The following is a 57,671-nucleotide window of genomic DNA, read 5'->3' on the forward strand; positions in this document are numbered from 1 at the left end:
TTCGAAAGATAATTCCAGGCGGCGTTCATTTTTAATCAAATCACGCATTTTCGCTACATCACCTTTGCATTCTTCCAGATAGGGATCGCTGGCAAATCCGAATGCTCTTCTGCGGATGGCTTTAATAATATCATACGAAGAATAAGCCCGGGTTCCCGTTCCTGTCGGGCCCCATGCCTCATTTGCGGCCTCTGCATAATCCAGATATAGCTCTGTATAACGAATACGTGGGTTATAATGCGTTTTGCCGCTTATTGCAATCGGATTACGGTTTACATCCATTCTCAAACGCTTTTTCATATAATAACCGGTTCTGGTGGAAGTTGAACGAACATTGATCCCGTTATCTGTTCCTGAAGCACTTCCTGTTCTGATTACCGCGTTATTAACGCCTGCTGTTGCGCCATCGTAAATAATATACTTGGCAAATCTTGGGTCTCTGGAAGTATAGGGCGCATTGGCATTAAAATTTGCGTTCGGGTGATTTATAGGATAACCGTTTGCCATTGGAAACGCCTCTACAAGGTTTTGTGTTGGGTTCATAAATCCGGTTCCGAATAATGATGGTGGAAAGTGCTGCCCTTCCTGCGTTCCATCGCTGGTTACGATATTTTCCCGCCAGATAATTTCAGATGGATTCGTCCCTCCTCCTAAACCGTCAACCTCTGCGGTATTGGCATAATAAGTACCTCCGTTTGCCGGAAGTGCATTTACGCCACCTTTATAGTCAATTACCCTTCCGGCAAATTCAGCCGCATCTGCCCATGTTGTGGTATTTGCACTGTTTTGAAAGGCCGGGCTGGAAGCCAGGAGTGCCGTTCTTGCCCTAAAAGATCTGGCAATTAAACCATTAAATAACAGCCGGGCATATTGACCCATTACACGGTTATAGGTTTCTACATTGCCGGTAAAATTTTTAAAACGGTCTGGTATCTGGCTTGCGGCAGAAACATCATTATATTCTAACGGAAGATAAGCTTCTGCACTATCTAAATCCTTATAAACCTGTTTTACGCAAGCATCAAAAGAAGCCCGTGGGATATTAAAATCCGTTTTAGGCGTTTGGTAGGCAGTTACAATTGGCACCCCCATTAATTGCCCGTTCGTTGAAACCCCACCATGATTACGGAGCAGGAAATATAAATACAACCCACGAAGGCCAAAAGCTTCCCCTCTCATGCGAAGGTTAAAAAGCCTGGAGCTTTCAACATCTGAAGCCCACTTTACTTTTGGCGAATTTTCTAAAAACAGATTCAGGTATTGGATTGCCTCATAAGATTGGTTCCATACTGATGCCGGATTGTTGGTTGAAGTCCATGATCCTGTAGCAGCCTGAAGGTAGCCGTTGGTTAATTGATTGGTTACCGCATCATCTGTTGCATATTCTGAGTTATCATAATATGCAGGAATGGTGCGGTATGCATTGATCAAAACGCCCTGTGCGAAATTCGCATCTGTATACATCTGATCAATGGTCTTCAGATTTTCTGGTTCCGGATCCAGAATCTTTTTGCAGCTTGTTAAAGCTAACACTGCAAATCCGAGGATGAATATATTGATTTTCATATTATTATAGTTTTAGATCATTAAAAAGATACCCTGGCGCCGAAGTTAAAAAACCTGGTTTGCGGAGCTGTTCCGATATTGGTTTCCATAAGTTCACGCTCGGCCGATACCACTAACAAATTATCGCCCTGAACGTATAAGCTCAAACCATGCACAAAAGAGTTGTTAAAAATCTTTTCGTTAAAGTCATAAGTAAGCTGTACCCTGTTTAAATCGAAGCGATTGTTTTTGTACATCCAGAAGGTAGAATTGCGGAAATTGTTATTGCTATTGGTCGTTAACCGAGGATAGCTGGCAGTTGCCTTGGTTTGCTCCGTCCAACGGTCTAAAACCACCTCCGAATATTTACCTGCACCGCCTACCCAGTAATATGAACTGTTTTTAAAGCCCACTGCTCCTCTTACCCCAGATCCTAATGCGAATAAAGTGAATCGTTTGTATTTCAAAGTAAGGTTAACGCCGTAGCTGAAAGGTGATGCTGCAAAACCTGTATGCCCCAAATCCTGCTGATCTCTGCTATCAATTAAGCCATCGCTGTTCAAATCGCGATACTTGATATCGCCAGGTTTAACAGTGCCAAATGTTTGTTTTGCATGTGCATCAATTTCTGCCTGGTTTTGGAAAAGGCCTTCACTTACATATCCATAATTAGCATCGAGCGGCCTGCCAGCTCTGGCTAAATAACGTTGATCAATAATTTCATCCCGTTGCACGGCCTGACTGTTGTAAAACATACCAGACACGCCCAAAGAATAAAATACCTGCCCAATTTGTCTGTTTAGGTTTAAAGAGAAATCTAACCCGTTGCGTTTATCCTGGTTAAAATTGATCCATGGACGAAAATCGCCTGAACCAGAAAAATAAGAAGGGTAAAGCGTTAATCCACGAGCAAGTAATCCATCAGTTTTTTGATTGAAATAATTGAAATCGAAAGTTAGCAGGTTTTTAAATAATGCACCCTCTAAACTTAAACGGAATTCATTTCTTTTTACAAATGTTAAATCAGGATTGTCGGCTTGCCCTGATAAAGTTGTTCTGCCGCCTGCAACATTATCTCTCCATTGGTAATACCCTCCAAGAGTTGCATTGTTGCTGTAATATCCCTGATAAAGGTAATAATCGGCCGGTTCATTAACATTATTTGCCCGGTAGCCAGTAATATCAAGATCTTGTTTGATTGATGCGTAGGATGCTGAAAGTTTCAGGTTATCAACAAAAGGCAAGTTATCTTTGAAGAAATTTTCGTTAGAAATTCTCCAGCCTACTGTAACTGCTGGCGATAGCCCGTTTCTTTTACCTGGTGGCAGCTTAGCAGAATGTACCAATGCGGCAGAAAAATCCACATAATATTTACTCCTGAAGTTATAGGCTGCCTGAAAGCCAAGATTAGTATTTAAAACAGGTTGGTAATCACTTCCACCCTCGTTATCAATATCGCTGGAGAATTGTGTTTTATACCACCAGCCCAACACATTTGCCGTAACATTGTGGTCATTTGCAAAAGTCCTGTCGTAGCTAAATTGCGATTTGAAAGACATCGTTTGTGTATAGGTAGATCTACCCACAAATTCATTTGTTGAGTTTTTATCCTCCCCAAATTTTTCCAGTGCAGTAATTACATCTTTACCGTTAACGGTTGACCATGTTGGCCTGTATGTAGCATAAGGCAAAAGATAAGCTTCAGAATAAATGGAAGAATAATCCATGCTGGTTCCGGTTTTGAAGCTTAAACCTTCTACAATTGAACCTAAATCAGCTTTCAGGTTCAGGTTATAAAGAAAGGTACTTGATTTGGTTCGAATGTAACCCGCAGCAAGCATATCCGAAAATACGTTTGTAGGGTTGGTGCTTTGCCCACCCAACAAAAATTTACCATCGATGATGTGATTGCTGTTTTTGACGATTGTTTGTAGCGAAGCATTGGTAGGATCGAGCATATCAATCGGTATCAATGGTGAAAACCTATTGAAATTTGGTGCAATTGTAGCACTCGAACCCCAAAAATTCCCTCTGCCTGCGTAGTTATTGGTCGTTATGGCCACAGCATCTGCCGAGGCCGTTAACCATTTGGTAATGTTCATATCTACGTTACCTCTTACGTTAAATGCTAAATCGCTGTTGTTATTCTGTTCGCCATACTTAACCAAACTATTGTTGTAAGAAAGGCCAATGTTGGTGTAGTAACGGGCGAAATTATTTCCACCGGATACCTCAGTGGTTACATCAGAACGGGTGTAGGCTTTTCTTAAATAATCTGAACTAAAAAAATCTACATCTGGATAGCGATAAGGGTTTACACCAGATCGCGTATTTTCAATATCCTGTTGGGTATATCCGGCACCCGAGGTAGCAATACCATCGTTAGTTAATGCTTCATTATACAGGCTCATGTAATCTGCAGCTTTAAGGTAATTTGGATAATTTTTCGGAACGAAAACGCCCGTATTTGCCCTTACCTTAATTGTTAACGGGCTTTCACTGCCACGTTTTGTAGTAATCAAAATAACGCCTTTGGAACCACGGCTGCCATATAACACTACCGCACTGGCCGCTTTTAATACCGTAATGGATTCTACCTCTACTAAGCGTACATCAGTTGACCGGCGTGGAATACCATCTACTAATATGAGTGGCGCCTGCCCCCAAACATTACCAGTGTATCCGCCTACGAAACTCTGCAAATTATCAAGGCTGTTGGTGCTATAACTTTTATTTAAGATATCGGAAACATCTACCACAGAAACTCCGCCGAGCAGATTTCTCGGAGATACCCTGTCAAATGCAACGTTTACCAGACTGTCTTTCTTCTCTTGTGCATCAGCACCCTGGATACTCATAAAGTAAATCAGGAGCAAAAAGCAACAAGCATTTATATATTTTATATTCATTTTTTCTCGCTTAAAATTACCAACCTGGATTCTGCTTGAATTCACTATACATGTTTACATCTTCCACACGGAAAGGAAGCCAATAATGGCGTTGGCCAAGTTGTCTTTCAAACAATACAGTTTCCCTGAAATTTCTAACCCTTGCGTTTTTTGGATCTGCGTAAACCTGGGCGTTTGGAGTTGCCCGGTCAAACTCAACTGCCTTTTTTAAGGTATATGGGCGCTCTGTAAGCAGCAACCATCTTCTTAAATCGTTGAATCGATGTCCTTCAAAGGCCAATTCTACAGCACGTTCTCTTCTTAATTCGCTCATGAAATCAGTTGTTGAAGCTAAAAACCTGTTCGAAACATCAGCTACGCCGGCCCTGGTGCGAATTTTATTTACCGCCTGCACTGCAGAAAGTGAATAACCTGATGCAGTACTTTGAGGCGTTCCATAACCATTTGCCGCTGCTTCAGCATATAATAAATAAACGTCTGCAAGGCGCATTAAACTGAGTACAAAGGTGTTGTTCTCCCGGTATCCGTCGAATTCATTCATCAATTTGGAAACAAATTTGGAGTTCAGATAACCTGTCCACACCTTTTTATTGCCATCCGCGGTTCTAAAAAGTCCGTTGGTGAAAAGACTGGCATATTGACGGAATTCATTGTTACCTACGCTTTGAGCAGTAAGCACGCATTTCTCTCCATCAATCATAATGTCATTGTAGAATCTTGGATCTCTGTTTTTCCAAGGATATTCCGGATCGTAACCGTTATTGTCATCTTTCTTTTCGGGATCAACGATGGGTAAGCCATTGGCCATTCCATAGTAATCTGCATAGTTTGCTGTTGGATAAACTTTAATACCGGTTTGGTGAATAACCAGTGGACGGTAATCATTTACCTGATTCCACCTCCAGCGGCCTCCAGCGTTAGCTAAATTTTCAAGAAAGATAGATTCCTTCAAGCCTGGAATTTTTCCGTTCTGATTGAAAGTGTAAAACAGATCACGGTATTGTGAAAATGGTGCCAGTTCGTAACGATTTGTGCTCTCTATCAGTCTTAAAGCTTCAGCAAAAACATCTGCAGATTTTTTACAAAATTCGGCGTTGTAAGTACTGCTTCCTGTCGATTCTCTGTTCATTAACGGACTGCCAGCCCATAAATAGTTTTTCCCCATAAAACAAAGCGCCATAATCTTATTGATTCTGGTATTATTGTTTCCGGCTGTTTGCTTACCAACCAATGTTTGATCCCAATCTACCGGCAACAAATCTGCAGCCCGTTTTAAATCTGCGGCTACTTTATTTGCAGTGGCCTGGTAACTTAGTCTTGGAATTTTTATTACTTCATCACTTGGTAAAACCTGATCAATGTAAGGCAGGCCGCCCCAGTATTCCATTAACACCTGATGGAAGTAACCACGAAAGAAATAAAGCTGCCCAGCAATCAGGTCTTTTTCTTCCTGAGTGGCATCTGTTAATTTATCCAGGTTTGCCAATCCAACGTTTGCTTTCCTGATGGCATACCATGAAAGGCCCCAAAGTTTTCCTTTGGATCTGTTTGGATCATTATTAATTCCGTTGGCCGGATCGCCTCCCGTACCTAAAAAATTGTAGAAGGTATTCGTCCAAGCCATATAGTTTCCCTGATCGATGTGATAGGATAGCAAACGGGTTTCACCTAGCTCCCAAAATTCTTCTTCGCCAAGATTGAAACTATTATGTGCTTCGACTACGCTTAATAAAGGGATACAGTTATAAAGTTCTTCTGTAAAGCCCTGAAAATTCCTGAAGTTTTTATATGGATCAGCTTCCTGAATATCGGCCAGAGGCGATCTTTCCAGATATTTTTTACAAGAACTTAATGTTAATGTTCCGACTAAAATAAAGGCGGGGAACAAAATATTTTTTAAGAGATTTTTCATCTTTAAATCGTTTATAAAGTGATATCAATGCCAAAATTGAAACGTTTGACGGTTGGATATGCCCCGCCTCCGGAAGCGCCGCTGAAGTTCGATTCTCTATCATCAGGCATATTTGTCCAAAGAAAGAGGTTATTGCCGTTTACAAAAAAGCGGCAAGATTTTACACCAAGCTTGCTTACGGAATTGCCGGAAAGCGTGTAACCGAGTTCAGCATTTTTTAGGCGGATGTAGGATGCATCGTAATAATAGCGGGTTCCGCTACCACCAAATGCATCAAGAACGCTCCAACGTGGTGGTGGAACTTCGCCTCCTCCATCTTGAAGGTACCAGAAAGGACGCTCCACAAATACCACATTACTTTTGCCTTGATAATTTGGAAATTCTATTTCTCTGGTTACGTTATTTACGGCATAGAATTGTACGAAAAGATTAAATCGTTTCCACTCGAAACCGATACTGGCGTTGTAGGTATTCTGTGGATTACCCGTGTAACCGTATGGCGCCCGGTCCTTATCATCAATTATACCGTCACCATTAAAATCGATGATGTTATAATCACCTGGTAATTTATTTTGATTATTAGACAACCTTACCGTGCTACCATATAAGTCATCCCAATTGGAGATAAAACCATTATCCAGGTAAGAACGGGTTTGTCCGATGGCATAACCTGCCTGTTTCTGGTAATCGGGCGTTAATTCTGGGTCATCTCTGAATTTTGTTAAGTTGGTGGCATGTGTTAAGGCAAAATTTGCCCATGCCCGGATTCCTTTTCCAAACGAATGGGTTAGGCGCAATTCTATTTCGTAACCTTTGCTGCTTACCTCACCAAGATTTGCCCTAGGTGCGCTGCCTCCAAATCCATAATAAGATGGAATTGCCCGCGAACCTCCACCAATCATAATGTCTTTTCTGTTGTCTCTGAAAATATCAATGTTTCCGGAAATGTCACCCTTGAAAAAGCTGTATTCAATCCCCAAATTTTGTTTTTCTACAGTTTCCCAAGAAAGGTTTGGATTGCCCATGGTTGCTATACGATAAATGGTATAGGGAGTTGCTACAGCAGGACTGCCCATTGGCGTATTGTTGCCGTATTGATAAGAATCGCGGAAAGGCCATCTTGGGCCACCCAGGGCATCATCACCAATTCTTCCCCAGGATGCTCTTACTTTTAACAAGTCAAGAAACTTAATAGATTTCATAAACTCCTCATTGCTGATTGCCCAGCCGGCAGAAACTGATGGGAAGAATGCAAAACGGTAATCTGGACCGAACTGCTCGGAACCATTATAGGCGCCATTGGCCTCAAACAGATATTTAGATTTGTAATTATAGGTGGTACGAAACACCCAATCTTCTCTGAATGTTGGGAATGCACCGCCTCTGGCTAAACGCTGACGTTGTAGTAAACCCATTGCCGTTACCGAATGAGCACCAAATGTACGATCGTAATTAACCTGGAACTGGTAGTTCATATTCCTGTAAGTTGCGCCCCTATCTACCTCTCCTGTAGCAACAGACCATTGAATCGCATCAGTAAAATCGAACTGCGTTCCTGTATTTCTTTGTTGCTCAAAAGAAACGATGCCGGTAAGTGGATTAACATATTTCCTTTGTGCTGAATTAAACTGATCGTTTATTCCGCGTCTTCTTTCCAGAAAAGTATTATCAAGGGAAAGGCTACCACGCAAACTCAGGCCTTTGGTTAGCATATCCAGTTTTTGCTGAAGAATAAAATCGGTTGTCAGCTGTGTAGTGGTTCGTTTTTCTACGCCAGAGTAAGCAAGCCAGAAGGCCGCATTTGGCTGATCCTGAGTGGCGGTTGGGAAAAAGCCATAAGTACCATCAGAATAAATCGGCCTGAAAGAATCTGGCGCTGTTCGGTAGGCAGAAGACCAGAAAGCCTGATCGCCATCTGCTATATCGTAAGGCAATTGTCTTACACCATTCGATCCGAATAACTTAGTTGAAAATTTAGTGGTTTTAGTTAGATTGAAATCGAGATTACTCCTCACGTTTGTTCGGTTATAACCGAAATTTGATTCGTATCCGCGTTGATTGGGAAAGGTTTTGAATAAATCTCCTTCGCGGGTAAGGTCAACCCCAGCGAAATAGGTAACGAATTTGGAACCACCCGAAACATTTGCCGATGTATTGTAAGACATGGCCTTATCTTTAAATAACTCTGCCTCCCAATCTACATTTGGATATCTGTCCCATTCACCAGGATCTAATGGATTCCGGTATTTCTCAATCATTTGCATGGGCGTATAACCCGACCAGGCATTGGGATCAACGATAGATTCACGCTCAATAATTCTGTTTTTGATCATCAAAGCGTCGTATGAATCGTATTTTTCAGGTAATCTCGATGGTACTTTTGCAGTTAAGTTTGATCTAACCTGCACCTGTGCCCTGCCTTCTACTCCTTGTTTAGTGGTTACCAGGATTACACCATTCGCACCCCTAACTCCATATACCGCAGTTGCAGAAGCATCTTTAAGTACTGAAACACTTTCTACAGATGAAATGTCTATAGAGCTGATGGAACGTTCAATACCATCAATTAAAATCAATGGCGAACTGTTATTCCAGGAGCTTTGCCCACGGATAAGAATTTGAGGATCTTCTCCACCTGGCAGGCCTGAAGAGGCTGTGGTGACCACACCTGGAAGATTCCCGGTTAAGGCCATCCCTAAGTTCGTTACGCCTCCGGTACGCTCCAGTACTTTACCAGTAGTTTGGGTAATGGCACCTACCACGCTGGCTTTTTTCTGTTGTCCGTACCCCACAACAATCACTTCATTCAGCACTTTATTGTCGTTACTCATAGATACTACGATGTCGTTCTTATCGGTAAGGGTAATCTCTTTTTGACTCATCCCAACATAGTTGAATAACAGTGTTGTTTTATCAGTAGGGATTTCGATTGAAAACTTACCATCCCTATTGGTACTTACCCTGGAGTTGGTTCCTTTAAGGGAAACAGTTACGCCAACAAGCGGGTCGTTCTGCTCATCTACAACTGTACCTCTTAACACTCTTTTCTGCTGCGCTACAGATGTATTTGTAAGCAGCAAACAAGAGCAGATAATAAATGTAATTTTTAATAGTAATGCGCTAATTTTTTTATCTAATGTTTGGGCATTACCACTTTGATTCGTGTATTTGTCCATCATATAGTTTTGTTTATCGCATGTAGAATTTGATTCGTTCGGTTATGCATAGAAGGCTCATATTCTATGCCCTTTAGGTTGAATTTCTTCATCGTACATTGGTTAGTATTTGGTTAGTGGATGTTACTTGGATGCCTGCGAAACGCAGTTGCCCCATTTAAGTTGCTGGTCTCATTTTGATTTTATTTGATATCTTCTGGTTTAGTTGTTTGTAACTGATTACGATAGGCATCATGATCATGAGTTAAGAATTCTACGTCTACTGATATTGATCAGCAGCACAAAAAATTGCCTACCAAAATCAATCACACACGAAACCGGCATTAATCAGATTGCTATTCATTACTTATTTGGTTAGGTACTCCACTTAGTTAGAGAGGAGTTTTGTAATTAGTTTGATAAAAGTAATTTGGTCGATTTTGGATTGATGGTACAATTGTTCAAAATGATGACACTGATGTTTAAGGTCTCTGCAAACGATTGCAGAGACCGATTTTGAGCGTTATTATTATTTATTTAATGCAGAATTACCCGAAATTTTATAGTTTGATAAATTTGATGTGTGCAATTGTTTGCTATTTCCTTCTTATGCAATCGTATAAGAGCTTTGCAAATGCAAACTAAAGCGCAACTTTACTTGCAGAGGTAGCATACAAACCTATTAACGCACCTGTAAATCCCTTGGCTACATTTGTCGACAAAATATCTCCAGAAACGGTTCCACCGAGATTGTTGAATTTCTTATCTCCCATTGCGTAACTAAAAGTATAATCATCACCTTTTGCCGAAACCTTTAGGTCAATTGGTTTATTTACATCAATTTTAACTTTAGCCAATATAGTCGAGGCATTGTCTTCTGTGCGCTGCAGCAAAAGATAATAGCTATCGTCTTTCTTGGTTACACCAAACACATAGTGATAACTTTCCTTTTGTAAACAAACAATTCCTGCCAGATCTTTTTCCGAGTCAGGTTTGTAATTCATGGTTACTGTAGCAGAAAAGTTGTTGTGCTGCTGGCGCTGAAACAATGCAGAAATAGGTTCTGCTGCTTTAACATCTACAGCATAAGGTTTTATCATCAGTCCTTTTGATGTTGTTGAGGCAAAGCCTTCTCTTGGCCCTCTAAGTCCAATCCATCTGTAATCCAGTTTTGCTGATGAAAACTGATCGCGAAAGGTAAAGTTACCGTTTGGAAAAAAGCCTTGCTTGCCGGTATTGTTTTTTACTCCGGCTGGCATTTTCAACTTTGTTTTTAGTGGTTCCAAACCGCCTTCGAAGATTGGAAACTCGCCATCCCAGTTTACAGGAAGTAAATAAGTTTCTCGGCCAGTATTTACGCGGTCTTTTTCATTAGGCCTGATTCCTAAAAATACGCCGTAGTAATTACCGTTAGGTCCTTCCACCAAGTCTGCATGTCCGGCCCAATCTATTTTATCAGTTCTTTTTGCAGGAAGATGGCGCTGACTAAGGATAGGGTTTTGCGCCGATGGTACGTAAGGCCCTTTTGCATTATCGCTGACAAAAACTACTTCGCTATGTGCTCCTCCAGTTCCACCTTCAGCGCACATCAGGTAATATTTGTTATTCTTTTTATAAATGTGAGGAGCTTCAATCCAAATCGGACGTTTACTTAAATCTACTCCACCGTTTACAATAATTTTATCAGTACCTGGTATAATCTGATCATTCGCCAGATCATACTCCCAGATTTTAATGGCACGGTGTCCCTGATACAATTCTTTTTCAGGGGCATCATTATGCACCACATACGCTTTTCCGTTATCATCGAAAAATAAAGAAGGATCGATGCCATCAAATTTAAGTTTGTATGGCTCACTCCACCCTTTTGCCGGATCTTTAGTTTTTACTACCATATTGCCCATCCCGCCAGCAATTTGTGTAGTGATCATATAAAACGTATCATTTAGTTTGTTGTATAAAATAGAGGGTGCATAAATCCCTTCGCTCATACCCGAACGTTCTACTTTTAGCTGTGATGTGCGGTCTAGCACGTGGCCCAATTGTGTCCAGTTTACCAAATCTTTTGAATGGAAGATGGGTACGCCAGGAAAAAATGCAAAAGAGGAAACTACTAAATAATAGTCATCTCCCTTTTTGGTAATACTTGGATCCGGATAACAACCCTGAAGAATGGGTGTGTAAAATTCATCAGATTTCAGCGGGTATTTTTTGTAAATATCATCATCACCCTGATAAATATAATTGCTAAAAACAGGTGTGGCCGGAGGTAGTCGTTTAAGGCTGTCGGTATATTTCGTGAATGCGCTTAATAAAGTTAGCATACCGCAGATTAGTGCAGTTGCAAGCATAAGCCTAGCAGAAGAATTTTTTCTTAGGCGATGCCTGAAATTGAAGAAAAGATTTGCAAATGGTTTGTTCATAAATGAGTTTATATATTGGTTATCCTTCATGATGTATTGTGCTGAAAACACAGTTACACCACCTTTTATAGGTTTCGAAGATAGGTCTATCACCTATCCTGAGATTGAACGAATGATGAAAATGCTAGCACTATTGTTCAAATTCCAACATAAAAACTTTTTTTACCTTTTGCGGCTATCTATTTTTCACTTTGTGATATGCGGAAGTAATCAAAATCTGCAAATCCTCCAATTTCATCATGCGCATAGTTGAATAAAGCAAATCGATAACCCATAAAATGTGGGATGGTATAGCTCATTTTTATTGAATTCCCAATGTTTTTCCAATCCTTTCCGTCCAGACTATAGAAAAAAGTCGCTAAATCTTTTCGATTGGTAAAGTCGCAGTCGACTTTAAAGAATATGTTATCTTGCATCAGAGGAATTGCGCTAACAAAAGTGTTTTTTTCACTTGAAAAATCGGTAAATACAATCGATTTTTTACCGTTAATAACCTTAACACCCACTTGTCCAAAATTTTTCTGTAGAATGCCCAACCCTGCATAATCGCCGTTTTTCATGTTTTGAACATCCAAAGCAATGTTAGCGGATGAAAAGGGACCTAGTGTTCTTTGGGTAAGCGTATTTCTAGCTGTTAAAAAGCTGGAGTCGATACGGCCTGTAGTTAAGCGAAGGAAGCCCTTTCTTTTGTTTACTGACCAATTTTTCGCATCTGGATTGTGATTCCACTGCCAAACTAGCGGCAAATCGCGGTCTCCTTTTTTCCGTGTAAATTCATCAGCAGCAGAAATAGCAGGAATTAGACCTTTACTTTCAGATAGGTTGAGGCTATCTGGTACCCGACCATTATTTCCTAACACTGGCCAGCCGTCTTCCCATTTTACTGGTACCAGGTAAGGAATTCTTCCCACGGCGCCATTATCCCTGAATAAGTATGCAAACCAGTTACCATCAGGCGTATCAATTAAACCACCTTGCGCAACACCTTTATCCTGAAGGATTACTTTCCCTTCATATGGACCAAAAAGTTGATCAGAACGATGAACAACAACCGTCCGCATTCCTCCTCTCGGCCAGGTAATATTGAACAGATAATACTTACCCTTTATTTTAAACATTTGCGATCCTTCAGCGGGTAAACCTCCCGAATTTCCTGAAGGCAGGCCGGCATCTTCAATCAGAACACGCTCCGGAAATTCAATATCAATACCACTAAGGTCTTTGTTCAGTGCCACCATTCTGATTTTCCCGGTACCATAAATCATGTATGCTTTTCCGTTATCAAAAAACAAGGAATGATCGTGCAAACTTGGTTTAAAATCAACCCGGTTCCAGTTTCCCTTTTCAATATCTTTGGTGCTGAATAGCGTAGTTTTTCCTGTAGTCTGAGCGAAAGTACTCACATAAAAAGTTCCATTGTGATAACGCAGACTACTGGCCCAAGAACCTTTACCATAAGCAGTTTTACCATTAACCAGATTTAATGCATCTACATTAGCTAAGGTATCATAAGCATAACCAAGCATTTGCCAATTAATTAGATCATTTGATTTCATAATAGGAAGGCCCGGACTCATGTGCATTGTAGTACTGCTCATGTAATAATTTTTACCCACGCGGATCATTGAGAGATCAGGCACATCGGCATAAATGACCGGGTTCTGCGCTTTTTGTGCGAATAACTGAAAACCCAAACAAGAAATTGAAAGCAAGCAAAAAATAATTATTTTATTCATTCTGATTTGTAATTAGATAGAGGATAAAAAAATGGTGTTTGGATTGACTTTACTCACGTTCCATTTTGTGAAATATGCCATATTTTAATGAATTAATTATTGATGCGCAGTGTATACGATTTGCCAGCCGAAGTTGGCATATCATAAAGGAAGCTTTGCTGCAAAACCAGATGGCTGGTGATTGCATTTTCTGATAATAAGGCATCAGGCGTTTCTGCAACCGTATACAATGGATTAGCATTTCGGCCTTTTGCTTTTTTCAATAAAAACCCGTCGCCTTTTAGTTGGTTTGGCACCCTCAACCGCAGGTTTCCACCAATAACTGATTTTAGAATTACTTTAAGTAACTTGCCATTTGCCCAAACCATTTCCTGCACTTCGAAGCCACCCCTCGCCCTTAATCCTTTTACTAATCCTTGCTTTTTCCATTGGTCTGGGAGTGCCGGTAATAGGTGCAGCGCTTCATCAGCACTTTGCATCAGCATTTCGGTTATCCCTGAAGTGCAACCAAAGTTTCCATCAATTTGAAAAGGCGGATGCGCATCAAAAAGATTATTGTAAGTTCCGCCACCCCCGACGTTTATGCCCAATGGCGTTAACTGATTTTGGATTATCTGATAGGCATGATTACCATCCTGCATTCTCGCCCACCAATTAATTTTCCAGCCCATGCTCCACCCTGTTGATACATCTCCACGCTGCAGCAGCGTATTTTTAGCGGCAGAAAAAAGTAAGGGGGTACGGTAAGGTGAGATTTGATTGGAAGGAAAAAGCCCGTACAAGTGTGAAATGTGGCGGTGTTTGTCATCAGGACTGTCTATATCATCCAGCCATTCCTGCAGCTGTCCGTATTTCCCGATATGCATTGGAGGCAACTGCGCCCGCATACTTACCAAACTATCTGTAAATTTCTGATCTACCTTCAGGATTTTAGCTGCCTGGATAACGGATGAGAATACATCAAAAACAATTTGGTTATCCATTGTGGTTCCGGCATCAAGTGATGAACCACCATGCGCTTTCGGCGCATTTTCTGGTGAAGTACCAGGATTTACCACCAGCCATTTATATTTTGGATGAACCACCAGGAAATCTTTATAGAACATTGCAGCTCCTTTCATCACCGGATAGAGCGTTTTAAGATAGTTTTTGTCGCCATTATAAAGATAATGTTGCCATAGGTGTTGGCTTGTCCAACCGCCACCGCCATTCCAAATGCCCCAGAATGCACCATCAACAGGCCCCGTACTTCTCCATATATCGGTATTGTGATGTGCCACCCACCCCCTTGTTCCATACATATTTCTGGCCGTAACGGCACCTGTTTCTGCAAGTTCTTTAACCATTTTTAAAAATGGCGCATGCAGTTCTGTAAGATTGGCAGGCTCCGCAGGCCAGTAATTCATTTGGGCATTGATATTGATGGTGTATTTACTATCCCAGGCCGGGTATAACTTATCATTCCAGATGCCTTGTAAGTTTGCTGGCTGGCCACCAGGCTGGGAGGAACTGATTAATAGATATCTTCCGAACTGATAATAAAGTGATACAAAGGCTGGATCAGAAACTTTTCTAAAATTTGCAAGCCGCTGATCTGTTGGCAAATTGGCTGCTGGTGTGGTGCCAAGATCAAGCTGTACACGATTAAAATATTTTTGATAGATCCCTGTGTGGGTATTCAAAATCTCTACATAGGTTTTTGCTGCAGACTGCTTTAAATACATGGCGGCACGAGCAGCGGCATCGCTGCTTATATCTTGATAGTTATTGAAATTAGTGGCGATGGAAATGTAAATCGTAACGGCGTTAGCTCCTTTAACACTGATTGTGCTGTCTGTTGAACTGATTGTACCTCCCTCATTTTTAAACTGACTCATCAACTGGTATTTGATTAATCCTTTCACCCCTTCATGATCGCTCGAAACACCTTTCATTATCAGCTTATCGGTTTCGGAAGTGGCAATAGCAACTTTTTTATGGGGAGTACTGTAACCTGCCGAGAATGAAATCTGGCCTGGTTTGTTCGCAGTAAGGCGCATGACCACAACGCGGTTACCAAAAGCGGCAAAGGCAGTTCGGGTGTAGTTTACGCCATCAACAGTATAGGTTGTTTTGCAGATTGCTTTTTCGAGATCGAGCTCACGCTTGTAATTTTGGTAAACTTCCTGCTTTGTAAAACTGAGTTCGAGGTTCCCGGCAGGCTGGAAAATCTGCCCGGATGATTTTTTTCCAAACATGACTTTATTGGCTAGATTCTCTGCTTCTTTATGTTTTCCATCAAAAATCAATCGCCTGATTTCAGGAAGATAATTGATGGTTTCAGGAACGTCATTCTGATATGGACCACCACTCCAAAGTGTATGTTCATTTAGTTTTATAATCTCTTTTGTTACATTTCCATAAATCATTGCGCCAAGCATTCCATTTCCAATGGGCAGCGCATTTTCCCAAGTTTTACCAGCCGGTTGATCATACCAAAGCTTAAGCGGCAAACGTTTGGGTTGCTGAGCATACAAAGCGGTGACAGAAATATCTAAAAAAAGTAACAGGAATAGCCAAAATTTTTGGTCTTTCATCACAATATTCAGGTTATGTTAAAGAAATGTTTATTGTGGTTTTACCAACCTAACGTAATAAACCCGGGGCGTGGCTTTTCTATCAACTGATGCAAATTTCAAGGTAATATTTTTCTTGCCTTTAAGCAAAGCTGCAGGGATTGGATATTCTTGATTGTAAAAGCCACGTTTGTTTTGTACCGAAGCCATGTCGATCGTTTGCCATTTTTTATCATCAATTAAGATGTCAAATTTCTCATTGGCATTCCCTGTGGTATAATATCGTACGTTAAGCAATAAATTTTCCAAACCGTTTGTGTTCAACTGATAGCTAAAATAACCACCATTGTTGGCATCCCGCCAAAATTCATCAAGGTAAGATCCACTTCTGGAAAACTCACTTCTCATCTGGTGATCTACTTCCGGCTGCTGCTCACCAGGGGCAACAAAATCTTGGGTCCGAGCAGACAAATGCATCTTCTCGGTTTCCGATTTTTTTACAGAATCAACGTAGCTAACATATTGGTTGGGCGTTAAGGCCATCCAATACATCATGTATCTCGAATCATGAATACGGTAAAATGGTTCTAGTGCTAAGGGCTCTTGATTAACAATTTTTTCGTTTACAAAAGAAAAGTGCATTGGTTGTCCAGTAATTGGGGCTAATTTGTCCGAAATTTTAGTAATATCCTGATCAATTAAAATGGGTGCTTTATCAATTGGAAGTTTCTGTCCACTTGCAATATGTCCCCAGCGACTATCATTCGCAACCAAACCAGTTAGTTTTTCTGTCTTTGTTTTAGCACCAAGCAAGATAGGTCCATGCATAATTGCAACATATTCTGGCAGGTTTGGCAAACGCTCTACAGTCGATTCCATTGGCAAGCTGAATTCGAGCACATCTCCTTTTTTCCAACTGCGTTTGATGGCAATGTAAGCCGAAGCAGTTAAGGTATAATTTATTTTTTTTCCATTGATTTTAACTTCCATCTCATTTTTTTTGAGCCATGAAGGATGTCTGAGCATCAGCGTAAATGTTGCGTTGCCATCGCTTACCACCAGGCGGCTTCGTTCCTCATCGGGAAAACTGGTTTCCTGCTTCAGTTTAATTTTCTTTTCTTTCCAATCCAGTTCAGAAGCAATAAATAAATTCAAGTATAAAGAATCGCGTTGGTGGGTATAAATAAAAGCATTGTATTTGCTGTGATTTTCCATACCGCTACCCACACAACACCACATGCCCTGATTTGGGGCCGAATACACCCGATAGTGTCTCGGCCTTGCGGGCGTAAAATATACGTATCCACCATGCTCAGGATGCTGCGTAGAAAGGATATGATTATAGAGCGCCTTCTCATAATAATCTGCATATCTTGCATCAGGCTTTTCCCTAAATAAACCTTCTGTTAGCTTGAGCATATTGTAAGTGTTGCAGGTTTCAGGTCCTTCCACATGATCTATAAAATCAGACGTTGCTGTTGCGCTCGGAAAAAATTCTCTACGACTGTTACCACCAAACGCAAGGCTTCGTTTTCCGGTTACTGTCTCCCAAAAAAATTGTCCTGATTTTTCATAAACATCATCATGATTTAATTCTCCTATACGTTGAAAGCCAACCGCTTTCGGAACTTGTGTGTTGGCATGTTTGTTATCAAGATTATCCTGATGCCTGGCCATAGGGTTAAGTAGCATTTGATGTGAAAAACGAACCGCTGCTGTTAAATATTTTTGATTGCCGGTAAGCTGGTAAGCATCTGCCAGCACTTCATTCATCCCTCCATGCTCAGTATCAAGCATTTCCTGCATCTGTTGCGCCGAAAGTTTTGCGGTAACGGCTATTGCCCAATCGCAAAATTTAAGGAATACTTCTTTTGCCACATCACTTTTGCCATAAACCCAAGCATCTCTTAAACCGGCAAAAGTTTTGTGCACATTATACCAAGTTACCCAAGCCGCCTTATATGCTTTAAAGTTTCCTTCTTTTAGAGTTGACCATATTTCAGTACCATTAGGAACACCTCCTGCATAGCCTGATGCCCAATCGCTCCGTTCTTTAGTGTTTTTGTTCTGGCATTCTTTTAATACCGCAATCATGTGATCTATTCTTTTTTTACATTCCGGGTTACCAGTAGATGCATAATTGAAGGCAAGTGCAGATAAATAATGCCCGCCAACATGCCCATCCAAACCATCCCAGTTTTTGTAACCTTCTTTTACTATTGGCAGACCAGCTTCTTTTCTATAAGGATACAGCAACCTGTCAACATCATAGCTTAAAAGTGTTTGCATGTTGAGGTCGCGGGCGTGAAGAAAAGGACCATTTTTTAAGGTAACCTGCTCCAGTGGAAAGGCATTATTATATAGCTTATCTTGCGCAAGCAAGGTTTGATAAAATGCTGCCGGGAGCAAGATTGTGCAAACCAGTTTTTTTATATTTTTGTTGATAGCAGATTTAATTGGTACGATCATAAATAATGATTTTGGGACTGTTATTTAAACAGCAAAGATGAAAACTGATAAAGATTATTTCGCCATACCGGCCAGGTATGTCCACCAGGATATTCCTGGTAAGTGTATCTGATATCCAGGCTTTTAAGTTTAGCCAACATTACCTGGCAATTATTGTAGGCAATATCTTCTTTGCCGCCCATAGCAATCCAAAATTGTTTAAGGTTAGCGTTTATTTTTTCCCGGTTACTTTTCATAAAATCATATTGCGCATCTGCAACCTCCTGCTGTCGACCTGCAATCCAACCCGAGCTAAATACGCCGAGATAGGCAAAGTCTGCCGTGTTTTTAATTCCGGTGTATAGGGTATGCATCCCACCCATAGATAAGCCGGCCAATGCCCGGTTTGCTGCATCAGTTTTGGTTCGGTAGGTTTTTTCTACCAAAGGAATAATCACCTCTTTCAGTTCAGATTCAAAAGTTTTTAAGCCGCTTTCAGCAAAGGCCGAGCCACCCACATTGGCATCAGGCATTACGATTAACATCGGTTTAGCTTTTTGAGCAGCAATGAGATTATCCAATATTAAATCGGTTTTGCCTTGATTTGCCCACCCTGTTTCGTCTTCACCTCCTCCATGAACAATATACAACACCGGATATTTCCCCTGCGTGTTGGCATCGTAGCCAGGTGGCGTGTAAACATAAAACTGCCTCCATGAATTGGTAATTTTAGAATAATACTTTTTGATCCGGAGATCGCCATGCGGTAGATCTTTTAAGGCATAGTAGCTACCGCCGGCAAAAGGGATTTCAATGCCGCTGGCCATTCTTCCCATTCCATAATATGTTTTACTTGCCGGATCTGCAACTGGCAGGCCATCAATAATTATAGAATAATAATGAAACCCTTCTCCAATAGAATCGGTTGTAGCTGTCCATTTTCCCTGATTGTCTTTGACCATATCGTATTTTCGCCCTAAATCTACCTGCACTTTTTGCGCCTCAGGTGCCAGTACATTGAATATTACCCGGTGATCATCTAAAATCTGGGGATATCGATTTGAACCGATATTAGTTGAAGCAGGTGCTCCCGCCACCGGATATTTAGAAAAGCTAGCGGTATCCACAGATTTAAAAATCAGTTGTGAAAACATATACAAACCATCTTTCCAGACTTTAAAATCGTGTACCCCTGGCTCTATAAAATAAATGTGTGGTACGTCATTCTTCTTTAGGTAATCGTGTGTACGCTTACTGAAACTAACGAGGTTATCGCTAGCGCCACAGGAAATAAAAAGCAGCTTGAGCATTTCTTTTGCCTTCTTAGTGTCTGGCACTAAATCCGCAGGTGATTTGGTATTTGGAGCAGAAGAAAAACCACCAACCCATGCAAACTTGTCCAGATTTCCCAGCCCGAAATTTAACGATTGGCCTCCCCCCATAGATAAGCCAGCAATTGCCCGGTGCTCGCGGTCTTTGTAAACACTGAATTTCTTTTCAACGAATGGTATCAGATCGTTTAATAGATCTTTCTCGAAATTGGCAAAAGCTTCCACCTTATCCTTTGCCATGATATTTCCATTTGCCCGGTCGTCTTTCATAGCTCTGCCATTGGGCATCACCACCAACATTGGGGCTATCTTTCCTTCGGCATAAAGATTATCAAGAATATGCTGTGGTTTCCCGCCGTTTAACCATTCCTTTTCATCACCGCCAATGCCGTGTAGCAAATACAAAACCGGTATTTTTTTGCTTTTGGAGTATCCTGGCGGAGTGTAAACCAATGCTTTGCGATCGTTCCCAACCGTTTTAGATGGATAGGTAATGGTATCTATCTTCCCATGAGGGATACCTGGTTTCAAAACATCGAATTCTGCCGGACCGGGCGTAACGATATTTTGCGCATGTATACTAAAATTAAACACTATTGATAACCCGGTAATCAAGGGAATCAAAAAATGTGAAGGTCGAATAAATTTAATCATATCTGGTTAGTTTATAATTTGGAGAGTGATGACTGATGTAATCGGTTCAGGATTTATTGGTGAAGTTTAGCGTTTTCCTGCCGCAGCAACGCCCTGTTCAGTTTGAACAATCTTCTGAATGGTAACATCAGAATTATAGTGCATATAATCGATACATATTGATCTGCGGTAACTGCCACCAGTTGGTAAAGCGCCATTGTGATAAAAGAAATAGGATTTTCCTTTGAAATCAATAATACCTGGATGCGTAGTGAAACTATTTGGCACATTTTCCTGAATAATACCTTTATATTCCCAAGGCCCCTGCGGTCTTTTAGACATGCAATACTCAATCATTTCCGGCTTGGTACCTGCTCCTGCATACACCAGGTAATAGTTGCCTTTTCGTTTATATATCCAAGGGCCTTCAATGTAATTCTTGATATCCAGTACGGTTATGGGACCATCAAGCTCGGTCATGTTTTTTTTGAGTTTAACACTTTTACAACTACCATTCCCCCAAAAAAGGTAAGCCTGGCCATCATCATCAATAAATACGGTTGGGTCTATATCATCCCAACCGTGCTTTTTATCTTTTGTCATTTCATTGGTAATGAGCGCTTTTCCGATGGCATCTCTAAATGGACCGGTAGGGCTATCTGAAACCGCCACACCAATGGCCATCCCGCCGCCACTTTCGGCATTTTTTTGATGCCCTGTAGAAACATACCAATAGAACTTGCCATCTCTATAAATACAATGGGCGGCGTAAGCATCCCCTCCTGCCCATGAAAACGTTTTGGGTGAAAGCAAGGTTCCATGGTCTTTCCAATCAACCATATTTTGCGAAGAAAACACATGCCAATTGGGCATTTTATAGTTGGTATCTTTTACCGAGGCGGTATCGTGTCCTGTATAAAGGTAAACCGTATTTTTATATACAAGTGGTGCAGGATCTGCTGTAAAAATATTGCTGATGATGGGATTCTGGGCTTGTAAACCATTCGCGTAACAGGAAGCCAGGATAAAGAGTTTAATTAGATGGCTGAATTTCATATATGTAATTGATTTGGTTAGTATTTACGTTAATTATTTGATGATCAACTTTTGGCCTCGATAAGAGATTGTTTTGACGGTTCCATATGGTTTAGCCTGAGCATTTTTACCGATGAAAACAACTTTGAATGTTCTTTTGGTTAAACTGCCAGGGTAATTGCCTATCTGGCCCCCAATTTCCAGGGATCTTCTTCGCTCATTCCAGAAGAAGGGGATTATACTATATTTTCCTTTTTCATATTCATAATTATCGCCTTCGTCTTCATATAATTCAAAACGAGCATCTTGTCCTTCATACACCCTTATTTCAAGTAAATCATTATCTTTTTCCTGGGTATATTGCACGGCTTCGCCCATAGGGATTATAGATCCGGCTTTAACAAATAGCGGAATTTTACCCAAAGGGGATGAAGTAGCGAGGTGTTTTCCGCCATGATGAAACTCCGCTGTCCAGAAATTATACCATCCTGAGGCTTTAGGAAGATAAACTTTCCAGGTATTTACGCCAGGCTCAGTAACCGGAGCAACGAGAAATGATTTGCCGAACATGTATTCTTCCCTGGTGGAGATTGCTGTGGTATCCTTATCAAAATCCATCACCAGCGGACGCATCATCGTAGCACCTTCATGACTAACCTTCCAGGCTTCAGCATAAATGTACGGCATCAGGCGATAGCGTAAATCAAGTATTTTACGCATATTTTCTTCCACAACAGGGCCATATTTCCAGGGTTCTGTTTCCGATTGATAACCATGTATTCTAAAAATCGGGTTAAATGCACCCCATTCAAACCAACGCGTTAGTATTTCATGGTATTTAACATCAGCATACTGGCTCTTGCCTGGCCTAAAAAACCCACCGATATCTGTGGTCCAATATGGCATCCCTGTTAAGGAATAGTTCAATCCGGCAACGATTTGCCTTTTGTAGGTATCCCAATTCCAGCCAATATCTCCAGACCAATTGATGGTACCAAATCGCTGTTGCCCAGGAAAGGCAGAACGGGTGAGCGTAACCACCCTTTTGCCAGGGTTGCTGTTTCGTTGCCCATGATAAACCGCCTGACTAACGAAGAAAGGATAAACAAGGCGATAAAAGTCTCCGGGGCCAAAGTAAGTTTTCTTACTAACAAGGGCATCATTTTCGGGTTCGGTAGCATCCATCCACCAGGAATCTACCCCTTTATTGAAAAGATTTGAATCCAGTACGTTCCAATGAAGTTTTTGCGTTTCAGGATTAAAAATATCAATCCACGGACTATTGGGTATGTAGAGATTTTTAGCAAGATAAGGTTTCGCTATTTCAGATTTTTGATCGATATTTTCCCAAACAGAAATAGAAAAACGGGCATGGAGATCGTGAAGATTTTTAATAAATCCTTTCGGATTAGGGTAATTACTTTCATCAAATTTAGGCACTCCCCATCCATATTTGCCCCAGTATTGCCAGTCTTGAACGATGACATCCACAGGAAGATTTCTTTTTCGGAATTCAGCTACTGTATTCACCAGGTGTGCTCCTGAAGTATAGCGTTCTCTGCATTGCCAAAAGCCGAATGCCCACATGGGTAACATTGGCACATTGCCTGTTAATTTTCGATAGCCGGCAATCACCTCATCTGCGCTTTTTCCAGCGAACACCACATAATCGAGCGATTTAGCATTGGGAGAACGGAAAACGGTTTCGTTTGCAGCGGGTTTAAACGTGAGTTTCGGTGTGTTTTTGTTTTTGCAGACTACTTTTATTTGATGGATGCCGCTATCCAAATCAATTAAGGTTCCTGCAGCCGGAGGGAGCCATAGATTGGCCTGGTCTATGTACGGCTTTCCATCTATCAAAAGCAAATGCCGGCTTTCCATGGCACCTAAATTGAGCATAAAGGCGTACTTTCCAGAAACGGGAACTTGCATCGTTCCAGTATAAATGGCTTCCTGTTGAGATACTTTTTGCGTTCCAGAAGTAGTTGTTACTTCAACTTCATTTTGCGCTGTTGTTCCCGATAATTGTCTGGCCAGTTGAATCTCTTCGTCGGCAGGATTAAAATCTGTAAGGCCATATTGATGCCAGAGGATTCCATAACCTCTACTTGAATATAAGAACGGTATCGCAATCTGGGTGTTCACCTGAATGAGCTGGCGTGGAATGTTTTTTAAATTATACTGCCCATCCTGAAATTGTCCCAATCCGAATAAAGATTCATTGGTTGGCGAGTCAAAATGCTGCGTAGCGATGTAACACTTTTCACCTGATATAATGCTTTCACTTAAGCGTTTGCCGCCCGCTATTTCTTTTAAAAACACACGATTGGAAAGATCACTATATTGTAAGTAACCCGAAGCTTTATCGAAGACGACATTCATCCCAACAGTTGCTATTGTCAGGCTTTTTGGGGTCTCATTAATTTTAAACGGCGTTTTAGTATTGTTCTTCAAGAAAACAAATTCTTGTTTTTCTGGCAAAAGCGCCTTACTAAACAATACCCTTACGGCTTTTGCAGCTAACGGAATAATGGTAAGCTTACCTTCATCGAGGTAAATGATTACGCGATCTTTTTCCAAAAGGTGGTTTTGATAGCGTTGAGAAAAACCCTGGAAGGATGAAATCAGCAACAAAAACACAATTAAGTTCTTCATTTTTTATCGGGGCGTTTTAATAAGGCAAGCATCTGCGTTGCGTAACGTTTACCAAGTTCACGGTATCCAGCTGCATTGAAATGTAACTTATCGGGGGCAGCGGTACAGCCTTCAGAAGAAATGACATAGGCATTTGGAATGGTTTGTGGCAGTCTAGCAATGATCCTGTTCATGCTTGCACAAACGCCGTTTTGTTCTGCGTTCACTACCTCACCTGCCAATAATGGCACATCATTGCCTTTTAAATGAAGATCGCTAAGCAGGTTATCATAAACCTTTTTAACCTTACTTACCCACAAACTATCACCGGTATTGGATTCGCCCTGATGGAGCAGAATTCCTTTAATTACGCCTTTCTTCTGTGCTTCCTTTGCCAAATCGACAAGACGTCCGTATGGGCGGTTATCGTATTGTTTAAGCATTCCTTTCATCCAGTCTGGCGCTGTAGCGATATATGTATCTTGATTTTCTTTATCAAACAATTCTATTTTACAGCCACCAACAGCCACTACGACAACGCCTACCTTAACCTTTTTAGGAAGGTTGGCCACCAGGCTGCGTCCGAAATAATCTACTGGTGTTAATCCGGTATTGCATCTGGTTAATGGCGGAACAGCCGTGTACCATTTATTCATTTCTCTTTTTAAATCAGGGCAGTTTACCGCTTGCAGCAGCTGAAAACGGGGATCAACGCCAACAGTATCTTCTGCTTCGAAACGGGCATTACCTTCCATATTGGATTGCCCAATGCATAAATAGATATGGTAATTTGGATCTTGTGCGAAAGACACAAATGAGGTTATAGAAACGAACGCAGCAGTTAAGCTGATTAATTTTAGCACATCAACTAATAAAACTTTGGTTAGAAGTATCCTACAATTCATAATATAAAAATTGAATTGGCAATTCTGGAAGACTGACCAACTCATCAATGATCAGGTATGCCAGAAAACCCAAGGGATAAAACTAGGATATACCACTGTTCAAGGCGGGAAGTTTTGATGATTATTATAGAAAATTTGTTTACACTTAACCGCCGAAGTAACCATTTCGATACAATCAAAGCAAACTGATGAATTTAGATCCATTTCACAGAACCCCTATGACCATATATAGCTTAACGATCAGTACGAAATGGCGAAGCCGGAAGATTTTCATTGTTGTACAAATTGGGGTTGACTGGATTATCTGCCCAGGCATATCGCACATATAAAGGTTGCGGAACCTGAGTTGAATGAACAATTACCTGATTGCCTTTAATTTCTGCTTCTGCCCAAACAAATTTCTTATCTGCTCCTGCAATCTCAAACTGTGAAAGTGCTCCGCCATCTATTGATTTAAGTCCTGATCCAATATGATCAAAGTGTATGGTAATTTGATTGCCATTCACTACAGAAGAAGTATAAATTGGCCCGGAAAAGACCAGATTTTTAACACCATAATTCCATTTTTGCGCAATCAGCGCCAGCCGTTCTCCAACATCTTTTTTATTGTCCGGATGGATGTCGTTCCATTCACCCAAATCAATGGTAACAGCCATGCCGGTGTAGGGCAGCTTCAAGGTTTCCAACGCTGCTTCTCTTAACATTGCCCAGCCGCTTTCTCCTGGCTGATATCTGGTATCGCCATAATTAGGCAACTGAACATAGTAGAAAGGAAGATTCGGAAGCTGAAACTGTTTTCTCCAATCTTCAATTAATCCTGACAAAAGCTTTTTATATGCCACGGCGTTGCCTACATTACTTTCCCCCTGATACCATAACACACCTTTTAAACCATATTGACTAATTGGGGCAATCATGGCGTTAAAAAGTGCTGAAGGTTGAGCCTGCTCCTGAATTGCAAAGGGTCCGGTTTTAAATGCAGGTCGGTATGCTGCACCTACCTTGTAAAGCCATTCACCTTTCAAATCCAGTGATTGATTATCGGCCGTAATTGAATAAGGCTTATCTGGCACAAAACCACCTTTGCCCCCTGAATTCTCTATACGAATAACCAAAATATTTTTGCCAGGTTTTAGCACTCCTGCGGCAACAGTATATCTTCTTTGAGGATATTGATAACCAGTTGAACCCACCTGGATACCGTTAACATACAGCCGATCTGCATCAATGATCCTGCCCAGTTGAAAAAATGCGGAAACTCCAGTCATTTCCGCTGGCACTTGAATTTCTTTTCTAAACCAAACCACACCGTCGAGATCCCGAATGCCCTGATCTTCCCAATATCCCGGCAAATAGAAATTCCTCCAACCTTTTGGGGCGTATGCCGGATCAAACCATTTCACTGGTTCGGTTAAGCCTTTATCTGCAACTGCGGCGGGTTGCGACTGGCTGGCACGGGCCGCGGCATTAACTCGGTTCACTTCGGCGGTGTCTTTATTGCGTTCAATCAAGCGTTGATAATCGTCAAATTGCCTCAGTCCCTCCGCCCCCGTCCAGGCCTCTATTGTTGTACCGCCAACACTTGAGTTGATAATTCCGATAGGGATTTTGTGTTCTTGATATATCTTTCGGGCAAAAAAATAGGCTACTGCTGAAAAATCATTGATCGCCTCTTTTGTAGCAGATTTCCATTCACTTTTGAACAAATCTTTTGAGGGGCCTTTCAAATCAGTTGCCGTGGGCACCCAGAATTGCCTGATCTGCGTAAAATCAGCAGAAGCGATATCCTTAGCATAGGTTATGTTATGAATTTTCAACTGGTGAACCATGTTAGATTGTCCGGCACAAAGCCACACATCACCGAATAAGATATTGTTTACCGCAATCTTATTTGTTCCTGAAAATTCCATCCGGTAAGGTCCGCCAGCTTTTACAGCAGGCAAGCGGATTAACCAACGCTTATCTTTCCCAGCCATTGCTTTGAATTTCCGACCATTGAAAAGTAAGGTCACCTGCTCTCCTGAAGAAGCCCATCCCCAAATCTTCAACGGCGTGTCTCGCTGCAAAATCATGTGATCAGAAATAATAGCAGGTAAACTGATTTCGGCTTGGGCACTTACTGCTATCACAAAACAAAGGCTAAAACATAGTAGTGTGTATCTAATCTGGTTCATCGTAAAATGGAATTATATCATCCTGCTAATTTATCTGATTTACCAGCGGGCAATATGCAGATTTGAATAAATTAGCATCAAAAATGTTCAAAAATAGGCCCGAAATAGGCTTCTTTAGCTTTCTGCAAATTTATCTGACATCTACTTTCCTTTTGAGATTAATATATTCTGAAGGCTGCATGTTAAACTTCAACTTAAAAGATTTGGCAAAATAATTAGGTGTAGCAAAACCCACCATATAGGCAATTTGAGATACGTTTAAATCGCTTTTCTCCAGAAGTACCTTTGCTTTCTCCAATTTTACTGTACGGATGTATTCCACCGGAGAGAGTCCGGTTAATTCAAGAATCTTATGATAAAGACTTCCGCGGCTCATGCCAACATGCCTGCTGAGATCTTCTACAGATAGTTTAGGGTTGTTGAGGTTTTCATCGATATAAAATGCGATTTTGTTCAATAACCTGTCACTATGAGATTCAATAACCAACTCTGGCGCCTGGACTTTAATTTGTTTTGTATAAGTATCGCGAAGCCGTTTGTTCAGCGAAAGCAGATTTTTAATTTTAGCATTCAGGATCTCGAAATTGAAAGGTTTGCTGAGGTAATCATTAGCCCCTGTTTCCAACCCTTTAAGTTGTTGCTCTTCTCCTGTAAGTGCGGTTAATAAGATAATTGGAATGTGGTTGGTGCGTTTATCTGTCTTCACCTTTTCGCACAGTTCAATGCCGTTCATATAAGGCATATTAATATCGCTTACAATAATTTGAGGATGATTGGATAATGCTTTTTGCCATCCTTCTTGTCCGTTGGCTGCCTCGTATACTTTGTAAAAAGGCCGCAATCCATCCCGAAGATACGACCGGAAGTCTTCATTATCCTCTACCAGCAAAATAGCGGGAATTTCTGTATTTAGCTGCTCATCCGCCAATGGCTCGGCTTTTTCCGATGCAGCATTGTTCTGAGCACCAGAAAAATCAATCAGCAGTTCCTCCCCAAAATCAACATTGGTGAAAGGGATTGTAATAGCAAAAACGCTTCCCTCTCCTTCCTCACTTTTAACCGAAATCTCTCCGCCATGAAGTTTTACAAATTCTTGCGCAATGGAGAGCCCAATTCCGCTTCCCTGATTCAATATCGGCGCAATACCATCTGCCTGAAAAAACCGGTTGAAAATCTGTTTGAGATCCTTTTCCGACATTCCAATTCCGGTATCAGCCACTTTGATTACCAATATAGAGGCCTCCGACTGATCTAAAGGGGCAATCTGCTCCAGCTCAACGGAAATATCTCCACCCGTTGGTGTGAATTTAAAAGCATTTGAGAGGAGATTGAAAAGTACACGCTCGATTTTATCCTGATCAAAAGGTACCTTAAAATACCGAAACTGACTTTTGAACACCAATTGTATCTGCTTGCGTTCGCTCAAATCGTTAAAGGATTCCAGCACCTCTTTAACAAAGGCAACCATATCTGTTTCTACGGCATTGAGCTTAAGTTCTTTATCCTCAATCTTCCTGAAATCAAGAATTTGATTAACCAGATTGAGTAGTCTTCTGGTATTTCTCTTAATCATCAATAAGGGACTTGTGATCTGCTCCTCACTATGTTCAGCAACAAGTCTATCAATTGGGCCGATAATTAAGGAAAGTGGGGTCCTGAATTCATGACTTAAATTGGTAAGAAATTTAATTTTAAGCTTATCAAGTGCCCTCAATTGCTCTGCTTCAATTCGTTGCTGCTCCAACAATTGCTCGGCCCTCATTTTTTCCTGTACCTGCGCAAAATTTCTTTTAAGCTTTTCGATGCCTCTATGGCGAAGGTAAAGGATTGCGCCAACGATGGAGGTGAGATAAAAAACGTAAGCGTAAATACTGCGCCAGAAAGGAGGACGAACATGGATCCTAACCGAAGTTTCCGAGTCTTCCCGGAGGCCATCATTATTGTTCGCCTTTACACGGAAAACGTAATCGCCGGGATCGAGGTTTGTGTAGGATACCGACTTGGCAGAACCAACATGGATCCAGTCCTTATCAAAACCTTCCAATTTATAAGCATACTGATTATCTTCCGGCGAGGTGTAATTAACGCTTACATAACTTAACGTAAAGTTCTGTTTAAAATCAAGGTATATATCTTTTGCAATAGAAATTTGCTCCTGTATGGCACCGTCAATACTTGGAATTACCGATATATTGGCGATTTTCAAATCTGTTAACAGAACAGAGGGAATACTCTTATTTTTCTTGAAATATTTGGGATTGAAATAATTAAAACCATCAGCCCCCCCGAAATAAATCTCTCCTTCTGCTGTTCTAATCCCCGCCCCGCGGACAAAATTATTATTTTGAACACCGTTGTACACGGTATAATTGGTAAATCGCTTTGATTTTTGATCAAAGCAACTGATGCCTTTATTAGTACTCACCCAAATTTGTCCCTGTTCATCTTCTACGATAGCATAAACAGTAGAATTATTCAAACCAGCATCTTCTGAAAAATTTAGAAAGCTGTTTTTTTGACGATCGAACAAACTTAAGCCACCACTAAATGTACCTACCCATAAATTTCCTTTATGGTCTTTCAGCACTGAAAGCGTTAAATCATTTGGCAATTTATTCCTTGCTTTATTCAGCACCGAAAATTTAGCTGTAGCAGGATTAAATATCGAAATACCAGAACCATAAGTACCTATCCAGATATTACCGCTGTTGTCCTCCTCAATAAAGCGAATAAAATTATTACCGGGAAAATCTTGATCGTTTGTCAAAACCGGATTTTTGCGATACCGCACTATTACCTTATTAGTGGCATCCATCAGGTTTATCCCGCCACCATTGGTACCAACCCATATTCGCCCCTTACTATCTTCTTTGATGGAAAATATATCGTTGGAATTTAAGCCATCTCCTTTTTCGTTTTTCTTGATTTGCTTGATCTCATTTCTCAGCAAATCTTTGATGACCAATCCATTGGAATAAGTTCCAATATAAAGTTTATGATTTCTGGTAACAGCTAAGGTCATGATGGAGAGATTATTGAGGTTCATGCCATTGCTTAATGCCGTACTGAACCGCTCCACCAGCGCCGTGCGGGGATTAAAAAGATTAAGGCCTCCACCATCAGTTCCGACAAAAATCTGGTCGTTGTAGGGTGCAAATGAAGTCACCACCGAAGCGCTCAATCCATTCTTGTCCAGAATATTACTCTGTTTAAGATTAAACAGGTTCAAATTTGTATCATACTTACTAATACCGCCATGAAATGGTCCAAGCCAGTAAATACCCTGATCATCTATATAAATGCAACTGATTGCCTTGCCTGTCAGGCTGTAGCTGCTTCTTGAATTTGGTTTATAATGCCAAATGGATTCACTTTGAATATCAATAATATTCAAGCCATCTTCAGTGCCTACCCACAGATGATTGTTTTTGTCGATCGCTAAACTTCTGATACTATTGTTGGTAAGACTACTATTATCTCCTACTTTACTGGAAAACAATTTGAATTTTCTTTCTTCGGGCAGCATTTTACACAGACCACTGTTGTTTGTTCCGAACCATATATTACCTGATTGATCTTCCGCAATGGCTGAAATGTGATTTTCACTCACTGATGAGGGATCCTGAGGTTTATGCCTATAGATGTTGAACTTATGATTTTTCCTGTTATATAAATACACGCCATCGGTAGAACCAATCCACAGGCGGCGTTTACTATCCTCAAACAAGCAAGTAAAAGATAGCAGCGGCGTAGTCCCTTTGCGTGCAGACTGGTTAATATGATTTTTGATCTTTTTTGTTTCAGGGTCGATTTCATCAACACCATTATAAGTGACTACCCAAAGTTTGCCTCGGTAATCACTGGTTATGGAAAGAATGATATCGCTGCTTAAACCTCCTGCAACTTTGGCAGGAAAAGTGATAAACTTATCCTTTTTGCGATCGAACAGACTTAATGAACCACCGGATGTACCAATCCATAAATTCCCAAACTTATCCTCATGTAACGCACTAATGTCATTTGCCTGCAAACCAGATGGATCATCGGCTTTAAAGCGGTAAACTGTGAAATTACTTCCGTCATATTTGTTAAGCCCGTCCTCGGTACCAAACCACATTAAGCCGAAATGGTCTTTGACTATTGCATTAACTGTATTTGAAGATAGACCATCTTTAATTTGTAAGGATGTAAAGTTCAGGTTTGGCTGTTGGGCCTGAATTAACCCAATAAAAGTCAAATGCAATAACAATAAACACAATAAGTTCCTTGTGAAGCCCGGCTTTGATATACAAAGGTGAATCCACGATTTTGATGTCTTGAAAAAAGAGAATATAATGGTTGGTAAAGTTCTAAATACTTTATTGTGATGAGCTTTTGCCTTATTTAGTGATGATCTTTGGATTGGAGTATTCCGAAGAAATGAAAATGATTGAACTGTCTTTTTAAATAAAGCTGAAATTGGGCATATACATTTTTCATTTAAGATTGCAGGCTGATGCCTTAAAAAGTTGTTGCTCATATGGTGTTTATTGTAACAATTGAACCGAAGTTCCATGTTGCGAAAAATGTTATATCTGGTTAATTCCATAAGGCCTTTATCTTATTTGGCTACAGAACTTCTGCTAAAATAGAATGATTATCCGAGTGAAATGAAGTTAAATGTAAAAATTGTGGCAACAAATGTTCAATTCTCCCACTAAACCACCCTGCCCGATTAACTGACAACGAAAGTGGCCAAAATAGCTTCAGGACTCGGGTTAACTTTAAAGAACATTTGTACTCAAATTTTAGCGATATGAACACCTGCAAAATTTAAAAACTGGCGAATTTGCGAATACAAAATAACCAAATATGACTAAAAGATTTGTGATCCTCACGGGCTCTTCACTCCTAATTGCTTTTTATGCGTTACTATCAGCTTTTAAACCCTTCGTAGCGGGATCAAAAGGGCTAAAAGATTATTATAAAAATTTCTTTCCCATCGGTGTTGCGGTTACGCAATTCGATCTTAAAGGTAAAAACAGTGAACTCATCATCAACCATTTTAATAGTGTTACTGCAGAAAATGGGATGAAAATGGGACCGGTCCATCCTGTTGAAAACGAATATAACTGGAAAATTGGTGATTCTATAGCCGCTTTTGCCAGGAAAACCAACATCAAAATGAGAGGACATTGCCTTGTATGGCATACACAAACGCCCCGATGGTTATTTAAAGATGATCAGGGAAATGAAATATCGAAAGATGTGCTGCTAAAAAGACTGGATGAGCATATTAGTACTGTAGTTGATCATTACAAAAAAGATGTTTATGCGTGGGATGTGGTAAATGAAGTCATTGCCGACGACTCGACCTATTTCCGTAAATCTCCTTTATATAAAATTGCTGGTGAAGATTTCGTGGAAATGGCATTCCGTTATGCCCACAAAGCAGATCCAAAAGCAAAGTTATTTTATAATGATTATAACACAGAACAGCCTAAAAAGAGAGATAAAATTTACAAGATGCTTAAAGCTTTGCTGGCTAAAGGTGTACCCATTCACGGCGTAGGGTTGCAAGGACACTGGTCGGTGAGCCATCCCAGCCGAGAGGAACTGGAAAAGTCGATTTCACTATTTGCAAGTCTTGGTCTTGAAGTGCAAATTACTGAACTTGATGTTTCAGTGTACGATGGCAATCAAGGCGGTAGGATCATTGCAAACGCTTCAGACCGAGAAAAAGCACCTTTTACCGCTGAGATGGAATCTCGTCAGTTAAGCCAATACAAAATGATTTTTGATGTACTAAGAAAGTATAGAAAAAACATTACTGGGGTAACTTTCTGGAATCTTTCTGATCGGTATACTTGGTTAGATGGACGGGGAAGAAAAAACTACCCGCTTTTGTTTGACGCAGATCTAAAACCCAAAAAGGCTTTTTACGAGGTGACTAATTTTTAATAAAAATCAAATCACCAGCAAGTTATTCCCTGTTCATGGGATGACAGAATAAAATCCTACCTAAAAATGACGGCTAATACAGTACCAACAAATTAACTATGCGTTTAACAAAATTTTTAAAAATCTCATCCCTTGCTGTGCTACTAACAGGAATAACTTCAGTTAAGGCACAACAATACATTTTTGAAAACTATAATTTACCCTTTGAAGAAAGAGTGGATGACTTGGTATCCAGACTCACATTGGAAGAAAAAGTGCTCCAGATGCTTAATTCGGCTCCAGCCATACCAAGACTTAAGATTCCAGCCTACGATTGGTGGAACGAAACGCTTCATGGAGTGGCCCGTACACCATTCAAAGTAACGGTTTACCCGCAGGCCATCGCTATGGCGGCAACATTTGACCCGGTAGCACTTGCTAAAATGGCAGACTATTCTGCTCTGGAAGGCCGTGCCATTTATAATAAGGCACTTGCACTTGGCCGTACCAACGAGCGTTATTTGGGTTTAACCTACTGGACACCAAACATCAATATTTTTAGGGATCCGAGATGGGGACGCGGGCAGGAAACCTATGGCGAAGATCCATTTTTAACCGCAACATTAGGCGACGCTTTCGTTCGCGGATTGCAGGGAGACGACCCTAAATACCTTAAAGCCGCTGCATGTGCGAAACATTACGCCGTACACAGCGGACCTGAACCCTCGCGACATGTATTCAACGCCGAGGTAAGTACATTCGATCTTTGGGATACTTACCTACCCGCTTTCGAAAAGTTAGTAACAAAATCGAACGTTGCAGGTGTAATGTGTGCTTATAATGCGTTTCAAGGTCAGCCTTGTTGTGGAAGTGATTTGCTAATGACTGACATCTTACGGAAAAAATGGAAATTTACTGGCTATGTTACTTCTGATTGTTGGGCGATAGATGATTTTTTCAAAAACCATAAAACCCATAAAGATGCTGCGAGTGCCGCTGCAGACGCCGTCTTTCATGGAACAGATTTAGATTGCGGTACAGATGCTTATAAAGCGCTTCTTACGGCAGTTAAAAATGGCATCATTACCGAAAAGGACATCGACGTTTCGGTAACAAGACTTTTTATGATCCGTTTCAGGCTCGGCATGTTTGATCCTGCTTCTATGGTAAAATACGCCAACACCCCTATCACCGTATTGGAAAATGATGATCATAAAGCCCATGCCTTGAAAATGGCCAGAGCATCTATGGTATTGTTGAGAAATGAAAACCATACGCTACCGCTCAGAAAAAATTTGAAGAAATTAGTTGTCATCGGTCCTAATGCTGATAATGAAATTGCTGTTCTGGGAAACTATAATGGCATTCCATCTAAAATTACCACCGTGCTTTCAGGGATTAAAGATAAAGTTGGTCCACACACCCAATTGGTATATGAAAAAGCAGTTTCATTTGCCAGTGATACCATTCTAAATTACATGGATATTGATAAACAGTTCTCTAGCCAAGGAAAACCAGGTTTTAAAGCAGTGTATTATAAAGGTACAGACCTTAAAGGAGAGCCAGTGTTAACGCAAACGGAAAAAACACTAAATCATAATTGGCAGGAAGGGCAGCAAATTGATGGTGGGCTAACTGCAAATAACTTCTCTGCCAGATATATCACAGACTTTAAGGCCGCAAAATCTGAAAATGTAACTTTTGAATTAGAAGGCGACGATGGTTACAGGTTGATGGTGAATGGCAAGAAAGTACTGGATGCATGGTCTAAGAATCGTTGGGGAGCAAAAACATACCAACTGGCTGCCATAAAAGATTCTACTTATCAAATAGCAGTAGAATACTGGCAAGGCGAAGGAAGTGCCAAAATCCGTTTTTCCGCAGGTACATTCCAACGAACAGATTTTGATGCGTTGGTGAAACGCCATCGTGATGCGGATGCTTTTGTTTTTGTTGGCGGCATTTCTCCGCAGCTCGAGGGTGAGGAAATGAAGGTTGATGTTCCTGGTTTTAATGGCGGTGACCGAACTTCAATTATGCTTCCAGAGGCACAAACCAGGGCAATGAAAGCATTGAAAAGCAGTGGCAAGCCAGTCGTTTTTGTAATGATGACAGGAAGCGCCATCGCCATGCCCTGGGAGGCGGAAAATATTCCAGCCATTGTAAATGCCTGGTACGGGGGGCAATCGGCCGGAACAGCAGTCGCTGAGTTACTTTTTGGCGATTTCAGCCCTTCAGGCAGGCTTCCGGTAACTTTTTACAAAGGCGATCAGGATCTTGTGGACTTCAACAATTATAACATGGAAAATCGCACTTATCGATATTTTAAAGGCAAACCTTTATTCGGCTTTGGCTACGGATTAAGTTACAGCTCCTTCTTGTATCAAAATTTTAATGCACCTAAAAAACTAAAGTCAGGCGAAGGCATCAATCTATCGGTAAAACTTACCAATACAGGAAAAATGCAGAGCGATGAAGTGGCACAATTGTATGTTATGCATGGCGATTCTACAATTAAATCTGCCCGGAAAGCACTCAAAGGTTTCCAAAGAGTAAGCCTTGCTCCCGGAGAAAGTAAAACGTTAAATTTCGAATTATCTGCAGATGATCTTTCTTACATAAATGAAATGGGCGATAAAAAAGCGCTGAAAGGCACAATCAAACTCACTATTGGAGGAAGCCAGCCAGACGAAACCCTGAAAACAAGTGGAAACATGCTCAGTCAAACCATCAACATCAACTAAATGAAAAATATTAAATACCTTTTCTTGCTTATGCTTACTGGCTTTTTGAATGCAAAGGCAGAAAATGGACATGACCTTTGGCTTCGGAATAAATCGGCGAAAAATGTAAGCGTGAACATTTCAAAAAAATCAGCCGTTCTCGAAATTGCTGTAAACGAAATTAAAAAAGGCTGGCAAGGTAAAGATGGTGCAACAGTAAAATTTGAATTCAGCAATGACGCTTCCATATACGGTGATGGATTTAAATTGGAAAACACAAGAATACTTGCAAAAACAGATCTCGGCATACTTTACGGAGCGTTTGAACTGCTGAGAAGGCAGCTTGTAGGGAAAACTAGTGGAAGTTATACTTCCAATCCCTCCTATTCCAGAAGAATTCTTAACCATTGGGATAATCTGGATGGATCGGTAGAAAGAGGTTATGCCGGCAAATCTATTTTTTGGAAAAATGACGAATCTGCCAAAGAGCTAAACCGCTCGGAAATAGAACGCTATAGCCAATATGGAAGGGCAAATGCCTCTATCGGGATTAATGGAACGGTATTAAACAACGTAAATGCTTCCTCAAAAATTCTAACAGCGCCTTATCTAAAAAGGGCTTCCGCCATTGCTGATATTTTGCGTCCCTATGGCTTGCAAGTTTATTTATCTGCAAATTTTTCTTCTCCAGTTACCATCGGCAAATTGAAAACTGCAGATCCGCTAAACCCTCAGGTAAAAAAATGGTGGGTCGATAAGGCAAAAGAGATTTACAAACTGATTCCAGACTTTGGCGGATTTTTGGTTAAAGCAAATAGTGAAGGTCAGCCTGGTCCACAAAATTTCGGACGAACACATGTAGATGGTGCGAATATGATGGCAGATGCCCTGGCTCCTTTTGGTGGTATAGTGATGTGGCGTGCATTTGTGTACGAACCGAGCAAGGAAGACCGGACCAAACAAGCTTACAAGGAGTTTCATGGATTTGATGGTCAGTTTAAAAAAAATGTGATTATCCAGATTAAAAACGGCCCTCTCGATTTTCAACCCCGGGAACCTTTTAGCCCTTTATTCGGAGCAATGACTAAAACACCCGTAATGCCTGAATTTCAAATCACGCAGGAATATCTAGGATGGTCAAATCAGCTGGTATTTTTATCCACATTGTGGGAGGAATGTTTAAACAGCGACACCTATCAAAAAGGCAAAGGGAGTACTGTTGGGGCAGTTACGGACGGAAGTATTGACAACAGAAATCTTACTGCCATTGCCGGAGTGGCTAATATAGGATTGGACAGTAATTGGACAGGCCATATTTTTGCCCAGGCAAACTGGTATGCTTTCGGCCGATTGGCCTGGAATAACCAACTTAAAAGCGACGATATCGCTGACGAATGGATCAGGCAGACTTTTTTAGAAACGGCAGATAAATCTAAAGATCAAAACTTTGTGAAACCGGTTAAGGAAATGATGATGGAAAGCAGGGAGACGGCGGTTAATTATATGATGCCATTAGGATTACACCATATTTTTGCTGAAGGCCATCATTATGGGCCAGCTCCTTGGTTTACTAACAAAGCAATCCGGGAGGATTGGACTGCTGTATATTATCACAAGGCAGATACATCAGGTATTGGTTTCGACAGAAGTGTTTCTGGTAGTAACGCCGTAGAACAGTACAATGAGCCGCTTCGTTCAAAATTGAATAATGTCGCGACTTGTCCAGAAGAATATTTGCTCTGGTTTCATCATGTGCCGTGGACCTACCGTTTAAAAAATGGAAATGATTTGTGGACTGAAATGTGTTACCGCTACGATGCTGGTCTACAAGGCGTACGTGAGTTTCAACGCACCTGGGACAAAACAAAAGGCTTAATCGATACTGACCGTTTTGTTGCTGTACAATCTAAATTACGAATCCAAAACCGGGATGCACAAATCTGGAAAGATGCCTGTTTACTTTATTTTCAGCAATTCAGTCAGCGGGATATTCCTCTAGCATTAGAGCGACCTATTCATGACCTTGATGCGCTAAAGCGTTTAACCCAAAGCCGGGATTATGAGTAGATTGATTCATTTGCTGCCTGCAGTGAAATTTCACTTCAAATCAGCAATAAACAATGGATGATCATTTAAATACAATACAGTACATTGGCACACGCTGGCTATTTTGATAAAAGTAAATTGGCTACCTTCCGTAAATTGGATTCAAAATTGCGGAGTCACCAGTTCAATTGAAATCTAAATACGTCCTAGATGCTATAAACATTGTTAAAGCGGTTCAAAAAATAATAGGCAGAAAACAAGAATTAGCCAGCGTATTAAAATGTAGGAATGTCTACCCTGCTTGGCAGTATCAGCGCTCCGAATTTGAGCGGAAAAATCAAAATTAATTATCTATTTATGAAACTCACAGAAACAATGAGGTGGTACGGCCCCGATGATATTGTAACACTATCTTACATTAAACAGGCAGGATGCACAGGTGTAGTAACTGCTTTGCATCATATACCCATTGGAGAAGTCTGGTCTTTGGACGAGGTCCGGAAGAGAAAAGAGGAGATTGAATCTTCTGGTTTGTCTTGGCAAGTGGTGGAGAGTCTACCTGTTCATGAAGATATCAAAAAAGGAAATGGCCAATACCAACATTACATTAAAGCTTATAAAAACAGTTTAGAAAACCTTGCCAGTTGTGGCATTAAGGTAATAACTTATAATTTCATGCCTGTTTTGGACTGGATGAGAACTGATTTAAAATATGCTCTTCCAAGCGGAGCACTTGCCTTGAGGTTTGAAAAAAGGGCTTTCATTGCCTTTGACTTATTCTTGCTCAACCGCAATAATGCATTGTACTCCTACACGAAAGAAGAAATCAGTCAGGCAGAAGAGTATTTCGAGGCCTTGTCGATTGAAGACAAAAAGCAGCTAATGGCGAGTTGTCTTCAAGGGCTTCCGGGTAGCAAAGAACAATTCACTGCCGGGCAGGTTACCGAATTACTGGATGGCTACAAGGGGATTACCAAAGAAGTTTTGAGAGTCAACCTGATCTATTTTTTAAACGAGATTACGCCTGTTGCCGACACGTGCGGTATTCAAATGGCCATTCATCCAGATGACCCGCCCATGTCTATACTAGGCTTGCCACGAATAATGAGCACCGAAGCCGACGCTCAATTCATTTTAGATAAAGTAAGAGCTAAATCGAATGGGTTGTGTTTCTGTAGCGGATCCTATGGTGCTAGAGCAGATAATGACCTTACGGGCATGATCGAGCGGTTAGGTCACCGAATCTACTTCCTTCACCTCCGGAGTGTACAGCGGGATGAAAATGGTAATTTTTATGAGGCCAACCATCTGGAAGGCAGTGCGGGCATGCCGAAGCTGATGAATGCTATTGTTAATTTGATGAAAGTTGAAAATAGACCTATTCCGATGCGGCCAGACCACGGTCATCAGATTTTGGATGATCAATCAAAAGATTTTTACCCAGGCTATTCTGCCATTGGGCGGTTGAAAGGACTTGCAGAACTTCGCGGTTTAGAGGCCGGAATCAATATGATGCTAGAGGATAAAGGCTAACTTTTCAAGGCTATCATGGATTGAAACCTACTTCATTACATTTGAGTAAGAGGGCCACAATATATGCATTTCCAGAATGGTGAACTTTTCATCATCCACCGTCTCCAGTGCATATACCAATTCATTTGACCCCTTTCTGCCAATTCTATTAAAGGCAGATAATCAAAACTTTATAATAAATTTATTTCTGGTCAGACGGGGTCAACGTGCTCTGGTTTATCCAACTTAAATCATTTTTATTGAATATTTACGTGATTTTCTATAGAATTTTATGAGATTGCAAACTATAGTTATTTACTGTTGTTCAATCTAAACGATTTCAATCAATTGTACTCAAGATTCTTATTTTAAATTGGTAAGAATAGGGTTAAAAAACACCCAAGAAAATACAGATCATAACCGAAGCGGTTTAACAAACTGCACTCGTAGGAAAATTTATGAAATCAGCTTTAACTGTCAAAATGTTGGAACTTAAAAAGTAAGGTATGAAACCGGTATCATTCGCTGAATTGGTTTGTAAAGAATACCGTGAACTTTCCAGCTCAGCGTTAAAGTTTACCCGTGACAGCGATGCAGCTAAGGATCTCCTGCAGGAAACCATGCTTCGAGCTTTATCTCATGCTGATAAATACATACATGGAGGGAATTTAAAGGGATGGCTGTATAGCATCATGAAAAATGCTTATATCAATGACTACAAAAAGTCTGAAAAATACGGATAGTTTCTGACTGTCTCGACATAGGTAACCCCCAGCGATGTTGAATTATGCTACCCGAAATCTATCAGAAAAATGCTTTTTGAATGAAGATATCCAAAAAGCGCTGCAGAGGTTGCCCAATACTTTTTCTCAGCCATTCCTCTCCCATTTTCAGGGATACAAATACGAAGAAATCGCTATATTGCTATCAGTACCTGTTGGAACTGTAAAACGAAGAATCCACTGTGCAAGAAAGTCCTTAAAATCAATGCTTAGTGAACATCGATAGCTCTGAAGACAGCTAATTAGGTTGTTAACGGCTCCAAGTCCTTACAGTTGATGATAATTTTAGCATTTACTTAACTCTAATCTCAAAAGTAAATCTTTAATCTGCCCAGTTTAGTCGCTTATACTGAAAGCGCGAAACAAAAGAATGAACGTTAGTCGATTTGATATCTTAAGGCCTGTACATTGCCAGATATTTTTTCAGCCCTATTCTAGCCTGGTGGATATGTGTCTTAACAGTGCCAACAGGAATATCCAGCTGCACAGCTATCTCTTCATATTTATACCCCTCGAAGTATAACTGAAATGGTATACTGTGCTCTGGCTTTATCGACGCCATTGCTTTTGATATATCTTCCATTGCAAATGTTGTCGTTGAAGTATTAGTTGATGCGCTTTTCGTTAAGTGGGCACTACTGATCTCATCATCCGTTGTGATGAGCTCCTTTTTTCTGGAGTTTTTCCTGAACTCATTTATAAATGTATTTTTCATGATGACATAGAGCCAGCCTTTGAGGTTTGTGCCCTCGTCAAATTTTTCAGCAAACCTCATCCCTTTGATCAAAGTTTCCTGTACCAAGTCTTTCGCATCATCCTCGTCATTGGTGAATTTATAAGCATGAGAGAAGAGGAACTCGGAATGTTTGCTAAGCGTAGAAGTAAATTCAGTCTGGTTCATAGTTGCAGATTAAGTTTAGGTTGAACGATTAACCAACGGAATGGTTTGAGGTAGCTAACAATAAATTCCTGTTTCCACTTTAGCAAAGCAAAGTGTTTGAATTAATTAAATACAGATTCTTTCGTGGAGATTATAAATGCTGGATTAGACGTACCGATGGACGTTCTACTCAATTATAGAACTGGTTTGCACCGCTCCTAGCAACGATTTATATACTTCGCGCAATAATTTATTATTTTTGTATTTCTTCTTCAAGTATTTATAAATGTTCAAATCCTAAAAGTTTTATAAATGAACCTCCAAAAGACATTAATCAAGTTTTACAAAAAATCACTTGCGCTGAATGAACTGCGAGCGACGCTAACCTCTTTAAAGAAAATAAACGCACGGGTTAGCAAAAAAGAAAATTTCTCTTTGGAAGATATTCAAATCGCGATAAATCATCATTCCAAAATCAAAGAAATCACTGGCAAAAAAGACAAATTACCGAGTGAACTTTTGAGAATCCAGAGAAAAATTATCCAAGCACTAAAAGAGGTAGGCGTACCGATAAAAAAACAAATTCAAGTCCATGATGAACAATATGGGGATATGAATTTCTGGTTTGAAGGTAGTCGTGTCTATTTCCAAAAAACGTGATCTATAGCAGTACTTAAATAGCAGCCTACATTGAAACACTTCCGGCTTTTGACACATTCTGCTGTTTATTCTTTTTGGATTGAACCTTGGTTCTTTTTTCTTTTTTTAACTGTTCTTGCTGTGATTTAAGATTATTGGGGTTTCTATCAGTTTCCTCCTTTAGTAACTGAGCGACTTGAACTTTGATGCTATCGTAATTTTCTTTAATCTCATTTTCACTGACTTGTCTGACGACTGGAATCGGGCGATATCCCAGTTCCTCTTTGGCTATAGACTCATGGTTATTTTGAATCGCCGAATGAAACATTTTGAGTTTTATTTTTTCATCAGGATTATCCGCAACCATTCCAACAAATTCCCCGGAGGATAGCGCGGCAATTTTTGAGGCAGGGATTGCGTAATCAAGTTGTGTGCTTTGTGAAATGGAAACGTCACTGCTATTGATGCTTTTGCTCCGCCGGTCCTGCATGATCTTGCCGAAAGTTTCACTCAATGTCTTCGCAGTGTTACCGGTAACCTGTCCCGAAATGATATTGCCCACTATTCCTGTTATCACTTCAGATTGTTCAGCACCATAATCCTTTTTAAGCTGACTAAAATCCTGAACGGCCAGTGCAGTGGCGACCTTGTTGCTTCTGGCGGTTGCAATAAGGCTATCAATATTATTGAAAAAGATAGTCGGGAACTCATCGAAAATAAGCGCGCTTTTAAGTTTCCCCTTTTGATTAACGAGTTTAATCATCCTGGATATATAGAGCGAGAGCACGGCACCATAGACTTGAAGTTTTTGTGGATTGTTTCCAACACATACAATTTTAGGCTCATCCGGATTATTTACGTCAAGTGTAAAATCGTTTCCACTTAAAACATAATATAATTGTGGTGAAGATAATCTTGCCAATCCAATCTTCGCCGAGGCGATCTGTCCTTCCAGTTGTGCCATGGCCTCGTTTTTCCAGGCACTGATGAATGGGTTAATCAATACCTTTATCTCTTCTTCTTGTTGCAAGACAGTAAAAAGCTGATCATAATCTGCCTGCATTAATTCGATTACATGCGGCAGGGTGCAATATTTTCCATTTTTATATTTCTTCAGGTACCAGATAATAGCGGTGAGAAAATTTATAGGACTCTCTACGAAAAAGTCACCTTGTTTTTTAATCCAGTCCCGATTGAGGCCCATCATGATGGTGCGGCTAGCTTCGGTGGCATCTGTTATATCTGACATCGCCGCCGGATCCAGGGGGTTACATCTATGGGTCCTGTTGAGATCATCAAAATTAATAACATAAAATTTGGGTTTGACCTCAAATTGATCAGCATATTTCAAAAGCGAATTATAGGCGATAACAGAAAGATCATCATACTTAAAATCGTATAAAAACATACTGAATCCCTTTCCCATAAGCTGATCGATCAAGTGCCTGATGACGAAATAGGACTTACCGGCGCCAGGAGTACCCGCGACTAGTAATCCCCTGAAGAGATTGATCAGATTAATCCAGCTATTGCGGTTTTTGCCCTTGTAACGGTATACGGCTGGAAGGTTTACAGAGTATTCATTTTGCAATAAACGCTCTTCCTGAGGGAAGGTTTCATTTTCGGTATTGAAGATATCTTTTTCAAGTGCGTCTTTTATGATTCTAGACAACCAAGTACCTGCAGCAATAAACATCAGAAAACCAAGTGTCACCAAAATCATGTAAACTATGCCTAGTATAAAATCATGGAAAGGAAATAGTAAGATCACAATAGAACCGAAGTAGAGTAACAAGCCAATCCCTACGACCATTAAAATGCGGGGGAATTTTATCTGTTCATCCTTCTTACCTTTTACACCCAAAAGCGAAATAGAGATAAAAATCAATGCAGCGACCTTGATCAGTGTCCAGCCCTGAAAAAGTTCAATTCTGGAAAGATGGGTTAAGAATCCATCGGACACGCCAGATCGCCACCCAAGGCCAGCAAATAGTTTGTAAAATTTAAGGTAGAAGTGCATAAATAAAAGAAAAACTGCAATCATTCTACTCAAGTCTAAAATTTTTCTCAGGCCTTGGCCGTCTTCTCCGGTATTCATAGTTTCAGGAATTAAATTGATTGTGAGCGTTGTTGCTTCTTTTTCTTTTTTCTTTTCAGTGATAATGGAAAATCTGCAACAGGATCTTTTTGCAAGAGTGTCTCCAACAGACCATTATTATTATCTTTTCCCATGGCCACCTTGTCCACCCCACTTGGGGCAACAGCGCTTGGAGAATATTTCTGAATTGGCTCATTTACAACGGCTTTAAGGTCAATTTTATTTACTCCTATCTTGTCCAGTATAGATTTTGCGCTATATGCTTTACCCAAATCACTTCCATTAAAGACGGTTTTGGTTTGGTGGTCTACATAGGTAATTCCATAGACCTGCCCTGCGGGACTTCGGCGAAAAATAGTATTGACATCAACTTTCTCCATTGCTGACAGGAACGATTTGGCATCTTTAAGCCTATGGTTCCGAAAAGTTTCATCAATCTTTTCCATCAGCGACAGCCGATGCGCTTGTTTTTTAAATTTATTCGAAGCAAACTTCTTCTCGAGGTAACCAAGAGTCGGCCGACCTGCAAAAAAGCTGGCTTTGATGGGAGCTCCAATCCTTCGACCATCGTCATTCAGAACAGAATAAACCAGGCCCCTTTTTTCAAACATAGCCGTACCCTCCTGACCACGGTCCGCGATCACATTGAACTGAGCAAGTATTGCATTCAGTTCAGCCAGAGAGGTAAAGGTGTAGCTTCTAATTACGGGGGCGATAACGTTATATATGGCTTGCTTGGTCGGTTTTTCACCATATTGAACTGCCTTAATTTTAGCGTGTTTGATCTCTTGTGTTAGACTGGGCTTTTTATGCTCTGCCTTAACCAAATTAAATTCTATCTCGATATTTTTTCTTGCCGTTTCCGAAATCGATCTTCCAATGTTATGAAAATCTATCCTTTTGCCATCGGGCTTAATATTTGTGCTGACGATGTGTATGTGCCTGTTACTAACATCAAAATGCTGATAAACCAGATATGGCTGATCTCCAAATCCTATACTCTCCATATAACTCCTCGCAATTGTTACTAATTTTTCACTATCTAAGCTATCATCCTTGTCAAAGTTTAACATGATGTGCATCGCATTTCTCTTTGCCCTGTCGTTTAAACCAGTAAGCCTTTCAAAGCGTGCCAATTTTTGACGGGTGTTGAGCTTATCAATTTCCACGGCAAAGCGGTTGGCCAGGATTAGTTGCGCAGCGCCGGATTGGACTTTGTTTTCGTTATAGTTTAGAATTCCTCTTATGCTATGACTACTCAAGATTCTTGCAACCATTTTATTGACATCATTCCTACGAGATCGAGCAGGCGTTCCACTTTTTTGTCTACCATCTTGTAAAGCGTGAGCGTTTTAAGGGAATAAAAACTTCGCTGGGAATCATTTTTTGAAGCATTAAAAAACCTGGTCTGTTGGTTAATGTTCACTCCTATTGCCTTAAGTTCACTTCTTATGGCCGCCAACTCTTCCATTGGCGCATTCATGGTAGCATCGATATAAAAACAAGCAATCTTCTCATTCGATAAAATCTTTCGCGCGATCCCGCCCACAGTTGTGCAGTTGCTTTTTTGCATGATCTCGATCAAGCGGTCATAGGCGGTTTTGGTTAGACGCGTCCTGACCATCTGTGTCAACCGCTCCTCTTTGTCCAAATTTTTATTTTTCATTTCGTATTGATTTAATGGCTCATCAGGCTTTACGAGTTTCGAGTAAAAGCCCCGACCACAAGGGCGCAAGAAAAGAATTGTGGACAATTCTACATCTTGCCAAGCACTCGAGTGGTTAAAAATTTGGCTTATTGTTAGACATTTTCGGTTCAGTTATCTCAATGATCCTTCGGAGAATTTTGGGTTTGCTTTCTTTTTAAAGGTATCGGTATCGAGGTGATTATTCTACGAAGGGATAATTGTAAATGCCGATAATAAGTAGCGGAACCTGGCCGGATGAGTTTTGAATTTATATTTTTTCTCATGAAAATTGTTTTGTGCAAAATTCAGTGAATGAATATTGGCTATATCACCATAACCTTAGTTATCCCTAACGTTTTTTTCAATAGGCATAGTGCAAAACGAATATTATAAGTTAGACTAGTGACAATTCTGTTCTCATATTATAGGCATACAAGAAAAGATATTTATTTTTAACAGCAACTTTTTATGCCAGAACAAGGTAGCATCAAGGAATCGAATTACCCATGTGCTGCAGTTTTCGGATGGGAAAACCATAAATGCGAAGGGAGTAGAACCCTTGTCCAGTTTTAGAAATCTTTGGGGATTACCTAAGGAGTACCGTTAAGATTAAATTCATTTAGCTGAATCTTGTGAAAAGACAAAGGATATGGATTATTACAAGCTAAATGAAAAAAGATCAGTTAACCCAGAGAAATTGGTTAAAATCCTCCAAAACCATGGTACAGTAGTTAGTATAGAAAAAGCTAGAAAGGTTTTGGAACTTATCTACAAGTTAAGTAACTTATCTGTGAAAGAGGTACTTAGTCGATTGTCTATTGATAATCCAAAAGCAGGCCTAAGAAAATTTAGACGACATACCAGAAAGAAAATAGGAAATGAAAATAGCTGATTTATATGTAAGAGTTAGTACAGATGAGCAGGCCGAAAAAGGGTACTCATTGAGAAGTCAACAAGATGTACTTGAAAAATATTGTGAACTGAATGGTATTAAGGTGAGAAAGGTAATCGTGGAAGATTATTCTGCAAAGACTTTCAATCGTCCTGAGTGGAAGAAGTTGGTGATCCATTTAAAAAAGCATAAAGGCAAAACAGATCTGCTATTATTTACGAAATGGGACCGGTTTAGTCGCAACACCAGTGATGCTTACCAAACCATTTCAATGCTCAACAAACTGGGAGTCGATCCACAAGCTATAGAGCAGCCTCTAGATCTTAATGTACCAGAAAATAAGATGATGCTGGCGGTTTACCTCACAACTCCAGAAATTGAAAATGACAGAAGAGGCTTAAATACTAAGGCTGGAATCAGGCAGGCGAAAAAAGAAGGTAGATGGACAGGCAAAGCGCCTTTAGGATATGTCAATAAGACTGCTGAGAATGGAAAGAAATATATTGCCTTGAAACAGCCGGAAGCCTCTTTAATGAAATGGGTATTTGAGCAATTGTCCGAGGGCACTTATTCAGGAGAGCAAATACTTCATTCAGCAAGAGAAAAGGGATTAAACTGCAGCAAAAATAATTTTTATACCATTATCCGAAATCCAATTTATTGCGGAAAAGTTATTGTGCCTAAATATAAAAACGAGGATGCATTTCTCGCCCAAGGCCTCCACGAAGCTTTGATTAGCGAAACGATGTTTTTCAATATACAAGACATTTTGAATGGAAGGAAGAAAGAGTTTGGACAGCCTATCGCTACACCAGAATCACTTGTGCTTCGTGGCTTTCTGAAATGCCCTAAGTGTCACCGATCTTTAAGTGGAAGTTCATCAAAAGGAAAAAACAAACACTTCACTTACTACCATTGCACATCTGCTTGTGGAATCAGGTACAGATCCGAAAAAGTCAATGAGGACTTTACAATTGAGCTGCTAGCCTACCTCCCCAGAAATGGTTATGAAGAGGTTTTTATCGAAACTATATCTGATGCATATCATAATCAGGTTGGTTCCATTTTGGATGAACGAAAAGTATATTCAGCACAGATCAGAGAATGCAACAAGAAAATTGAGAGAGCGAGGGATTTATTATTGGATAATGCGCTAGATGCCGTGGACTTTAGATCAATAAAAGTAGAAGGTAATGAAAAAATCGCCATACTCGAATCGAAGCTGGCAGAGCTAAATACTAAAAATAAAGCTGTTTTGAATATTAAACCGATAGCTGAGCGAGCCATCAACAATTTAACCAACCTGGATTTATTTTATGAGAATTCAAGTGTTGAGGGTAAAAGATATCTGATAAGTTGTCTTTTTCCGGAAAAAATGGAATACAATGGCGACCGATATCGAACACCTAAGGTTAATGAAATAGCCCAACATATTTACCTGAAAAACAAAGAGTTAGAAGCAAAAAAAATGGGACGAAAATCTTCTGAAAAGACCTCGTCCCACTGGGGGTGGCTGATGGGGCTCGAACCCACGACCCTCGGCACCACAAACCAATACTCTAACCAACTGAGCTACAGCCACCGTGTTTTTTAGTGTCACAAAAGTACGACTTTTAATATTCCTTGCAAATATTTTTTTCAAAGATTTAACAACAAATTTTTAATTAGTTATTATTCAATTATTTGAAACAAAATATTTTTTTCAATCTTGAACTAAACAGCACTTTTCAAAACCAAAAACATAACTTTACAGTCTTTATGATCGAAATTTATACAGACGGAGCAGCAAGTGGAAACCCAGGACCTGGGGGTTATGGTACCATATTACGGGCAGGCAAACATTATAAGGAGTTAAGTGGTGGTTACCGCATGACTACAAATAACCGCATGGAATTACTGGCCGTTATTAAGGGCTTAGAAGCGTTAAAGAGCCTAAACCAGGAAGTGACCGTTTACTCCGATTCAAAATATGTAGTGGATGCAGTGGAAAAGAAATGGGTTTTTGGCTGGGTAACTAAAAACTTCAAAGACAAAAAAAACAAAGACCTCTGGATCCGATTTCTCGAATTATACAAACTTCATAAAGTAAAATTCATTTGGATAAAAGGCCACAACGATCACCCGGAAAATGAACGTTGTGACAGATTAGCAGTTTTTGCTTCGCAAGACAAACAAAACTTAGCTATTGATACTTTTTTCGAAGCAGAACGAAAGAAAGCAACGCTTCTCTAAACAGCACACGGAAAAATTAATCTATTCCACCTACAACACCCATATCCTCCAATTTGGCTTCTACCTGTGTATGAGGAGTTATAGATTTATCGGCATAAATTAACATCATTTCCTCAGCTTTCTCTACCATTTTTACCGATCCGATAAATACCGGCACACGCTGGTGAACTTCTGTAGGCTGTATCTCCAGTATTCGCTCAAAACCGGTACTCGCCTTTCCCCCAGCCTGCTCAATAATAAAAGCCATCGGGTTACATTCATAAAGTAAACGCAACTTCCCTTCCGGTGAACGAGCGGTAGTTGGATAAATGTAAATCCCTCCGTTTATTAAACTTCTGTGGATGTCTCCAACCATTGAACCAATATATCTTGAGGTATATGGACGATCAGAAGCGTCATCCTCTACCTGACAATATTTAATGTATTTTTTCACCCCTTCAGGAAAGTGAACATAATTTCCTTCATTGATGGAATAAGTTATGCCCGTTTCAGGTATTTTCATTTCCGGATGAGACAAACAAAACTCTCCGATTGATGGATCTAATGTAAAACCATTAACCCCCTTACCAGTGGTGTAAACCAACATAGTAGATGATCCATAAATAATATATCCGGCTGCTACTTGCTCAGTACCCTTTTGTAAAACATCATCAATACCAGCTCTTCCTTCTAAAGATTTCCTGCGATAAATAGAAAAAACGGTTCCTACTGCAACATTAACATCCGTATTTGAAGAACCGTCCATTGGATCGATACAGACAATATACTTTGCATTTTGCGAAACAGGAGATTCGATATGGATGATTTCCTCTTCTTCTTCACTAGCGATAATACAACATTCACCACCACTGGTTAGTGCAGCAATAAACTGTTGATCAGCATAAACATCAAGCTTTTTTTGCTTTTCGCCCTGGATGTTTGTTGTACCTACGTGACCGATCATATCGACCAGACCCGCTTTGTTAATCTCCCGATTTACAATTTTTGCAGCAATCGCAATATCCCTTAATAACCTCGAAAGTTCACCTTTGGCATAAGGGAAATCTGCTTGTTTTTCTATAATAAATTGTCCTAATGTTTTCACGCCGCAAACCATACTTAGTGTAAATTTTACATTATCTACCTGATAATTCTATAACCTCTAAGGTATGAATATTTTCGTCAGTTATGCAAAAACGAACCAATGTTCTCACTTTATGCCAACCGTGTTTTCCTGCTGCACCGGGGTTAATATGCAAACATTTTATCTTTTCATCGAACATTACCTTTAAAATATGGGAATGGCCGGTAATAAATAATTTCGGTGGGTTAGTGTATATTTCTGGCTTAACGAAGGGAGAGTAACGCCCCGGATAACCGCCGATATGTGTCATCCACACCTCTACCTCTTCGCACTGAAACCTATTATGTTCCGGAAATTCATTCCGGATTACAGCATCATCTATATTCCCAAATACACCCCGAAGCGGTTTAAACGTAGACAGTTCTGTTGCGACATGAGGACCAAAATCGCCAGCATGCCATATTTCATCTACCTGATCAAAGTGCTTAAATACAGCCTCATCTAAAAATCCATGTGTATCAGAAATTAAACCGATCTTTTTCATTATGTAAAGTGAATTGTAAAGTAATGTGTAAACTTTTACGTATATCTATTGAAGATTTTTTAAAAGTGAGCCTAAATTTTATTTGCGCAATCTATTTAACAACAAATCTGAACTTTATTTTTTGAAACAGATATTTCTCGTCTTCGACTGAATTTCTTTTGTACGATATTATCATTAAGTGGCATCAAAATGCAAGGAAAAAATCTTTAAGCAATTTCTGATATTCAAGGGTATGTTTTCCACGCGATTCGTAAATGTAAAAATCGCTCTCATGAAGCAAATCGCCTTCCCTGCTTAAACATATGATTTGCCTAAATGGTAATTTGTCTTTATCAGAGCAAATATTGATGCGGGCTTTGAGTTTCACCTGATATTTCATGGCCTCAAAGATCACCTCTTCTGCCTGTTTCAAAGGAAGAATTAACCACAAAGAGCCCCTGGCATCTAAAAGCTGATTTGATTTTTCGACCAACAAACTAAAAAAATTATCGCTTGCGTGTCTTGCCATTCCTTTCCTTAGCTCCTCATTTTTCAAATCATTAACAAAAAAGGGTGGATTAGAAACGATCAGATCGAATTTTTCGCTACTTTGATAATCTTCAATGGCTACATGATCAAGATGCAATCGACTGCTAAAGACGGAGTTTTTAAAATTTTTTTCAGCGGTTTCAGCAGCTTGCAAATCTATTTCTACAGCATAAACATCAGCTTCTGTGAAACGCTGAGCAAGCATCATCGCGATCACTCCTGTGCCTGCTCCGATATCCAATATTTTTCCTGGCCTGTTATGATTAGCCATCGCAGCAACCAGAACCCCATCGGTATTGATTCGCATAGCACAGCCCGTTTGATCTACTTCGAATTGCTTAAATTTAAAAATACTCATTTATTATGCTTAAAACCTGGCGCCTAATCTAATCGGCAAAAACATAGATTGATGCACCAATCTAAATCCTGCCTTGGCTTATATTTCGATTTTCTTAGAGATGCGATACGCTACTCCTGCACCAAAATCCACAAATGAATCTGTAGAACCTTTATCGTATTGATTTTTGATATGGCTTTGACCAACTTTCAGGTTAAATAACGGTGAAACCCTATCTTTCGATGTTGCGTATTCCAAATCGCCAAAAAATGAATAGCCATTTATCCCTTCATAATTTAAATAACCTAAGCCAAGCCCCAAGCGAAGATTTTCTTTAAAACTTATTCCATTGATAACGCTTACATCCAAGCCACCTTGATTATTATTAAGCTGATATCCTCTCCATCCCGGGCCAGGATCTACCCGTACCGGCCTCGACAAAAATATTTGATAGCCAGTTTCTACTTTTGCAGTATATCTTATTTGAGAAAAGCAGCTGACCAACGTCAAGCTAAAAGCAAAGGAAAGTAAAAGTTTTTTCATGAAGCCTAGTTATAGTTCATATAATTCCAAAGGCAAGCCATCTGGATCTGAAAAAAAGGTAAATCTTTTCCCCGTAAATTCATCAATTCGTATAGGTTCGCTAACAATGCCTTGATCACTCAGTCTTCCAATTTCCAGTTCAATATCATCTACTTCAAAAGCCAGGTGCCGTAAACCTTGAGCTTCTGGCCTCGAGGGACGAACCGGGGGATTTTCAAAAGAAAAAAGTTCGATTTGATAAACGCCGTTTACCGCTAGATCTAATTTGTAAGATTTTCGTTCCGCTCGATAAACCTCAGCTAGAATGGTAAAACCCAGTTTGTTTACATAAAAGTCTTTTGATTTTTCGTAATCAGAACAAATAATAGCAATGTGATGAATTCGGTTGAACATTTGACGTGGTGTAGAATGAGTGAATTTTGAATGACAGAATGTAGCAAAGTTGCAGAAAATGATTGAAATTTAAATAACAGAAGTATAAAGTAGCTCTAAATGAATCGCAATTTTAGTACCTACAATTATTTTACATTTAACCGTCCAAAATTCTCTCATTCAATCCTTCATTCCTTCACTCATTAAATTTAAAAAAGCTATTTTTGCACTTTCAAAAAAAAAGCATGATTCATTTCTTCCTTAGTCAATCGCAAGCGATTTTTGTACTTCAAACAGACAAAGCGCTTTCCCCAGATGATATTACTAAACTTGAATGGTTATTTGGCGGCGCCAAAATTTCGCAAGATGCAGCTTTAAGCGGCTTTTTCGTTGGACCAAGAGCTGCAATGATAACGCCGTGGAGTACCAATGCCGTTGAGATTACTCAAAATATGGACATTCAGGGCATCATCCGGATAGAAGAATTTAAAGCCGTTGCTGAAGATTTTTCTGACTACGACCCGATGCTTTCTCAAAAATACGACAAGCTTGATCAAAACATTTATACCATCAACATCAAGCCTGAACCTATTTTAGAAATTACTGATATTGCTGCTTACAACAAACAAGAAGGTTTATCATTAAGTGATGAAGAAGTTGAATACCTAAATAATCTGGCTAAAAACCTGGAACGACCACTTACTGATTCAGAGGTTTTTGGTTTCTCGCAGGTAAATTCGGAACATTGCCGCCACAAAATTTTCAACGGTAAATTTGTAATTGATGGAGTAGAACAACCAACTTCACTTTTTAAGTTGATTCGCAAAACTTCGGAAGAAAATCCCAACGATATTGTTTCTGCATATAAAGATAACGTGGCTTTCATTAAAGGGCCGAGAGTGCAACAATTTGCACCTAAACGTGCTGATGTTCCTGAATATTACGCTACAAGTGATTTTGATTCGGTAATATCGCTAAAGGCCGAAACACACAACTTCCCAACTACCGTAGAGCCTTTTAATGGTGCTGCAACAGGTTCTGGTGGCGAAATCAGAGATCGTTTAGCAGGTGGACAAGGTTCCTTACCTCTAGCCGGAACGGCAGTTTACATGACAGCGCTTTCACGTTTGGAAGAAAATCGTCCTTGGGAAAATGGTGTTGAAGAAAGACAATGGCTTTATCAAACGCCGATGAACATTCTGATCAAAGCATCAAATGGTGCTACAGATTTTGGAAACAAATTCGGTCAGCCGCTTATTACTGGCTCGGTTTTAACTTTTGAGCATGAGCACTTCGACAGGATCAGTATGACATCTCGTAAGTTAGGTTTCGATAAGGTAATCATGCTTGCGGGCGGTATTGGTTATGGCAAGGCTAGTCAGGCACAAAAACAAAAACCACAGGAAGGAGACAACATTGTTGTTCTCGGTGGTGAAAATTATAGAATTGGAATGGGTGGCGCAGCCGTATCATCAGCTGATACCGGCCAGCATGGATCAGGCATCGAATTAAATGCCATTCAACGTTCCAACCCGGAAATGCAGAAACGTGCTGCAAACGCTGTACGTGGCATGGTAGAAAGCGAAGAGAACTTCATTGTTTCTATTCACGATCACGGTGCAGGCGGACACTTAAACTGTTTATCAGAACTGGTAGAAGAAACTGGTGGTTTGATCAATCTGGATAAATTGCCAGTTGGCGATCCTACCCTATCTGCTAAAGAAATTATCGGCAACGAATCTCAGGAAAGGATGGGATTGGTAATCGGCAACGAACATATTGAAACTTTACAAAAAATTGCCGATCGCGAACGCTCTCCAATGTATACCGTTGGAAAAGTAACTGGCGATCATCGTTTTACTTTCAAATCAGAAACCACAGGCGCTAAACCAATGGATTTTGAGCTGAAGGATATGTTTGGCAGCTCCCCAAAAATTGTAATGGAAGATCAAACGATCGACCGCAAATATGAAGAGGTAAGTTACCAAAAAACTGAACTGAATACTTATTTAGAGCAAGTTTTACAACTGGAGGCTGTGGCATCGAAAGATTGGTTAACCAACAAAGTTGACCGTTGTGTGGGTGGCCGCGTAGCAAAACAACAAACTGCCGGGCCATTACAATTACCTTTAAACAACTGTGGTGTAATGGCATTGGATTTCCAAGGTAAGGAAGGAATCGCAACTTCAGTAGGTCATGCACCACTTTCGGCTTTGATTGATCCAGCTGCTGGTAGTCGCAATGCGATTGCAGAATCTCTATCAAACATCGTTTGGGCTCCATTAAAAGATGGTTTAAAAAGCGTTTCGCTTTCTGCCAACTGGATGTGGGCCTGTAAAAATGAAGGTGAAGATGCCCGTTTATATGCTGCTGTTAAAGCGTGTTCGGAATTTGCCATCGATTTAGGAATCAACATCCCGACTGGAAAAGATTCACTTTCGATGAAACAGAAATACAAAGATGGTGATGTAATTGCACCAGGAACGGTAATTATTTCTGCAGGTGCAAACTGCGATGATATTACTAAAGTGGTGGAGCCAGTACTTCAAAAAGATGGCGGTTCTATTTATTATATCAACCTTTCTAATGATACTTATAAACTTGGTGGTTCATCTTTCGCACAGATATTAAACAAAATCGGTACCGAAACACCAGATATCAAAGATGCCGGTCAATTCTCGAAAGCCTTTAACGCTATTCAACAGCTAATTAAAGAAGGTAAGATACAAGCAGGGCATGATATTGGCAGCGGTGGTTTAATTACTACCTTACTGGAAATGTGTTTTGCAGATCGCAATTTAGGCGCATCAATTGATTTAACTGACTTAAACGAGCAAGATATTATCAAATTATTATTTGCGGAAAATATCGCGATTGTTTTTCAAGCGGATTCATCAGTAGAAAGCAGTTTAACTAGCGCTGGTGTAACTTTCCATAAAATCGGGGAAGTGAATTCATCAGCTACGCTGGAAGTTACAAATGCAGCAGATAGCTTCAGTTTTGATATTGACCATTTACGTGATGTTTGGTTTAAGACATCTTATTTATTAGATAGCAAACAAACAGGTAACGGTTTAGCAAAAGAACGTTACGATAATTATAAAAACCACGTTTTAAAATACAGTTTTCCATTACAGTTTGATGGAAAGAAACCGGTAATTGATTCCTCTAAACCTCGTCCCAAGGCGGCGATTATCCGCGAAAAAGGAAGTAACTCTGAACGCGAATTGGCTAATGCAATGTATTTAGCCGGTTTTGATGTGAAAGATGTACACATGACGGATTTAATTACCGGCAGGGAAACATTAGAAGATATTCAATTTATTGGTGCCGTTGGTGGTTTCTCTAACTCTGATGTTTTAGGATCGGCAAAGGGTTGGGCTGGCGCATTTTTATACAATGAAAAAGCGAGAGTAGCACTAGAGAAATTTTTCGCCCGTCCTGATACTTTATCTGTTGGTATTTGCAATGGTTGCCAATTATTTGTAGAGCTTGGTTTGATTAACAAAGATCATGAAGACAAGCCAAAAATGTTGCACAACAAAAGCGGTAAACACGAAAGTATTTTCACTTCATTAACGTTACAAGAAAACAATTCGGTGATGTTATCAACTTTAGCTGGCAGCACCTTAGGCGTTTGGGTATCGCATGGCGAAGGAAGATTCTCTTTACCATATGCAGAAGGAAAGTATAAAATTGTAGCTAAATATGCTTACGAAACGTATCCGGCAAGCCCGAACGGCTCTGATTATAACACTGCGATGATGTGTGATGAAACAGGCCGCCATTTGGTGATGATGCCACATATTGAACGTTCTTTATTCCAATGGCATTGGGCAAACTATCCGGCTGGCAGAAAAGACGAGGTTTCGCCATGGATGGAAGCTTTCGTAAATGCCAGAAAATGGATTGAAGAAAAGGCATAGGTTAACCATATTTATTTATATAAAAGGCTTGAGTTTACTCAAGCTTTTTTTGTTTCGGCTATTTTAATATTCAATTTTGTTCGTCACTCCCGCGAAGGCGGGAATAGTAAAGCGTTAGAAAAGAAAGCGTATTAAGATCCCTAGACAAGCTGAGGATGACGACCGTTCATGGTTGGCGTTCAAATTCAACAGCCAATAATTGCTATCGTTAATCCTCTGCACTTCTCGTCATTCCCGCGAAGGCGGGAATCGTAAAGCGTGAGAAAGAAAGAGTAGTAGGATCCCCAGTCAAGCTGAGGATGACGACCGTTCCTAGTTATCCTAATGGCTGGTGTCCTCACCAAACATAATGATGTAATTAAGAGCAGATTCCTATATTAAGATCCCCAGACAAGCTGAGAGTTAATTTTATTTCATAAAAACCAATATTAATCACGTTAACAACGGTCGTCCTTGCGAGGTACGAAGCAATCTCATCTGATAAAATAATACCACAAATGAGATTGCTTCTCCCGATAAAGAATCGGGATCGCAAAGACGGAAACTTAAAAAAGTCAATAATAGGATGACGACCGTTCATGGTTGGTGTTCAAATTCGACAGCCACTAATTGCTATCGTTAATCCTCTGCACTTCCCGTCATTCCCGCGAAGGCGGGAATCGTAAAGCGACAATAAGATCTTTAAACGCAGTATTTATATAAAAAAAAGGCCTGAATTTCCATCCAGGCCTTCAACCAATCATCCATCACATCTTCCCTATTTTGAGCGTTAAATATTTAACTGATCCCACTGCCTTACATTAAATTGAAATTAATCGGCATATTATACCTCACCCTAACTGGAATGCCTTTATTTTTTCCGGGTTTCCACAAGGGTGATTTCTTGATTACTTTCATGGCTTCTTCATCGCAGCCGAAACCAATGCCTTTAAGTACTTTTACATCAGTTATGGAGCCATCCTTTTCTACCACGAAACTTAAAAACACCTTACCTTGAATACCATCCTCCTGCGCTTGTGATGGGTAGCGTAGATTACGTTCCATGTATTTGGTAAAAGCTTTCATACCGCCCGCAAACTCTGGATATTCATCTACCCCACCTCCTGTATAAATCTCTTTATCCTCTCCAGTTCCAGTAACCTCTTTTTCTAATCCGCTGCCACTACCATTTAAAGAAGGAGTTACCAAGGTTAAATTAGGTTTGATTTCGCCATCCTGGGTTATATTGCTCACTACAGCATTTTGAATCTCTTTGATAGTTGGTGGATCTTTAATTTCAGTTTTATCAACCACCACAATGTTCGAAGTCATCTTAACTGTTTTTACTTTCACTGGCTCTGATTTCGCCGGCTCCACTTTTTTTTCTGGCTCTGGCTTCTTCATTTCATGGATCACATCGCTCAAATCAATAACTTTCGGAGGAGCAACTACTTCAACCGCTGTTGGAAAGATTTTGCTATACACTAAAGGTGCAAATGCAAGCAATAAAAAGAGACTTACGGATACCAATAGTGCCCGGGTCATAATTTTTGATGATTTAGACCTTAACTCAT

33 protein-coding genes, 1 tRNA gene and 1 pseudogene (2 of these 35 cut by a window edge) are annotated in these 57,671 nt (G+C 40.2%); 10 read left to right on the forward strand and 25 right to left on the reverse strand.

From position 1 onward, the window contains the following. From ACZZZC_RS16240 to ACZZZC_RS16305, 14 genes are all read right to left on the reverse strand, one after another. Positions 1-1,566: the 5' portion of a RagB/SusD family nutrient uptake outer membrane protein gene (locus tag ACZZZC_RS16240; protein WP_463483107.1), read on the reverse strand. It extends 207 nt beyond the left edge of the window; 1,566 of the gene's 1,773 nt are visible here — the first part of the coding sequence; the start codon lies at positions 1,564-1,566; the stop codon falls past the left edge of the window. Positions 1,567-1,586: 20 nt separating this feature from the next. Next, positions 1,587-4,454: a SusC/RagA family TonB-linked outer membrane protein gene (locus ACZZZC_RS16245; protein WP_463483108.1), complete on the reverse strand. Its 2,868-nt coding sequence runs from the start codon at positions 4,452-4,454 to the stop codon at positions 1,587-1,589. A 16-nt stretch (positions 4,455-4,470) separates the two neighbouring features. Then, positions 4,471-6,366 (reverse strand): RagB/SusD family nutrient uptake outer membrane protein, encoded by a 1,896-nt coding sequence (locus ACZZZC_RS16250; RefSeq protein WP_463483109.1) that lies wholly within the window; start codon positions 6,364-6,366, stop codon positions 4,471-4,473. An 11-nt stretch (positions 6,367-6,377) separates the two neighbouring features. Continuing rightward, positions 6,378-9,545 (reverse strand): SusC/RagA family TonB-linked outer membrane protein, encoded by a 3,168-nt coding sequence (locus tag ACZZZC_RS16255; protein ID WP_463483110.1) that lies wholly within the window; start codon positions 9,543-9,545, stop codon positions 6,378-6,380. 617 nt (positions 9,546-10,162) lie between these two features. Beyond that, positions 10,163-11,845: a glycoside hydrolase family 43 protein gene (locus ACZZZC_RS16260; RefSeq protein WP_463487686.1), complete on the reverse strand. Its 1,683-nt coding sequence runs from the start codon at positions 11,843-11,845 to the stop codon at positions 10,163-10,165. 278 nt (positions 11,846-12,123) lie between these two features. Next, entirely contained in the window at positions 12,124-13,680 is a 1,557-nt protein-coding gene (locus tag ACZZZC_RS16265; RefSeq protein WP_463483112.1) for a glycoside hydrolase family 43 protein, read from the reverse strand. Between the two features lie 92 nt (positions 13,681-13,772). Continuing rightward, the gene (locus ACZZZC_RS16270) at positions 13,773-16,256 is read right to left on the reverse strand and encodes a glycoside hydrolase family 95 protein (RefSeq protein WP_463483113.1); all 2,484 of its coding nucleotides are present in this window, start codon (positions 16,254-16,256) and stop codon (positions 13,773-13,775) included. Positions 16,257-16,286: 30 nt separating this feature from the next. Then, positions 16,287-18,704 carry a glycoside hydrolase family 127 protein gene (locus tag ACZZZC_RS16275; RefSeq protein ID WP_463487687.1) on the reverse strand — a complete coding sequence of 806 codons (2,418 nt, stop codon included), beginning with the start codon at positions 18,702-18,704 and terminating at the stop codon, positions 16,287-16,289. Between the two features lie 20 nt (positions 18,705-18,724). Next, positions 18,725-20,668 carry an alpha/beta hydrolase-fold protein gene (locus tag ACZZZC_RS16280; RefSeq protein WP_463483115.1) on the reverse strand — a complete coding sequence of 648 codons (1,944 nt, stop codon included), beginning with the start codon at positions 20,666-20,668 and terminating at the stop codon, positions 18,725-18,727. 66 nt (positions 20,669-20,734) lie between these two features. Beyond that, a complete protein-coding gene (locus ACZZZC_RS16285; protein ID WP_463487688.1) occupies positions 20,735-21,703 on the reverse strand; it encodes a glycoside hydrolase family 43 protein in 969 nt (322 codons plus the stop codon). A 33-nt stretch (positions 21,704-21,736) separates the two neighbouring features. Continuing rightward, positions 21,737-24,337 (reverse strand): glycoside hydrolase family 31 protein, encoded by a 2,601-nt coding sequence (locus tag ACZZZC_RS16290; RefSeq protein WP_463483117.1) that lies wholly within the window; start codon positions 24,335-24,337, stop codon positions 21,737-21,739. After that, on the reverse strand, positions 24,334-25,221 hold the full coding sequence (locus ACZZZC_RS16295) for a sialate O-acetylesterase (RefSeq protein WP_463483118.1): 888 nt from the start codon (positions 25,219-25,221) through the stop codon (positions 24,334-24,336). The genes ACZZZC_RS16290 and ACZZZC_RS16295 overlap by 4 nt, the downstream gene beginning before the upstream one ends. 233 nt (positions 25,222-25,454) lie before the next feature. Further along, positions 25,455-27,395: a sialate O-acetylesterase gene (locus tag ACZZZC_RS16300; RefSeq protein ID WP_463483119.1), complete on the reverse strand. Its 1,941-nt coding sequence runs from the start codon at positions 27,393-27,395 to the stop codon at positions 25,455-25,457. Positions 27,396-27,525: 130 nt separating this feature from the next. Continuing rightward, a complete protein-coding gene (locus ACZZZC_RS16305; RefSeq protein WP_463487689.1) occupies positions 27,526-31,638 on the reverse strand; it encodes a hybrid sensor histidine kinase/response regulator transcription factor in 4,113 nt (1,370 codons plus the stop codon). A gap of 608 nt (positions 31,639-32,246) precedes the next feature. Here ACZZZC_RS16305 and ACZZZC_RS16310 point away from each other — a divergent pair. The 6 genes from ACZZZC_RS16310 (at position 32,247) to ACZZZC_RS16335 (ending at position 40,603) form a co-directional block, all read left to right on the forward strand. Next, complete coding sequence (locus ACZZZC_RS16310) at positions 32,247-33,335, forward strand: endo-1,4-beta-xylanase (protein WP_463483121.1); 1,089 nt, start codon at positions 32,247-32,249, stop codon at positions 33,333-33,335. 98 nt (positions 33,336-33,433) lie between these two features. After that, positions 33,434-36,058 carry a glycoside hydrolase family 3 C-terminal domain-containing protein gene (locus ACZZZC_RS16315; RefSeq protein WP_463483122.1) on the forward strand — a complete coding sequence of 875 codons (2,625 nt, stop codon included), beginning with the start codon at positions 33,434-33,436 and terminating at the stop codon, positions 36,056-36,058. Then, positions 36,059-38,104, forward strand: coding sequence for an alpha-glucuronidase (locus ACZZZC_RS16320; protein WP_463487690.1), 2,046 nt, complete (start codon positions 36,059-36,061; stop codon positions 38,102-38,104). It begins immediately after the preceding gene. A gap of 336 nt (positions 38,105-38,440) precedes the next feature. Continuing rightward, entirely contained in the window at positions 38,441-39,616 is a 1,176-nt protein-coding gene (gene uxuA, locus ACZZZC_RS16325; RefSeq protein WP_463487691.1) for a mannonate dehydratase, read from the forward strand. A 485-nt stretch (positions 39,617-40,101) separates the two neighbouring features. After that, on the forward strand, positions 40,102-40,338 hold the full coding sequence (locus tag ACZZZC_RS16330) for an RNA polymerase sigma factor (protein ID WP_463483125.1): 237 nt from the start codon (positions 40,102-40,104) through the stop codon (positions 40,336-40,338). A gap of 34 nt (positions 40,339-40,372) precedes the next feature. Beyond that, on the forward strand, positions 40,373-40,603 hold the full coding sequence (locus ACZZZC_RS16335) for an RNA polymerase sigma factor (RefSeq protein ID WP_463487692.1): 231 nt from the start codon (positions 40,373-40,375) through the stop codon (positions 40,601-40,603). A 168-nt stretch (positions 40,604-40,771) separates the two neighbouring features. On the opposite strand, the gene ACZZZC_RS16340 is transcribed toward ACZZZC_RS16335, so the two are convergent. Continuing rightward, positions 40,772-41,278 carry an RNA polymerase sigma factor gene (locus ACZZZC_RS16340; protein WP_463483127.1) on the reverse strand — a complete coding sequence of 169 codons (507 nt, stop codon included), beginning with the start codon at positions 41,276-41,278 and terminating at the stop codon, positions 40,772-40,774. Between the two features lie 291 nt (positions 41,279-41,569). Here ACZZZC_RS16340 and ACZZZC_RS16345 point away from each other — a divergent pair, with 291 nt between their 5' ends. Then, a complete protein-coding gene (locus ACZZZC_RS16345) occupies positions 41,570-41,917 on the forward strand; it encodes a hypothetical protein (RefSeq protein ID WP_463483128.1) in 348 nt (115 codons plus the stop codon). Between the two features lie 25 nt (positions 41,918-41,942). On the opposite strand, the gene mobC is transcribed toward ACZZZC_RS16345, so the two are convergent. Genes mobC through ACZZZC_RS16360 form a run of 3 tightly spaced genes read right to left on the reverse strand, consistent with a single transcriptional unit; the run spans position 41,943 to position 45,660 of the window. Continuing rightward, complete coding sequence (gene mobC, locus ACZZZC_RS16350; protein ID WP_463487693.1) at positions 41,943-43,994, reverse strand: conjugal transfer protein MobC; 2,052 nt, start codon at positions 43,992-43,994, stop codon at positions 41,943-41,945. An 11-nt stretch (positions 43,995-44,005) separates the two neighbouring features. Beyond that, positions 44,006-45,271, reverse strand: coding sequence for a relaxase/mobilization nuclease domain-containing protein (locus ACZZZC_RS16355; protein WP_463483130.1), 1,266 nt, complete (start codon positions 45,269-45,271; stop codon positions 44,006-44,008). Next, on the reverse strand, positions 45,253-45,660 hold the full coding sequence (locus ACZZZC_RS16360) for a mobilization protein (protein WP_463483131.1): 408 nt from the start codon (positions 45,658-45,660) through the stop codon (positions 45,253-45,255). Before ACZZZC_RS16360 ends, ACZZZC_RS16355 begins: the two co-directional genes overlap by 19 nt. An 899-nt stretch (positions 45,661-46,559) precedes the next feature. On the opposite strand from ACZZZC_RS16360, the pseudogene ACZZZC_RS16365 reads away from it, so the two are divergent. Beyond that, positions 46,560-47,342, forward strand: a pseudogene (locus ACZZZC_RS16365) (recombinase family protein); the annotation flags it as partial. Positions 47,343-48,081: 739 nt separating this feature from the next. Here ACZZZC_RS16365 and ACZZZC_RS16370 read toward each other — a convergent pair. Beyond that, a tRNA-His gene (locus tag ACZZZC_RS16370) sits at positions 48,082-48,155 on the reverse strand. A 176-nt stretch (positions 48,156-48,331) separates the two neighbouring features. Between ACZZZC_RS16370 and rnhA the strand changes: the two genes are divergently transcribed. Continuing rightward, positions 48,332-48,805, forward strand: coding sequence for a ribonuclease HI (gene rnhA, locus ACZZZC_RS16375; protein ID WP_265799135.1), 474 nt, complete (start codon positions 48,332-48,334; stop codon positions 48,803-48,805). Between the two features lie 16 nt (positions 48,806-48,821). Here rnhA and fbp read toward each other — a convergent pair whose 3' ends face one another. From fbp to gloA2, 5 genes are all read right to left on the reverse strand, one after another. After that, complete coding sequence (gene fbp / locus ACZZZC_RS16380; protein WP_463483132.1) at positions 48,822-49,901, reverse strand: class 1 fructose-bisphosphatase; 1,080 nt, start codon at positions 49,899-49,901, stop codon at positions 48,822-48,824. 19 nt (positions 49,902-49,920) lie between these two features. After that, positions 49,921-50,412 (reverse strand): metallophosphoesterase family protein, encoded by a 492-nt coding sequence (locus tag ACZZZC_RS16385; protein WP_463483133.1) that lies wholly within the window; start codon positions 50,410-50,412, stop codon positions 49,921-49,923. 184 nt (positions 50,413-50,596) lie between these two features. Continuing rightward, the gene (locus ACZZZC_RS16390) at positions 50,597-51,298 is read right to left on the reverse strand and encodes a tRNA1(Val) (adenine(37)-N6)-methyltransferase (protein WP_463483134.1); all 702 of its coding nucleotides are present in this window, start codon (positions 51,296-51,298) and stop codon (positions 50,597-50,599) included. A gap of 78 nt (positions 51,299-51,376) precedes the next feature. Further along, entirely contained in the window at positions 51,377-51,820 is a 444-nt protein-coding gene (locus ACZZZC_RS16395; protein ID WP_463483135.1) for a hypothetical protein, read from the reverse strand. Positions 51,821-51,829: 9 nt separating this feature from the next. Beyond that, entirely contained in the window at positions 51,830-52,213 is a 384-nt protein-coding gene (gloA2, locus tag ACZZZC_RS16400; protein ID WP_463483136.1) for an SMU1112c/YaeR family gloxylase I-like metalloprotein, read from the reverse strand. A gap of 149 nt (positions 52,214-52,362) precedes the next feature. Here gloA2 and purL point away from each other — a divergent pair, with 149 nt between their 5' ends. Beyond that, positions 52,363-56,118 (forward strand): phosphoribosylformylglycinamidine synthase, encoded by a 3,756-nt coding sequence (gene purL / locus ACZZZC_RS16405; protein WP_463486278.1) that lies wholly within the window; start codon positions 52,363-52,365, stop codon positions 56,116-56,118. Between the two features lie 795 nt (positions 56,119-56,913). Here the strand turns inward: purL and ACZZZC_RS16410 are convergent. Then, positions 56,914-57,671, reverse strand: partial view of an energy transducer TonB gene (locus ACZZZC_RS16410; RefSeq protein ID WP_463483137.1) — the 3' portion only. Its footprint extends 82 nt past the window's final position; only the last 758 of its 840 coding nucleotides appear in the window; its start codon lies off the right edge, out of view; it ends in the stop codon at positions 56,914-56,916.

It is taken from the genome of Pedobacter sp. AC212, assembly GCF_979258625.1.

Coding starts and splice junctions, on each gene's coding strand:
- ACZZZC_RS16245 (WP_463483108.1), bottom strand. CDS start 4,454: ATGAATATAAAATATATAAATGCTTGTTGCTTTTTGCTCCTGATTTAC.
- ACZZZC_RS16250 (WP_463483109.1), bottom strand. CDS start 6,366: ATGAAAAATCTCTTAAAAAATATTTTGTTCCCCGCCTTTATTTTAGTC.
- ACZZZC_RS16255 (WP_463483110.1), bottom strand. CDS start 9,545: ATGATGGACAAATACACGAATCAAAGTGGTAATGCCCAAACATTAGAT.
- ACZZZC_RS16260 (WP_463487686.1), bottom strand. CDS start 11,845: ATGCTAACTTTATTAAGCGCATTCACGAAATATACCGACAGCCTTAAA.
- ACZZZC_RS16265 (WP_463483112.1), bottom strand. CDS start 13,680: ATGAATAAAATAATTATTTTTTGCTTGCTTTCAATTTCTTGTTTGGGT.
- ACZZZC_RS16270 (WP_463483113.1), bottom strand. CDS start 16,256: ATGAAAGACCAAAAATTTTGGCTATTCCTGTTACTTTTTTTAGATATT.
- ACZZZC_RS16275 (WP_463487687.1), bottom strand. CDS start 18,704: ATGATCGTACCAATTAAATCTGCTATCAACAAAAATATAAAAAAACTG.
- ACZZZC_RS16280 (WP_463483115.1), bottom strand. CDS start 20,668: ATGATTAAATTTATTCGACCTTCACATTTTTTGATTCCCTTGATTACC.
- ACZZZC_RS16285 (WP_463487688.1), bottom strand. CDS start 21,703: ATGAAATTCAGCCATCTAATTAAACTCTTTATCCTGGCTTCCTGTTAC.
- ACZZZC_RS16290 (WP_463483117.1), bottom strand. CDS start 24,337: ATGAAGAACTTAATTGTGTTTTTGTTGCTGATTTCATCCTTCCAGGGT.
- ACZZZC_RS16295 (WP_463483118.1), bottom strand. CDS start 25,221: ATGAATTGTAGGATACTTCTAACCAAAGTTTTATTAGTTGATGTGCTA.
- ACZZZC_RS16300 (WP_463483119.1), bottom strand. CDS start 27,395: ATGAACCAGATTAGATACACACTACTATGTTTTAGCCTTTGTTTTGTG.
- ACZZZC_RS16310 (WP_463483121.1), top strand. CDS start 32,247: ATGACTAAAAGATTTGTGATCCTCACGGGCTCTTCACTCCTAATTGCT.
- ACZZZC_RS16315 (WP_463483122.1), top strand. CDS start 33,434: ATGCGTTTAACAAAATTTTTAAAAATCTCATCCCTTGCTGTGCTACTA.
- ACZZZC_RS16320 (WP_463487690.1), top strand. CDS start 36,059: ATGAAAAATATTAAATACCTTTTCTTGCTTATGCTTACTGGCTTTTTG.
- uxuA (WP_463487691.1), top strand. CDS start 38,441: ATGAAACTCACAGAAACAATGAGGTGGTACGGCCCCGATGATATTGTA.
- ACZZZC_RS16330 (WP_463483125.1), top strand. CDS start 40,102: ATGAAACCGGTATCATTCGCTGAATTGGTTTGTAAAGAATACCGTGAA.
- ACZZZC_RS16335 (WP_463487692.1), top strand. CDS start 40,373: ATGTTGAATTATGCTACCCGAAATCTATCAGAAAAATGCTTTTTGAAT.
- ACZZZC_RS16340 (WP_463483127.1), bottom strand. CDS start 41,278: ATGAACCAGACTGAATTTACTTCTACGCTTAGCAAACATTCCGAGTTC.
- ACZZZC_RS16345 (WP_463483128.1), top strand. CDS start 41,570: ATGAACCTCCAAAAGACATTAATCAAGTTTTACAAAAAATCACTTGCG.
- mobC (WP_463487693.1), bottom strand. CDS start 43,994: ATGAATACCGGAGAAGACGGCCAAGGCCTGAGAAAAATTTTAGACTTG.
- ACZZZC_RS16355 (WP_463483130.1), bottom strand. CDS start 45,271: ATGGTTGCAAGAATCTTGAGTAGTCATAGCATAAGAGGAATTCTAAAC.
- ACZZZC_RS16360 (WP_463483131.1), bottom strand. CDS start 45,660: ATGAAAAATAAAAATTTGGACAAAGAGGAGCGGTTGACACAGATGGTC.
- rnhA (WP_265799135.1), top strand. CDS start 48,332: ATGATCGAAATTTATACAGACGGAGCAGCAAGTGGAAACCCAGGACCT.
- fbp (WP_463483132.1), bottom strand. CDS start 49,901: ATGGTTTGCGGCGTGAAAACATTAGGACAATTTATTATAGAAAAACAA.
- ACZZZC_RS16385 (WP_463483133.1), bottom strand. CDS start 50,412: ATGAAAAAGATCGGTTTAATTTCTGATACACATGGATTTTTAGATGAG.
- ACZZZC_RS16390 (WP_463483134.1), bottom strand. CDS start 51,298: ATGAGTATTTTTAAATTTAAGCAATTCGAAGTAGATCAAACGGGCTGT.
- ACZZZC_RS16395 (WP_463483135.1), bottom strand. CDS start 51,820: ATGAAAAAACTTTTACTTTCCTTTGCTTTTAGCTTGACGTTGGTCAGC.
- gloA2 (WP_463483136.1), bottom strand. CDS start 52,213: ATGTTCAACCGAATTCATCACATTGCTATTATTTGTTCTGATTACGAA.